34 protein-coding genes and 1 pseudogene are annotated in these 44,994 nt (G+C 68.4%); 11 read left to right on the top strand and 24 right to left on the bottom strand.

The features are described from left to right. The 3 genes and pseudogenes from PKD89_RS15880 to cofH all read left to right on the top strand — a co-directional run. Positions 1-2,193 (top strand): annotated as a pseudogene (locus PKD89_RS15880) (hypothetical protein); the annotation flags it as partial. Positions 2,194-2,245: 52 nt separating this feature from the next. Continuing rightward, positions 2,246-3,262 (top strand): glycosyltransferase family 2 protein, encoded by a 1,017-nt coding sequence (locus tag PKD89_RS15875; RefSeq protein WP_287377973.1) that lies wholly within the window; start codon positions 2,246-2,248, stop codon positions 3,260-3,262. A 38-nt stretch (positions 3,263-3,300) separates the two neighbouring features. Continuing rightward, positions 3,301-5,712 (top strand): 5-amino-6-(D-ribitylamino)uracil--L-tyrosine 4-hydroxyphenyl transferase CofH, encoded by a 2,412-nt coding sequence (gene cofH / locus PKD89_RS15870; RefSeq protein ID WP_289010365.1) that lies wholly within the window; start codon positions 3,301-3,303, stop codon positions 5,710-5,712. 71 nt (positions 5,713-5,783) lie between these two features. Here the strand turns inward: cofH and PKD89_RS15865 are convergent, their stop codons facing one another. Together PKD89_RS15865 and PKD89_RS15860 are read right to left on the bottom strand one after the other, a co-directional pair. Further along, positions 5,784-6,923, bottom strand: a complete 1,140-nt coding sequence (locus tag PKD89_RS15865) for an L-lactate dehydrogenase (RefSeq protein ID WP_349257366.1) — start codon at positions 6,921-6,923, stop codon at positions 5,784-5,786. Positions 6,924-6,974: 51 nt separating this feature from the next. Further along, positions 6,975-7,889: an alpha/beta fold hydrolase gene (locus PKD89_RS15860; protein ID WP_289010366.1), complete on the bottom strand. Its 915-nt coding sequence runs from the start codon at positions 7,887-7,889 to the stop codon at positions 6,975-6,977. A 73-nt stretch (positions 7,890-7,962) separates the two neighbouring features. Here PKD89_RS15860 and PKD89_RS15855 point away from each other — a divergent pair, with 73 nt between their 5' ends. The 3 genes from PKD89_RS15855 (at position 7,963) to PKD89_RS15845 (ending at position 12,187) form a co-directional block, all read left to right on the top strand. Beyond that, positions 7,963-9,279 (top strand): CDP-glycerol glycerophosphotransferase family protein, encoded by a 1,317-nt coding sequence (locus PKD89_RS15855; protein ID WP_289010367.1) that lies wholly within the window; start codon positions 7,963-7,965, stop codon positions 9,277-9,279. Next, a complete protein-coding gene (locus PKD89_RS15850; protein ID WP_289010368.1) occupies positions 9,276-10,199 on the top strand; it encodes a glycosyltransferase family 2 protein in 924 nt (307 codons plus the stop codon). Before PKD89_RS15855 ends, PKD89_RS15850 begins: the two co-directional genes overlap by 4 nt. An 89-nt stretch (positions 10,200-10,288) precedes the next feature. Further along, positions 10,289-12,187, top strand: coding sequence for a potassium transporter Kup (locus PKD89_RS15845; protein WP_287377956.1), 1,899 nt, complete (start codon positions 10,289-10,291; stop codon positions 12,185-12,187). 4 nt (positions 12,188-12,191) lie between these two features. Here the strand turns inward: PKD89_RS15845 and PKD89_RS15840 are convergent, their stop codons facing one another. From PKD89_RS15840 to nadA, 10 genes are all read right to left on the bottom strand, one after another. Further along, the gene (locus PKD89_RS15840) at positions 12,192-12,389 is read right to left on the bottom strand and encodes a hypothetical protein (RefSeq protein ID WP_287377953.1); all 198 of its coding nucleotides are present in this window, start codon (positions 12,387-12,389) and stop codon (positions 12,192-12,194) included. After that, a complete protein-coding gene (locus tag PKD89_RS15835) occupies positions 12,386-13,144 on the bottom strand; it encodes a hypothetical protein (RefSeq protein WP_289010369.1) in 759 nt (252 codons plus the stop codon). The genes PKD89_RS15840 and PKD89_RS15835 overlap by 4 nt, the downstream gene beginning before the upstream one ends. 20 nt (positions 13,145-13,164) lie before the next feature. Continuing rightward, on the bottom strand, positions 13,165-13,347 hold the full coding sequence (locus PKD89_RS15830; RefSeq protein ID WP_287377948.1) for a hypothetical protein: 183 nt from the start codon (positions 13,345-13,347) through the stop codon (positions 13,165-13,167). 131 nt (positions 13,348-13,478) lie between these two features. Beyond that, positions 13,479-14,681: a ribonuclease D gene (locus tag PKD89_RS15825; protein ID WP_287377946.1), complete on the bottom strand. Its 1,203-nt coding sequence runs from the start codon at positions 14,679-14,681 to the stop codon at positions 13,479-13,481. Continuing rightward, entirely contained in the window at positions 14,674-15,000 is a 327-nt protein-coding gene (locus PKD89_RS15820; RefSeq protein WP_287377943.1) for a rhodanese-like domain-containing protein, read from the bottom strand. The genes PKD89_RS15825 and PKD89_RS15820 overlap by 8 nt, the downstream gene beginning before the upstream one ends. Before the next feature lie 62 nt (positions 15,001-15,062). Next, positions 15,063-16,370 carry a pyridoxal phosphate-dependent decarboxylase family protein gene (locus PKD89_RS15815; protein ID WP_287377941.1) on the bottom strand — a complete coding sequence of 436 codons (1,308 nt, stop codon included), beginning with the start codon at positions 16,368-16,370 and terminating at the stop codon, positions 15,063-15,065. Beyond that, on the bottom strand, positions 16,367-16,813 hold the full coding sequence (locus tag PKD89_RS15810; RefSeq protein WP_324332532.1) for a DUF3151 family protein: 447 nt from the start codon (positions 16,811-16,813) through the stop codon (positions 16,367-16,369). Before PKD89_RS15810 ends, PKD89_RS15815 begins: the two co-directional genes overlap by 4 nt. Before the next feature lie 51 nt (positions 16,814-16,864). Beyond that, positions 16,865-18,811 (bottom strand): cation:proton antiporter, encoded by a 1,947-nt coding sequence (locus PKD89_RS15805; protein ID WP_289010371.1) that lies wholly within the window; start codon positions 18,809-18,811, stop codon positions 16,865-16,867. A gap of 65 nt (positions 18,812-18,876) precedes the next feature. Next, on the bottom strand, positions 18,877-19,716 hold the full coding sequence (locus PKD89_RS15800; RefSeq protein WP_289010372.1) for an alpha/beta fold hydrolase: 840 nt from the start codon (positions 19,714-19,716) through the stop codon (positions 18,877-18,879). A 27-nt stretch (positions 19,717-19,743) separates the two neighbouring features. Further along, positions 19,744-20,847 (bottom strand): quinolinate synthase NadA, encoded by a 1,104-nt coding sequence (gene nadA, locus PKD89_RS15795; RefSeq protein ID WP_289010373.1) that lies wholly within the window; start codon positions 20,845-20,847, stop codon positions 19,744-19,746. A 193-nt stretch (positions 20,848-21,040) separates the two neighbouring features. Between nadA and PKD89_RS15790 the strand changes: the two genes are divergently transcribed. Continuing rightward, complete coding sequence (locus PKD89_RS15790; protein WP_287377928.1) at positions 21,041-21,808, top strand: sulfite exporter TauE/SafE family protein; 768 nt, start codon at positions 21,041-21,043, stop codon at positions 21,806-21,808. Between the two features lie 27 nt (positions 21,809-21,835). On the opposite strand, the gene uvrA is transcribed toward PKD89_RS15790, so the two are convergent. Next, positions 21,836-24,691 (bottom strand): excinuclease ABC subunit UvrA, encoded by a 2,856-nt coding sequence (uvrA, locus tag PKD89_RS15785; protein WP_289010374.1) that lies wholly within the window; start codon positions 24,689-24,691, stop codon positions 21,836-21,838. A 150-nt stretch (positions 24,692-24,841) separates the two neighbouring features. Between uvrA and PKD89_RS15780 the strand changes: the two genes are divergently transcribed. Together PKD89_RS15780 and aroC are read left to right on the top strand one after the other, a co-directional pair. Then, positions 24,842-26,050: an acyl-CoA dehydrogenase family protein gene (locus tag PKD89_RS15780; protein ID WP_324332531.1), complete on the top strand. Its 1,209-nt coding sequence runs from the start codon at positions 24,842-24,844 to the stop codon at positions 26,048-26,050. A gap of 147 nt (positions 26,051-26,197) precedes the next feature. Then, entirely contained in the window at positions 26,198-27,298 is a 1,101-nt protein-coding gene (gene aroC / locus PKD89_RS15775) for a chorismate synthase (protein ID WP_289010376.1), read from the top strand. A 396-nt stretch (positions 27,299-27,694) separates the two neighbouring features. Here the strand turns inward: aroC and PKD89_RS15770 are convergent, their stop codons facing one another. From PKD89_RS15770 to PKD89_RS15750, 5 genes are all read right to left on the bottom strand, one after another. After that, positions 27,695-29,665 (bottom strand): acyltransferase family protein, encoded by a 1,971-nt coding sequence (locus tag PKD89_RS15770; RefSeq protein ID WP_287391948.1) that lies wholly within the window; start codon positions 29,663-29,665, stop codon positions 27,695-27,697. Positions 29,666-29,746: 81 nt separating this feature from the next. Continuing rightward, positions 29,747-31,783, bottom strand: coding sequence for an excinuclease ABC subunit UvrB (gene uvrB / locus PKD89_RS15765; RefSeq protein WP_349257365.1), 2,037 nt, complete (start codon positions 31,781-31,783; stop codon positions 29,747-29,749). 149 nt (positions 31,784-31,932) lie between these two features. Beyond that, positions 31,933-32,553 carry a class I SAM-dependent methyltransferase gene (locus PKD89_RS15760; protein WP_287377911.1) on the bottom strand — a complete coding sequence of 207 codons (621 nt, stop codon included), beginning with the start codon at positions 32,551-32,553 and terminating at the stop codon, positions 31,933-31,935. After that, the gene (locus PKD89_RS15755) at positions 32,550-32,912 is read right to left on the bottom strand and encodes a carboxymuconolactone decarboxylase family protein (protein WP_287377909.1); all 363 of its coding nucleotides are present in this window, start codon (positions 32,910-32,912) and stop codon (positions 32,550-32,552) included. The genes PKD89_RS15760 and PKD89_RS15755 overlap by 4 nt, the downstream gene beginning before the upstream one ends. 110 nt (positions 32,913-33,022) lie before the next feature. Continuing rightward, positions 33,023-33,940, bottom strand: a complete 918-nt coding sequence (locus tag PKD89_RS15750; protein WP_289010377.1) for a patatin-like phospholipase family protein — start codon at positions 33,938-33,940, stop codon at positions 33,023-33,025. A gap of 95 nt (positions 33,941-34,035) precedes the next feature. On the opposite strand from PKD89_RS15750, the gene PKD89_RS15745 reads away from it, so the two are divergent. Beyond that, entirely contained in the window at positions 34,036-34,752 is a 717-nt protein-coding gene (locus PKD89_RS15745; protein ID WP_287377904.1) for a transcriptional regulator, read from the top strand. Positions 34,753-34,782: 30 nt separating this feature from the next. Here the strand turns inward: PKD89_RS15745 and PKD89_RS15740 are convergent, their stop codons facing one another. Next, the gene (locus tag PKD89_RS15740) at positions 34,783-35,601 is read right to left on the bottom strand and encodes an RNA methyltransferase (RefSeq protein ID WP_287377902.1); all 819 of its coding nucleotides are present in this window, start codon (positions 35,599-35,601) and stop codon (positions 34,783-34,785) included. A gap of 151 nt (positions 35,602-35,752) precedes the next feature. On the opposite strand from PKD89_RS15740, the gene PKD89_RS15735 reads away from it, so the two are divergent. Further along, the gene (locus PKD89_RS15735) at positions 35,753-36,175 is read left to right on the top strand and encodes a hypothetical protein (RefSeq protein ID WP_287377900.1); all 423 of its coding nucleotides are present in this window, start codon (positions 35,753-35,755) and stop codon (positions 36,173-36,175) included. Between the two features lie 13 nt (positions 36,176-36,188). Here PKD89_RS15735 and PKD89_RS15730 read toward each other — a convergent pair whose 3' ends face one another. From PKD89_RS15730 to PKD89_RS15710, 5 genes are all read right to left on the bottom strand, one after another. Further along, positions 36,189-37,748: an SIR2 family NAD-dependent protein deacylase gene (locus PKD89_RS15730; protein WP_289010378.1), complete on the bottom strand. Its 1,560-nt coding sequence runs from the start codon at positions 37,746-37,748 to the stop codon at positions 36,189-36,191. Positions 37,749-37,965: 217 nt separating this feature from the next. Further along, positions 37,966-41,127, bottom strand: coding sequence for a DEAD/DEAH box helicase (locus PKD89_RS15725; RefSeq protein ID WP_324332530.1), 3,162 nt, complete (start codon positions 41,125-41,127; stop codon positions 37,966-37,968). After that, a complete protein-coding gene (locus PKD89_RS15720; protein ID WP_287391956.1) occupies positions 41,124-42,977 on the bottom strand; it encodes a phospholipase D family protein in 1,854 nt (617 codons plus the stop codon). The genes PKD89_RS15725 and PKD89_RS15720 overlap by 4 nt, the downstream gene beginning before the upstream one ends. Continuing rightward, positions 42,977-44,254: a DUF6361 family protein gene (locus tag PKD89_RS15715; RefSeq protein WP_324332529.1), complete on the bottom strand. Its 1,278-nt coding sequence runs from the start codon at positions 44,252-44,254 to the stop codon at positions 42,977-42,979. Before PKD89_RS15715 ends, PKD89_RS15720 begins: the two co-directional genes overlap by 1 nt. 16 nt (positions 44,255-44,270) lie before the next feature. Next, the gene (locus PKD89_RS15710) at positions 44,271-44,750 is read right to left on the bottom strand and encodes a hypothetical protein (RefSeq protein WP_324332528.1); all 480 of its coding nucleotides are present in this window, start codon (positions 44,748-44,750) and stop codon (positions 44,271-44,273) included. Between the last annotated feature and the right edge of the window lie 244 nt (positions 44,751-44,994).

The raw sequence follows: 44,994 nt of genomic DNA, 5'->3' as shown, positions 1-44,994 counted from the left end.
GTGCACACCGTGCACACCGTGCACACCGTGCACACCGTGCACACCGTGCACACCGAGACCACCGGGACCAACGCGACCGGCCCGCGCGTCGAGGCGATCCCGGGCGGCCTCGTCCGCCTCGGCGCTCGGATCGACCGGTGGCGCACTCCGACCGACCCGACCACCGGTGTGGAGCCTGCCCGTTCGTCCTCGCCGGGCTGGTTGCGCCTGATCGGCCCGGGGATCGGGGTCGTCGTCGGACTGATCCTCGTCCGAGGGGTGCTGGGCGGCGGTCTGCCCGAGGGCGACGATGCGCCCTACCACGTGGCCAAGAACCTGTTCGCGTTCAGCGAGATCTTCGGGCGCGGTCACCTCGATGGGTGGGCCCCCACCTTTTCGATGGGTTCGGAACAGTTCTTGCTCTACGGCCCCGGCTCGGCGCTGGTCGCGTCGGCGCTGCGGCTGTTCACGTTCGGCACCGTCGATCACCCAACCCTGGTGGCGTGGGTGGGCGCCCTGGGCTATGTCGCCACCGCTCCGGCGGCCTACTTTTTCGCCCGGGGCCTCCGGCTGGGGCGGGTCGGCGCGTCGGTCGTCGGCGTCGCCTCCCTGTGCGTTTCGGTCCCCTTCGGCACCGGGTTGGCGGGCACGTTCGATCTGGGCCTCATCCCCCATCAGCTGGCCGTCCCACTCGTCCTCGTCACCCTTGGCGCCCTCGTGCAGGTCGTCGAGTCTCCCGACCGCCGTTGGGTCACCTTGGCGGCGGTTGCGGCGATGGGGGTGACGGTCACCCACCTGACCTCGGCGCTGGTCACCCTGGCCGCCTTCGCCGTGATGATGCTGTGCCACTGGGCGACGCCCGTCCGCGACCGGGTCCGGAGACCGCCGAGCGACGGGCTCTTCGCCGCCTACCGGTTGGCCCTGGCCGGCGTTCTGGCCGCCGGCTTCGGCGCCTGGTGGCTGCTGCCCCTGGCGGAGAACCCCGGCCCCCGTCCGTCGACCGCCACGTGGAGAACCCCGCCCTTCGGTGAGGAGGTGCAGCGGTTGCTGCGCACCCGGTTGTGGGCGTCCCAGGTGGTGGTCGCGCTCACCCTGGCGGCGCTGGCAGCCTGTGCGATCTGGCTGATCGTCGGATCCGAGGCGCTCTCACGGCTGGGGCGCTGGCGGGTTGCGGTCGTCGCCGCCGGGCCGGCGCTGCTGGTCCTGCTGTACGCGATGTATCACGTGCTGCCCGGCGACACCGGATTGCTGATGGTCAACCGGGGCACCGGGTATGCGGCGCTGCTGTGGATCCTCCCCATCGGGGTGGTTGCCGACCGTTTGGTCGCCCGCAGAAGCGACCGGGTCGCCATGGCGTTGCCGGCGGCGTTGGGCCTGATCGTCGTCGTCATGCCCGCTCTCGTGCCCGCGTCCGGGTATGCCCATCGGGCGGTGCCGCCCCGACCCGAGCTGCAGGCGGCCGGGCGGGTGCTGGCCGACTCGGTTCCGCCCGAGGGACGCTTCGCCTGGGTGCACGAGCGAGGCTTCGACACCAGCTTCGGCCCGGTCCACCCCGAGCTGTGGCTGGCGATGGACTCCGAGTCGGCCACGTTGAACGGGTTCGGCGGCGAGACGATCAGTCCGGTCGACACGTTCCTCCAGTATCGGTTGGCCTCGATCGACCCGCGCCAGGCCGAGCCGCTGTTAATTCGTGACGGCGTGACGCACTTGGTCGGCCGCACAAGCACCCTGGCCGCCTACGCCGAGCAGCCGGGGTGGCGCCCCGTTCTGGTCGACGGCGAGTTGACCGTGCTCGAACACATCGACGACGTCACGCTGGCCGCACCGTTGAACGACCAGCGCACCGAGCTGCTCGCCTGGAGTCCCGAACGGGTGCGGTGGCGCACCGAGGGCGCCGAGGAGTTGGTGACCGGCCTGCCCGCCTTCCCCAAGTGGCACCTGAGCATCGACGGCACAGCGATCACAGCCAATGAGCGCGGCGGGTTCCTCACCGCTCGGCTGCCCGACGCCGGCGGCCACATCGTCGAAGCGACGTTTCGGCGGTCCTGGGCGGACCGGCTGGGCGTTGCGATCACCCTGGTCTTCCTGCTCGCACGCTTCGGGCTCCCCGTCGTCCGACGGCGTCGCGGGACGGGACCGGCCTCGGCCGTGAGCGAAGCGGACGGCCTGGCTGCGGACAAGGATCGAGCGGAGAAGGGCGGCGATGATGGCTGAGACACCCGGATGTACCGCACACGCGCCGCCGGCCCGCCGTCCCGTGTTGTCGGTGGTCGCACCGGTGTTTGACGAGGCCGCAGCGATTGGCGAATTTCATCGGCGGCTGATCGCCGCCCTGGACCACCTGGACGACATCTCACCCGACCGCTGCGAGGTCGTCTACGTCGACGACGGTTCGACCGACGGCTCGGACGCCGAGCTGGCGGCGCTCGTCGACGCCGACCCGCGGGTCGGCGTCGTCACCCTGTCGCGCAACTTCGGCCATCAGGTGGCGATCACCGCCGGGCTGGATCGCTCCGGCGGCGACGCGGTGGTCATCATCGACTCCGATCTCCAGGACCCACCCGAGCTGATCGCCGAGCTGGTCACCCAGTGGCGCCTCGGCGCCCAGGTCGTGCACGCCGTCCGCAACGAACGCCGGGGCGAGAGCCGCTTCAAGGTCGCCACCGCCAAGTGGTTTTACCGGGGCATCCGGCGCCTGACCGACCTCGACATCCAGCTCGACGCCGGGGATTACCGCCTGTTGGACCGCCAGGTGGTCGAGGTGCTCACCTCGATGCGCGAGCGGCACCGCTTCGTGCGGGGCATGGTCGCCTGGGCCGGTTTTCGACAGGTCGGTGTGGCGTACGACCGTTCGGCCCGGTACGCGGGGACGACCAAGTACTCGATGGGTCGCATGGTGCGCCTGGCGATCAACGCGGTCACGTCGTTCTCCTTCGTTCCCCTCCAGCTGGCCACCCTGGTCGGCTTCCTGGTCGCCACCGCCGCGCTGGTCGCCGTTCCGATCGTGATCGTCGCCCGAGCGTTGGGTTCGCCTTTTCTGTCCGGACAGACCACCGTGCTGCTGGTCGTCCTCGGCCTCGGGGGGTTGCAGATGATGTTTCTCGGGGTAATCGGCGAATACGTCGGGCGCATCGTCGAGGAGGTGAAGGCGCGTCCCCTCTACGTCGTGGTGCCCCAGGAGCACGACGACGCGGGCCCGGTCGGGGACGAACCTCCGGATGCAGCGCCGGCGCTGGACAAACCGGCGGGAGACAATCGGGCGAGGCACGAGGAGCCGTCGTGACCTCGGGGATCGGGGGTGGGCGGGATATGGTCGCCGGCATGGCACTCCCCCCTTCGGCGCTCGAAGCCCAGGCGCTGCTCGACCTGCCGCTGTCCGAGCTGACCGAGCGGGCCGTCGCCCGGCGAGACCGTGCGTTTGGCAACCGGGTGACGTTCTCCCCCAAGGTGTTCATCCCGTTGACGATGTTGTGCGCGGATCGCTGTGGGTATTGCACCTTCGCCCAACCGCCGGCCCGGCTCGACCACCCCTACCTCGATCTGGACACCGTGCTCGCCATCGCCGCCGCCGGGGCCGAGGCCGGGTGTCACGAGGCCCTGTTCACGCTGGGCGAACGCCCCGAGCTGCGCTACCCGGCGGCGCGACGCTGGCTGGACGACCATGGCTACGAGTCGACCGTGCACTACGTCGTCGAGGCCGCCCAGGCCGTGCTGAACGAGACGGGCCTGCTGCCCCACGCCAACGCCGGGGCGCTGTTTCCCGAGGAGCTCCAGGCCCTGCGCCGGGTGTCGCCCTCGCAGGGCATGATGATCGAGAGCCTGCGCGACGACCTCGATGCCCATCGGGGCTCGCCCGACAAGGTGCCGGCCCGGCGTCTGGCCACCCTGGACTGGGCTGGCGAGCTGGCGATCCCTTTCACCACCGGCATCCTCGTCGGTATCGGCGAAACCCGCGCCGACCGGGTTAACGCACTCGTTGCCATCGCCGAATCGCATCACCGTCACCGCCACGTGCAGGAGGTGATCGTCCAGAACTTCCTGCCCAAGGACGGCACCGCCATGTGGCGCTCGGAGCCGTGCCCCGACGACGCCTACCTGGAGGCGATCGCGCTCGCCCGGTTGATCCTGCCCGACGACGTGGCCATCCAGGCGCCTCCCAACCTGTCCGACGACTTCGGCCACCTGCTGGCGGCGGGCGTCTCCGACTGGGGCGGCGTCTCGCCGATCACCGCCGATCACGTCAACCCGGAGCGACCCTGGCCCGATCGTGATCGGCTGTTCGAGGTGACCGAGGCCGCCGGGTTTACCCTGGCGCCCCGCCTGACCGTGCACCCCGCCTGGGCCACCCGGCCCGAGCGTTGGTTGGACCCGGCGCTGCGCTTCGCCGTGCTCGACCGCTCCGATGCCGAGGGCCTGGCCCGCGACGATCCGGGCTCGGTCTTTCCCGAGCGGATCAAGGAGCGGGCGGCCGCCCAGGTGGCCGACGGCGCCGAGGTGGAACTGATCGGCATCGACTCCACCCAGTGGTACTCGGGCGTCCCCATCGAGCCCCCGGTGCTCGTCCCGGAGCGGCTCGACCCGCCCTCGGCCGGCACGCCCAACCGAGGCGGCGCGGTCGCCGAGACGCTGGCGGCGTTCGAGGCCGGCGAGGCGCTGGACGAGGACCGGATCGTCACCCTGTTTGGCGCCCGAGGGCCCGAGGTGGCGGCGGTCGCCGACGCCGCCGACCGGCTGCGCGCCGCGGTGGCCGGCCCCGAGGTGACCTACGTGGTCAACCGCAACATCAACTACACCAACGTGTGCACGTTCAAGTGCAAGTTCTGTGGCTTCTCCAAGGGCCCACTGTCGCTCAACCTGAGGGGCACCCCCTACCTGCTCACCCTCGACGACATCGCCGAGCGGGCCGCAGAGGGCTGGAACCTCGGGGCCACCGAGGTGACGCTCCAGGGCGGCATCCACCCCAAGTTCGACGGCGACTACTACCTGGACGTGGCGCGGGCGGTCAAGGAGGCCGTGCCCGACATGCACGTCCACGGGTTCACCGCGCTCGAGGTGACCGAGGGGGCCAAGCGCCTCGACGAGGACCTCGAGAGCTACCTGCGACGCCTGGCCGAGGCCGGCCTGGCCTCGCTGCCCGGCACCGCCGCCGAGATTCTCGACGACGAGGTTCGGGCGGTGCTCTGCCCCGACAAGATCGACACCGAGGAGTGGCTGGAGGCCCACCGGGTAGCCCACCGCGTCGGGCTGCGGTCCAATGTCACGATCATGTTCGGGTCGGTCGAGCACCCCCGGCACTGGGCCCGCCACCTCATCCGCACCCGTGAGCTTCAGGCCGAGACCGGGGGCTTTACCGAGTTCGTGCCCCTGCCCTTCGTGCACATGGCCAGCCCGATCTACCTGCAGCGGCAATCCCGCCGGGGACCCACCTGGCGCGAGGTCGTGTTGATGCACGCGGTCGGTCGGCTCGCCTATCGGGGTCTCATCGACAACATCCAGGCCTCCTGGGTGAAGCTGGGCCTCGGCGGGGCGCGCCAGTTGCTTCAGGCCGGGGTGAACGACCTGGGCGGCACGCTGATGGACGAGAACATCTCGCGGGCCGCCGGCGCCGAGCACGGGACGATGGCCACCGAGGCCGACTTCGCAGCCATCGCCGGCTCGCTCGACCGCAGCGTTCGGCAGCGTTCGACGCTCTACGGCACGGTCGACCCCCGGCGCGCCCCAGCCGGCGTGTAATCACCAGGTCGACGCTCGGCACCGAGCAATTCGGACCCACCCGCATCCTCGTCGGGCCGCCCGAGGTCGCCCTACAACAGGTGGTCCGCCCCCAGCTTGGCCACGTCGTCGGTTCCGGTGAGGCCCATCGCCACCGCCAGCTCATCGCGCAGGATCTCGAGCAGGTGGGTCACGCCGGCCTCGCCGTCGACGGCGACCGCCCACGCCCACGGGCGGCCGACCAGGCAGGCCCTGGCGCCCAGCGACATCATCTTCAGCACGTCGAGGCCGCTGCGGACCCCGCCGTCGACCAGGACCTCCACCCGATCGCCGACCGCCTCGGCCACCGCCGGCAATGCGGCCGCCGTCGAGGGCACGGCGTCGAGCTGGCGACCGCCGTGGTTGGACACGACCACCGCCTCCACCCCGGCGTCGGCGGCCGCCCGGGCGTCCTCGGGATCGAGGATGCCCTTGAGCACGATCGGCCCGTCCCAGTGGGCGCGCACCCAGGCCAGGTCGTCCCAGGTGACCGACGGATCGAACTGGGCGTCCACCCAGGTCCGAAAGTCGTCGGGCGAGGTGGCGCCCGGCACCGCGTCGGTGAGGTTGCCAAACGTGTGCGGTCGGCCGCCGAGGCCGACGTCGCGCACCCAGCGCAGGTGACGCACCCGGTCGATGCCCCGCACCGCCTTGCCCAGGGCCGAGATATCGCCACCCAGGCCGTTGCGGGTATCGCGGTAACGGGCGCCGACCACCGCCAGGTCGGCGGTGAGCACCAGCACCCGACACCCGACCGCCTGGGCCCGTGCCATCAGCGCCTCGGCGTACGAGCGGTCGCGCATGACGTAGAGCTGGAACCACGGGGGCCGTTCGGTCGCCTGGGCCACCTCCTCGACCGAACAGATCGAGACGGTCGACTCGACAAAGCTCACCCCGGCTCGTTCGGCCGCCCTGGCCGCCTGCACCTCGGCGCGGGCGGCGAACATGCCGGCCAGCCCAACCGGCGCCAGGATCACCGGCAACTCGAGGCGCTCGCCCAGCACGGTCGTGCCCATCGACCGGTTCGAGACGTCGCGCATCACCCGCTGTCGCAGCGAGATCGCCTCCAGATCGGCGGTGTTGGCCGCCAGGGTCGCCTCCTCGTAGGCGCCACCGTCGATGTAGTCGAACATCTGGCGGGGCAGCCGACGTCGGGCCGCCTCCCGATAGTCGCGCACCGAGGCCACCGCCAGCCCCAGCGAGCGATCCCGGCCGAACGCGTTGAGCATCATCATCACAGTCTCTCAGAGGCCGGCGGCCGCCGTGATCAGCTCGGCCCAGCGCACCAGGGGGAACGCATGGCCGGCGCCGGGCAACGTTTCGACAGTGACGTCGGCGGAGACGAGGCCCTCGGCGAGCCAGGCGCCCATCGCCGGGGGGCAGACGGCGTCGGCCTCGCCGAGCACCAGGTGGCAGGGTGCCACCACCGCTGCAAGGTCGGGGGTCGTCAGCTGGGCGGCCAGGTCGCGTTCCAGGCCCACCGTTCCCGAGCGGACCGAGGCGAGCACCGATTCACCCAACCGCTGCGCCGCGCCCGGCACCGCCTCCACCTCGGTGCGGTGCGGTGCTTCGTCGCCCAACGCGATGGTGATCGCCAGGTCGAGGTCGACATCGGGGGGGACGAGCAAGGGCGCAATGTCGGCGACGTCAGCCTCGTCGAAGCCGAAACGATCCGGGGCGGCCACCGGCCAGGACTCGGCCGGAGCGAGCGGAGCGGCCAACACCAACCGGGACACGAGCGCCGAATGGCGAGCGGCCAGCGTCAGCCCGAACAGCGCCCCCGCCGACCAGGCCATCACCCCGACCTGTTCCACGCCGAGGTGCCCGCACAGCTCAGCGAGGTCATCGGCGACCGACGCCAGAGTGGCCCCCGGGTCGACGTCGCTGTCCCCGAAACCCGGGCGGTCGATGAGCACCTGGCACACGCCGGGCACCGCAGGGTCGGGGGGCGTCGCCAGTCGGCTGTCGGGCGTGCCGTGCACGACGAGCACCACCGGGGCCGCCGGGTCACTGGAAACGGCGCCTTCACCGGAGTCGTTTTCGTTCCGGGCCGTGGGCCCGACCAGCTCGTAGGCGAGCCTCCGACCGTCGGCCAGGTCGAGGCGCTGCACCCCGTCGGCATCGGTGCTGGGCGCGATCGTCGCTCGGCGTTCGGGCATCGGACCACGCTACCGGGGCAACTACGCTGGCCCGAATGAGGATCGCGTGCGCGGCCCGGGGCCGAGGGTCGACATGAGCGTGCGCAACGCACTTGCCCCGGCCGGGCGGGTCCTCACCGGGTTGGTCCAGCGGGTCGTGCGCTCGCTCGTCGCCCTCATGCCGCGCGACCCGAACCGCTGGGTGTTCGGCAGCCGGGGCGACGCCTACGTCGACAACCCCCGGTATCTGTTCGAGTACCTGGTCGACCGGGGCGTGGCACCCCAGTCAGAGGGCCCCGACACGCCGGTGCGGGCCACCTGGATCTCCGGGTCGCCGGCGACGGTCGACCGGATCGTGGCCGACGGCCGGCCCGCCCGGTTGAGGCGCAGCCTGCGCGGATCCTGGGAGGTTCTGCGGGCCGGGGTGGCCGTGTACGCCTTCGACGTCTCCGACATCAACCTGGCGCTCACCGGCGGTGCGGTCGGCGTCAACCTGTACCACGGGGTGCCGCTCAAGCAGATCGAGGACTTGGTCACGGTGGGCTCGGCGTCGCGCGTCTACCACCCACGGACGCCCATCGACCGGCTTCGAGCCGCCACGGTGTACCTGGCACGAACCGTGCCCAACGACGTGGTGCTCGCCACCTCGGAGGAGGTGGCCGACACGATGAGGCGGGCCTTCGGCGCCCGGGCCCGCAGCGTCGTCATCGGCCGCCCACCCCGGCTCGGGCCGGCGACCGTTGCTGCGCAGCGCCGGCGAACCGCCGCGGGGGACGGGCCCGCCGTGCTGTTGTACGCCCCGACCTGGCGTGAGGGGGGCTTCCAGCTCAACGAGGCACTGCCCCACCTCGAACAGCTGGAGGCCGCTCTGGCTGCGAGCGACACCCAACTGCTGATCAAGGGCCACCTCTACGACCGGCTGGCGCTGCCCCGGCGCAGCGCCAGCATCTCGCTGGTGGCCAACGATGAGGAGCTGGGGGCCATCCTCGGCGACGTGGACGGCGTGATCACCGACTATTCCTCGGTGATGTTCGACGCCGCCCTGATCGGTCTTCCGGTCATCTTTTACCCCTTCGACCTCGACCGCTATCGCCGCTTGTCCAGCGGGACGTTCATGTTTGACTACGACGACCTGGTCAGCGAACGCGTCGCCCGGAGCTTCGACCAGCTGACCGAGATCGTCGCCACCGGAGCCTGGCGAACGATGGTGTTTCCGGCATCGATTCGCAACCGGGTGTGGGGGCCGGAAACGGCCGTCCACAACGGCCCAACCGATGACGCCCCCGCCGCTGACCCGGCAAACCGCGAGTTGGTGCGCCAGATCACCGAGCTTGCCAGCGCCCGCCACGGCAGACACCGACGCGGCGGACGGCCGGGCGGGGACCCGGCTTCGGCCTCGGGGCGACGATGACCGACGACGCCGCGCACCCTGCGACCGGGCCTGCTCCGCTGATCAGCGTGTTGTTGCCGGTGCACAACGGTGGCGCCTTCCTCGCCGAGGCGCTCGACAGCGTGCTGAGCCAGACCCTGGGCGACCTGGAGGTGATCGCCGTCGAAAACGGGTCGACCGACGGCTCGCTGAGCGTGTTGCGCGACCGGGCCACCCACGACGACCGCCTTCGGGTCATCGATGCGGGACCGGTCGGGCTGGTCGCCGCCCTCAACCTGGCCATCGGGACCGCCCGCGGCCGGTACCTGGCCCGCATGGACGCCGACGACATCGCCGATCCCCGGCGCTTCGATCACCAGGTCCACTATCTGAGGACCCACCGGGACATCGCCGTGATCGGCACCGCCCACGACTACATCGACTCCTCAGGGGTCACCGTCGGGTCGCGCCGCTTCGCCACCGGCCCCGATCTGGTGGCGGCGTCATTCTACTTCGGCAACCCGATCGCCCACCCCACCGTGATGATCGATCGGCGCCGCACCGGGGAGCTCACCTATCCGTCGGAGTGGCCCGATGCCGAGGACCTGGCCCTGTGGCTGGCGATCAGCCGATCGGGGGCCAAGGTGGACAACCTGGGCGAGCTGCTGATGCACTACCGGGTCCACCAGGACAGCGTGACCGCCCAGCCCGACGCCGCCGTCGGCAGCAGCGACATCGACGCCGTCGTCGCTGCATCCCGGTGGCCCCCCCGGCCATGCCGGTGGGCCGTCACGCGCACCTTCAACGTCAAGGGCCGACGCATCTCGATCGGTTCGTTTCTGCTCGGTGTGATCGCGCTCAACGCGCTCAACCTCGTGCACCGCGAGGTGAAGGTGTGGGCGCTGCTCAGCCGATCGACCTTGGCGATCGCCGCTGGGCTGCCCCGACCGAGTCGCCGCTGATGCTCCGAGTGCGCCGTCGCGTCGGGGGCTGGGGTTAGTATTTCGCTCTCGGCACCCGCCTGTTGGTGCCCGCTGCTTCGAAGTTGTCCGTGACCAAAACCGCTGCACAACAACCACACCTGGCACAAGGGGCGGTGACGCTCGGCGCGCTCGGCGTCGTCTTCGGCGACATCGGCACCAGCCCGCTGTACGCCCTCCGGGAAACCTTCGAAGGTGCCGGGCACACGCCGCCCCCGATCACCGAGGCCAACATCCTCGGCGTCCTCTCGCTCGTGTTGTGGGCCGTGCTGCTGATCGTGTCGTTGAAGTACCTGACGTTCGTCCTGAAGGCGGACAACCATGGCGAAGGGGGCATCCTCGCTCTCACAGCGCTGCTCCGACCGAAGGGGTCTGCGGTCAACGTGGGCCAACGGGCAGCACTGCTGATCGTGATCGGGCTGTTCGGCGCAGCGCTGTTGTACGGGGACGGCATCATCACCCCCGCTATCTCGGTGCTGTCGGCCGTCGAGGGCACCAGCGTGGTCACCGAGTCGATGGCGCCGCTGGTCGTCCCGCTGGCGATCATCATCCTCGTCGGGCTCTTCAGCGTCCAGCGCCGGGGCACCGCTGCGGTCGGGCGGATCTTCGGCCCGGTGATGCTGCTGTGGTTCATCGTGATCGGCGCGCTCGGCCTGTCCCACATCGTCGAGGAGCTGAGCGTGCTCAAGGCGATCAACCCCTGGTACGGGCTCAACTTCCTCATCAACAACGGAACCCGGGGCTTCATCGCCCTCGGGTCGGTGTTCCTCGTCGTCACCGGTGCCGAGGCGCTCTATGCCGACATGGGTCACTTCGGCGCCTCGCCGATCCGCAAAGCCTGGTACCGCATCGTGCTGCCCGGGCTGGTCCTCTGTTACTTCGGGCAGGGCGCCATGCTGCTGGTCCACCCCGACCGCATCGACAACCCCTTCTACCGGATGGCTCCCCGCTGGGCCCTGTGGCCCCTGGTCATCCTGGCCACGATGGCGACGGTCATCGCCAGCCAGGCATTGATCTCCGGCGCCTTCAGCCTCACCCGCCAGGCGGTGCAGCTGGGCTACCTGCCGCGAGTCCGCATCACCCACACCTCGGACGAGGCAGAAGGCCAGATCTACATCGGCGTCGTCAACTGGGCGTTGCTGGTCGCCTGCGTCGCCCTGGTGCTCATCTTCCGCAGCTCCGCCAACCTGGCCGCCGCCTACGGCATCGCGGTGACGTCGACGATGTTCATCACGACGATCCTCTTCTACCGGGTGGCGCGCGACCGCTTCGGCTGGTCCAAGTGGCCAACGGTGGCGCTCACCGCCCTCTTCTTGACGATCGACCTGGCATTCCTCGGGGCCAACATCCCGAAGATCCCCAAGGGCGGCTGGATCCCGATCACGATCGGCGCCGTGCTGCTGTTGGTCCTCACCACCTGGCACACCGGGCGGGCGCTCACCGCCGCACGGCTGGCCGATCAGGCGCTGCCGATCACCGACTTCGCCGCCAAGCTTGGCGAGAAGGCGCCGCAGCGGGGCCCGGGCGTCGGGCTGTATCTGGGCTCCAACCCCGACGTCGTGCCCCAGTCGTTGTCGTCACACCTCCGCCACGCACGGGTGCTCCCCGAGCACGTCTGTGTCCTGGCGGTCGAGGTACACAGTCGGCCCCACGTGCCCGAGGAGGAGCGGCTCACCGCTGATCGGCTGGCCAACGGTCTCTGGCAGCTGAAGATCAACCTGGGCTTCACCGACGATGTCGACGTGCCCGCCGAGCTGGCCCGAGGGGGCACCGAGCTCACCGGACTCGACTTCACCAACGCCAGCTACGTGCTCGGCCGGGAGACGCTGCGGGTGACCGATCGGCCCGGCATGGCCCAGTGGCGTGAGCACCTGTTCGTCGTCATGCTGCGCAACGCCACGACCGCCGATGCCTTCTTCAAGCTGCCGCCGGAGCAGACGATCGAGCTCGGCGTGCAGGTGGAGATCTGAGGGGCTAGAAGTCGTCGGGTTCCCGCAGCAGACCGGCTGCCTTCTCGACCGCCCGACGAGCCCGCGTCAGGCGCCGTTCGTCGATCGGCAGCTCGCTACCGCCCGCATCGATCGAGTCGCGCAGCCGGGCGATCGCCAGGTCGGCCAGCTCCTCGGAGATCGCTTCCAGGCGGCCGCGAAGTTCGTCGAACTCGCCGCTCACGCCGACGCCTCGGCTCCAGGACGCACCGCCGGGTGCGACAGCATCACGGGCGTCGCGGCATCGGCGTTCGGCGTGCGGCGGCGATCGAGATAGTCGGCGAGGGTGCGGTAGCGCTGCGGACCGACCAGCTCGGCGATCTCATCGGCCAACGACTCGTAGACGGCGCTGGGGCCGCTGAACGCGGCCGGCTCCTCGGTGCACCACCACCCGAACTCCTCGCCGCCCTCGCCCCAATCGCGCCGCCGCCAGTCGCGCAGCGTGTGCAGGGCGTCGCCACTCTCGTCGGTGTGGTGCTCGAGGCGCAACGGCAACTGCCAGCACACCTCCGGTTTCCAGTCGAGGGGCCGCTCCCCCGCCGCCACGGCGGCGGCGTGCAGCGCACAGCCCGCCGGCACGGAGGGATCACCGGGGCGGTTCAGGAAGATGCAGGCGCCGTCGACGACGCGGGTCGTCCAGCCGTCCTCACCGCGGAGGAAGGGCGAGCGCCGCCGGTCGGCCGGTCGAAGCTGCCACTGGGTCGGTCCCAGCCGTTCGACCGCTTCGCTCACCCGTCGGCGGTCGCCGTCGTCGGCGAAGTGGGCACCGTGAGTGCAGCAGCCAATGGCCGCGGCCACGTCGGGTTCGGGCTCGATGCCGGGGCAGCCCTCGCCCCAGATGCAGTGCCACGCGCTGGCGAGAAACGTGATGTCGAACAGCCACGTTCCCTCGTCGTCAGCGAGCGAAAACCACTCCCGTGCGGTGCCGGCGGCAACCATGCCCGCTCCTGAACCGGCCCTCAGCTGTACTCTTCTTCGAGCGCTTCCTCGGCCATGCACCAACTGGCGTGGCTGTCCTCCGGTTCGGCTCCGCATTCGTCGCAGGGCCCTTTGGGCACCGAGAAGACGGCTTCGATATCGATATCAGAGCTTCGTTTGAGGGCACGTGCCTCTTCGAAACGACGATGACGACCCTTTTTCACGGGTCACGCTCCACGGGGTAGTAGTGCGGCGGTCACAGCGGAGCCGCACGTCGCGGCGCCGCTACGGGTTCGATTCCAAGATTCGTCAGCTTAGTCCCTGAGAATCGATTCGACGATTCGCCCGGGCGCGGTCAGCCGGCGCGTTCGGCTCGGGGCTCCAACACCAGACCCGAGCCGGGCTGAAAGGCCAGGGCGGCCCGGCCGGACACCAGGTCGCGTATGGGGTCGCCGACCAGCTCGGCACGCCAGCCGGTGCCGAGCGGGCCGTCCGGCCCCGGCGCCAACAGCATCTCGACATCACCGCGGGTGGCGATCGTCGACGGGTCGAGGTCGAGATCACGGGCGACCTGCTTCACCCAGGTGGTCACCAGGTTGATCGCCGAGCGCAGCTCCTGAGGCACGTCGGGCGACTTCACCGCCGTGGCGTCGACCGGCGCCCGGCCCTGGGACTCGGCGATGACCGCCAGCGCCTCCTCCGCCCGACCGCCGCGCAGGTTGCGACCGTCGACGCCTCGCACGGCGCGCGCCTTCTTCACCTCGGTCGGCCGGGTCTGGGCCAGACCGACCAGGCCGAGGTCCGAGAGCAGGTTGCGGGTGGGCACGTCGTCGGACGAGGCCGCCTCCTCACGCCACTTGGCCAGCGCCTGGGCGGTCGCCAGGGCCTGACCCCTCAGGTGGCGCACCTCTTTGATGCGCGTCCACGCCACGTCGGGGTCACGGGTGGTCCAGGCGTCACATCGCTCTGCTTCGATGGCGTCGGCGGCCCAGGCCACACGGCCCCGGCGCTGGAGTTCCTCGCTCAGCCGGTCCGCGATACTCAGTAGATCGCGCACGTCGGCGGCCGCATAGCTCAGCTGGGTGGGCTGAAGTGGGCGCCGCATCCAGTCGGTGAGGCGGTCGCCCTTGGGCACCTTCTTGCCGGTCAGGCGTTCGGACAGCGTGCCGAGCGACGGGTTGGAGAAGCCGACGAAGTTCGACGCCGTCTGGGTGTCGAAGAGCACGTTGGGTACCTGCCCGCACACGCGGTAGAGGATCTCCAGGTCCTGGCGGGCGGCATGCATCACCGCACAGATGTCGCTGTTGAGCACCTCGACCATCGGCGCCAGGTCGACCTCGAGGGGGTCGATCAGCGCCAGCCGTCCGGGCCATGCCACCTGCACGAGCGCCACCCGGGGGTGATAGGTGCCCTCGCGATGAAACTCGGTGTCGAGCGCGTAACGCTCGACGCCCATCCACTCGTCGAGCAACTCACCAAAGGCGTCCTGGGTGGTGATCAGTTCCCAATCCGGAGGATCGAGATGATCGCTACCGCTCCGGGCGGTCCGTCTATGCACTCTGGGACCCGGTGTCCACGCGGTACCCGGCGCCGATCCAGGCATCGGTGCCGCCGGCGACGTTGCGGGGCAGGTACCCCTGACCGATGAGGAACTCGGCGGCCCGCTGGCTGCGGTTGCCGCTGCGACAGATCAGGTCGATCGGCTCACCGGTCGGGATCGCACCCAGGCGCTCGGGCAACTCGACCAGTGGCATCAGCTGGGCGCCCGGAACGCGGGCCTCTTCGTACTCGTCGCGTTCCCGCACGTCGATCAGTGGCACCCCCTGCTCGAGGTCGGTGATCAGGTGTTCAATCGAAATCTGGGGAACGTCGCTCATCACAGGCCTTCTTCGTCGTCGGCTCCGGGGCGGTCGAACCGCTCGCCGGGGGGCAGTGGGACTCAGACTACCGAGCCGTACACCGCCTCGGCACCTGCGCCGGTGCGCCCGGCGGCCACCGAAGCGGCCAGGTCGGCGGCAAACTCGTCGATCACCCGGTCGTGGCCGGGCGACAACATCACGTGCAGCCCACCCTGTTGACGGTCAAGGGCCCAGTCGCGGGCGTCCATCTCGTCGGAGACCCCTTCGAGGTCGACGCCACTGCCCTCCGGGGTGGAGATCTCGAAGACCGACATGTCCGGGTCCCCGGTCACCTGAAGACCGTCGACCGCGTCGACCGCCGCCCGAAACCCGTCGGTGGCCGCTGCCACCCGCCTCGCCTGACGCTCGTAGCCGTCACGTCCCAGGTGGGCGATCGTGGCCCACGCCCCGGCGATCGGCCCGCCCGGGCGTGTGCCGGCCGTGGTGCGCGAGGCGTACAGGCCGCCCGGCCAGTCGTCGAACATGAACGTCTGACGGTCGACATACTCCGGCGACGAGTACAGGATCACCGAGGCGCCCTTGTAGGCGTAGCCGTACTTGTGGATGTCGGCGGACAGCGACGTGACGCCCGGCACCGTCAGGTCGAACGGGGGGACCTTCCGGCCGATCGAGGCCCAGAACGGCAGCAACCAGCCGCCCAGGCAGGCGTCGACGTGGCACAGGATGCCGGCCTGGGCTGCGATGCCGGCGATCTCGGGGATCGGGTCGATCACGCCGTAGGGGTAACAGGGCGACGAACCGACCAACATGATCGTGCGCTCGTCGAGCGCCGCCGCGAACGCCGCCGGGTCGGCGCGCAGGTCGGCGCGCAGCGGGATGGAGATGCGCTCGACATCGAGGTACGAACACGCCTTGGCAAACGCCGGGTGGGCGGTTTCGGGCGTCAGGATCGTGGGGGCCAGGTTGCCCCGGGCCCGAGCCTCGTCGCGCGCGACCTGCACGGCCAGAAAAATGCTCTCCGTGCCGCCGGAGCTGATCGATCCCGCCCCCTCCGGAGCGCCGAACAGGTTGCTCGCCCAGGCGACGATGTCGCCCTCCATGTGCAACAGGGTGCGATAGCGAAACGGGTTGAGGGCGTTCTCGTGCAGGAACATTTCGGCGACGTCGTGCTGCAGCCGTTCCAGTTCCGGATCGTCGGCGTTGTACACCAGGCTGAACGCCTTGCCACCCCGCCAGTCGAGGTCGTCGGCGCGCTCGGTGCGCATCGTGTCGAGCAGCTGGTCAACCGCCGTGCCCACCGCGGGGAATGTCCCCACGTCGGTGTTGGTCGCGTCCGGATCCGTCTCGTCGGTAGCGGCATGGTCCGTGTCGGTATGAGCCTCGGTCATGTGAGCGCTTCCCCCTCGGTGGTCGTGTTTCGATCCCAGGCCGGGTCGAGCTGAGCGATGAACGTGTCGAGGCGGTCCACCTCGTCGCGTTCGTCGATCGCCTCGGCGGCGACCGATAGTCCGACCAGACAGCGCAGAAACCCCCGGTTGGACGGGTGGTCCCAGCGGACGTAGCCCGAACCGCGCCAGCCGGATTGGCGGAGCAGGTCGAGGCCGCGGTGGTAGCCCACCCGGTAGGCGGCGTAGCGCTCGAGGTCGTCGCGCCCGACGTCGCCAAGCGCTGCCCAGGCCAGCGACCACGTCGGGAAGCGGCCGACCGCCGAGGCCACGTCATCGCGCGTCGTCGCGGCGGCCAGGGCGCTGAGCAGCGATTCTGGCGGCGTGGGCATCACGGTCTCGGGTGGACCACCGGTCGAGAGTCCGACAGGGCGTTCGTTGGCCATGACCGGGACCCTACCGTGACCACGCTGGTTGCGGGCCCGGAGGCGACGGCCCTAACGGGGTGCGATCACCAGCAGCGACCGGTCGACCAGGGCACGCGCCAGGCGCGGCACCTCGCCACCGAGGCCCGGCTCGACCCGCGGCTGGGTGACCACCACCATGTCGCCGGGCGTCGTCAGGTCGCGCAGTGCCGCCGCCAAGCGGCGGCGTTCCACCTTGAGCGTTCCCTGGTCGTTCTCGAGACCCAGGCGCTCGTGCGTCACCTGCTCGCGTGGCACCAGGATGTGAAGTTCGGCCCGGTGGGCCTTCGCCAGACGGCGGGCGATCAACACGGCCAGGTCCATGCCCGGTCCGCCGGCGGGCGTCAGGTCGTGGTCGGAGACGGCGAGCACAACGCGCTTGCAGTTCTCCGCCGGGCCCAGCCGGGCGACGATCACCGGTACCGGGCTGGCGGCCAGCAGGGCATCGACGCGTTGTCCGAATGCCGATCCGTTGCGGTTGGCGAAGCCCTTCCAGCCGACGAGCAGCGACGTGGCCGCCTGCTCGACCGAGGCGTGCAGCATGCCGGTCGACGGGGTGAGGTCGAGGCGGACCACCGAGGTGGCTTCGGCCCCCTCCCCCAACACCAACCGTTCGGCCTCGGCCAGCTCGTTGCGCCTAGCGGTCACCTCGGCCTGGGTGGCCTCGAGGTCGAGCACCGACACCGGCACGACCGTGCCGGTGTCCGGCGCAGCCAGCATGCCGGCCAGCCGCAGCAGGGCTCCGGAGCGTTCGGGGTCGCCGATCGGCACCAGCACCTTCTCGGCCGGGGCCCGGCGCCGCTCTTCCGGCGGGGGCAACTGCGTGCCGAAGCGGGTTGCGAGCAGCGACGACACCAGGCTGGTCACCAGGATGACGAGCACGACGGTGTTGACGGTGATCTCCGAGATCAGGCCGACGCTCAACCCGACGAAGGCAGCGGCCAGCGTGGCGGCGGCGCGCGCCGTCGACAGGGAGGCCATCACCCCGATCTCCGTGCCGCTGTATCCAAATATCTTTCCAGCGATGAAGGCGGCGATCACCTTGGTGCCGACCGCCACCAACGAGAAGACGCCGGCCCGCACGAGGATGCTGGGATCGCTCACCACCACGCCGAGGTTGACGAGCATGCCGACCGAGATCAGGAAGACCGGGATAAAGAACGCCGAGCCGAAGAACTCGATGCGATTGCTCAGCTCGGACCCTTCGGAGACCAGCCGATTGAGCGACAAACCGGCCAGGAACGCCCCGATGATCGGCTCGAGTCCGGCCAGTTCGGCAAGTCCGGCCGAGAGAAACATCGCTGCCATGATGAACAGGAAACGAACCGAACGGTCCTGGCCGACGCTGGCAAAGAACTGTCGGCCCAGCCACGGAAGTCCGGCGACGATGAACGCCACGACCGCGCCGGCGGTGGGGATCAGCTTCAAGACAAACCCGGGGCTCAGCCGGCCTTCGTGCGATTCGATCAGGATCTCGAGCGTCATCAGTGCGGCCGTGTCGGTGACGATGGTGGCCCCGACGGTGATGGCCACCGAGCGGGCCTTGGTCAGCCCGAGCCGCTGAACCACCGGGTAGGCCAGCAGGGTGTGGGGCGCCCAGCTGAGCGCCAGCAGGATGGCGGCGGTCGTCGTAAACCCGAGGGCCAGGTTGACGGGGATGGCGACGCCGAAGGGGATGGCAAACGTCAGCGCACCGAACGTGAGCGCCTGGGTGCGCCGCTCCCGAAACTCCTCCAGGTCAAGCTCCAGGCCGGCCTGAAACATCAGATACAGCAGACCGGCGTTGCCCAACACCTCGACGGTGCCCTCCCGCTCGAGCAGGCCGAGCGCCGACGGCCCGATCACGATGCCGGCGACGATCAACCCGATGATCGACGGCATCCGGACCGCACGGGCGGCCAGCGGAGCGACGAGCACCAACACAAACAGGAGCGCGAGAACGAGCGCCGGTTCGACGAGGGGGGTAGAGATGGCCTGCATGGAAGCCTGCGAGGCTAGCCACCGGGGTGTGTCGGCGCCCTTTTCGCCCAGCCGACCCCGGCGCTCTAGGAGCCGTTCAGAAACTCCGACAGCGCCCGCCACCAGGCGTCGGGTGCCTCCCGCTGGGGCGAATGGCCGGCGTTTGCCACCTCGACCAGCCGCGCCCCGGGGATGGCGGCGGCCATCGCCCGGCTGGCGGGGAGGAAGGGCAGGTCGTGCTCGCCGACGATCACCAGCGTCGGGACCGACACGGCGGTCAGCTGGTCGAGTCGGTCGGTGGCACCGATCAGCTGGCGGGCCATCGAGGCGTACATGTCCGGATGGCTGGCAACCAGCTTCGCCCGGTCGATCGCCGCAATGTCCGGGCGCTCAAGGCGCAGGCGTCGGGCCGGTTCGGTCTCGAGCGGGGACCCGCCCAGCTGATCCATGGCAGTCGCCAGCGCCTCCATGCCCTCGGTGAGCGCCACCTCGATCGCCAGATCGACCAGGCCGGGATCCATGCCGCCGACCGCCCCATGGTGGGTGTCCATCAGCACCAGGCTGGTCAGCCGATCCTGAGCCCCGATCGCCATCCGCTGGGCCACCATGCCGCCCATCGAGTGGCCGAGCAGCCCAAAGCGGTTCCAGCCGAGCAGGTCGGCCAGCCCGAGGACGTCGGCGGCGAAGGCATCGAGGCCGTAGCGGTCGGCACCGGCCGGTCCACCGCTGGTGCCGTGACCTCGCAGGTCGGGCACGACGACGTGGCGGCCCATGGCGGCCAGCGGATCGATCCACTCGGAAAAGTCGGCCCGACCGCCGGTGAACCCGTGCACGAGCATCAGCGGTTCGCCACCCCGCCCGGCCTCGTCGTAGGACAGCGGCCAGGTGGCGTTGGGCTGGTCGTTCACATCGGGCTCCTCAGACATCGTCGCTCACCGGATCGGGCCTGCGCTTCAGACGATGTCGAGCATGCGCTGCAGCGCCACCCGAGCCCACTCGGCGGTGTCGTCATCAACGCGGATCTCGTTGACCACGTTGCCCTCGACCAGGTTTTCCAGCACCCAGCACAGGTGGGGCGCATCGATGCGGAACATGGTCGAGCAGGGGCAGACCAGCGGGTCGAGCGACACGATCGTGCGGTCGGGGTTTTCGGTGGCCATGCGTTGCACCATGTGCACCTCGGTACCGACCCCGATCACCGAGCCGGGCGCAGCCTCCTCGGTGACCGTGCGCAGGATCACTTCGGTCGAGCCGACGACGTCGGCCAGCTCCACCACGTCGTGGGCGCACTCGGGGTGCACGACGACGATGCCGTCGGGGTGCTCGGCACGGAAATCCTCGATGTGGGCGGGACGGAACCGCTGGTGCACGGTGCAATGGCCCTTCCACAGCAGGAAGGTGGCCTCCTTCACCTCGGCCTCCTTCAGACCGCCCAGCTGCCGGCGAGGGTCCCACACCTCCATGTCGGACTCGTCGTAGCCCATGTCAAAGCCGGTGTTGCGGCCCAGGTGCTGGTCGGGGAAGAACAGCACCTTCGTGCCCTCTCCCTTGGCGAAGGCCCAGTCGAGGACCGCCCGGGCGTTCGAGCTGGTGCACACCGCGCCGCCGTTGCTGCCGACGAAGGACTTCAACGCCGCCGAGGAGTTCATGTAGGTGATCGGCACGATCTTGGCGATGTCGGTGACCGCCGCCAGCTCGTCCCAGGCGTCCTCGACCGATTCGAGATCGGCCATGTCGGCCATCGAACAGCCGGCGTTGAGGTCGGGCAGGATCACCCGTTGCTCGGGGGAGGTGAGTACGTCGGCCGCCTCGGCCATGAAGTGCACCCCGCAGAACACGATGTAGGTGGCCTCGGGGCGGGCCTGGGCCAACTTGGCCAGCTTGAAGCTGTCACCGCGGGCGTCTGCCCAGCGAATGATCTCGTCGCGCTGGTAATGGTGCCCGAGGATGAACAGCCGTTCACCCAGGGCGGCCTTGGCCGTGGCGATGCGTTCATCGAGCTCGTCGGGTGTGGCATCGGTGTAGCGGGCGCCGAGCCGACCTTGAAGTCGCAACATCAGACTGACCTCCGGCGGGGCTCGGGGGGGGTCGAAGATCCCGCTGTCGCATCATACGACGCGTCCGGGCCTCCCCTCCCCGATCTCCGCCACCGGCGATCCGATCGAACCGGATCGCACCCGTCGCCGATACCGATACTTGACCTAACTGGTCGGGTTAAGGCGTAACATGACGCCCTGTGCTGGCGGACTCGTGAGTTGGATCGATCCTGGCCTGGTGATCGGTGGCCTGGCCGGCGGTTTCACGATGGGCCTGACCGGCATGGGTGGCGGTGCCCTGCTGACGCCGATGCTCGTGCTGCTGTTCGGCGTCAGCCCCACCGCTGCGGTCGGGTCCGACCTGGTGACCTCCCTGGCGGTCAAACCCTTCGGCGGGGCCATCCACGCTCGGGCGGGCACGGTCCGCTGGGACCTGGTCAGGTGGCTGGCGCTCGGATCGGTCCCCGGCGCCCTGTTGGGCGTCGCCCTCCTCCAAGCGGTCGGCACTCAGGGCGACTCCCTCGTGCAGACCATGCTCGGGATCACACTCCTGGCCGCAGCCACGGTCATGGTGTGGCGGGCCCGCAACCCGGTCTCCGACCACGACGGCCCACCCACCCCGGTGCGACCATGGCCCACCGCAGCCCTCGGGCTGGTCGGAGGCACCGTCGTCGGGCTCACGTCGGTCGGCTCCGGCTCGCTGATGATCGCCGTGCTCACCCTGCTGTACCCCAAGCTCCGCCGGTCCGAACTGGTCGGCACCGACCTGGTCCAAGCCGTCCCGCTCGTCGGCGCCGCAGCCATCGCCCACCTCGGCATCGGCAACGTGTCCGCAGCGATCACCGGCTCACTCATCATCGGCAGCCTCCCGGGCGTCATCATCGGCGCCCGCGTATCGGCCTACTACGACGGCAAACTGGTGCGCGCCGCCATCCCCGCGGTCCTCGGCGCCTCAGCGCTCAAGTTGTTGGGCGTCCTGTAGCCCGGTGATCCAGATCGCCGCAGGCGATCAGGCAGGTTCGAGGCCCAGCATCGGGGCCAGGTAGGCGCCGGTGTAGCTCTCGGCCACCTTCGCCACCTGCTCGGGGGTGCCCTCGGCGATGAGGGTGCCGCCGCCGTCGCCGCCCTCGGGGCCCAGGTCGATCAGCCAGTCGGCCGACTTGATCACGTCCAGGTTGTGCTCGATGACGACCACCGAGTTGCCCGCCTCGACCAGGCGCTTCAACACGATCAGCAGGCGCCGGGTGTCCTCGAAGTGCAGGCCGGTGGTCGGCTCGTCGAGCAGGTACACCGTGTTGCCGGTCGACCGCTTGGCCAGCTCGGCGGCAAGCTTCACCCGCTGGGCCTCGCCGCCCGACAGCGTGGTGGCCGGCTGACCGAGGCGCACGTACCCGAGGCCGACGTCGACCAGCGTCTCCAGGTGACGGGAGATCACCGGCTGCGCCCGGAAGAACTCGAGCGCCTCATCGATCGGCAGGTTGAGCACCTCGGCGATGTTCTTGCCCTTGTAGCGCACCTCGAGGGTGTCGCGGTTGTAGCGGGCGCCGCCGCACACCTCGCATGGCACGTACACGTCGGGCAGGAAGTGCATCTCGATCTTCAGCGTGCCGTCGCCCGAGCAGGCCTCGCAGCGGCCGCCCTTGACGTTGAAGCTGAACCGACCGGGCAGGTAGCCGCGCACCTTGGCCTCCGGGGTTCGGGCAAACAGCTTGCGGATGTGGTCGAACACGCCCGAGTAGGTGGCCGGGTTGGAGCGTGGGGTCCGCCCGATCGGCGACTGGTCGATGTCGATCACCTTGTCGACATATTGCAGGCCCTCCACCTTGCGGTGCAGGCCCGGCGCCACCTTGGAGTTGTACACGTGCTGCATCAGCGAGCGCATCAGGATGTCGTTGATCAGGCTGGACTTACCCGAGCCCGACACGCCGGTGACGCAGACGAACGAGCTGAGCGGGATGCCGACGGTGAGGTTCTTCAGGTTGTGCTCGCGGGCGCCGACGATGCGCAACCAACGATCGCCCGGGGCGCGGCGCCGGTCGGGCACTTCGATCGACAACTTCTGGGACAGGTACTGCCCGGTCAGGCTCTTCTTGGACTTCAACAGGCCCTTGACCGGACCGGCGTACACCACCTCGCCGCCGTGCTCGCCCGCGCCGGGGCCGACGTCGACCACGTAGTCCGCGGCCCGGATCGTGTCCTCGTCGTGTTCGACGACGATCACCGAGTTGCCCAGACCGCGCAGGCGCTCGAGCGTTTCGATCAGCCGGTGGTTGTCGCGCTGGTGCAGGCCGATCGACGGCTCGTCGAGCACGTACAGCACGCCCACCAGGCCGGAGCCGATCTGGCTGGCCAGGCGGATGCGCTGAGCCTCGCCACCCGACAGGGTGGCCGCTCCGCGGTGCAGGTTGAGGTAGTCGAGGCCGACGTCGACCAAAAAGCGCAGGCGGGCGTTGATCTCCTTCAGCACCCGCTCGGCGATCAGCAGCTGGCGGTCGTCCAGCTTCATGGCGACCAGCCGGTCGGCCGCATCGGAGATCGACATCGACGACAGGTCGTGCACGTTGAGGCCGTCGATCGTCACCGCCAACGCCAGCGGGTTCAGCCGGGCACCGCCGCAGTGCGAACAGGCCACCTGGCGCATGTAGCTCTCGGCCTGCTCGCGGGCCCAGTCGCTGTCCGCCTCGCTGTGGCGGCGACGCAGGTAGGGAATGGCCCCCTCGAAGTTGGCCTGGTAGCTACGGGTGCGGCCGTAGCGGTTCTGGAACCGGACGCTCACCTTCTTGCTCGTGCCGTGCAGCAGCGTTTTGCGGTCCTTGGCGGGCAGGTCCTCCCACGGGGTGTTGAGGTTGATGCCTCGCTCCTCGCCCACCGCCTCGAGCAACCGGTGAAAGAACTTGGCGTGACCCGACGCCCACGGGGCGATCGCCCCCTTGGCCACCGTCAGCTCGGGATCGGGCACCACCAGATCGGCGTCGACCTCGAAGGTCGTGCCCAGGCCGTCGCAGTGCTCGCAGGCGCCGTAGGGCGAGTTGAACGAGAAGTTGCGGGGCGACAGCTCCTCGAAGCTCTTGCCGTCGGACGGGCGGGACAGCTTTTCGGAGAAGGTCAGCGTCTCCGGCTCGCCCTCCTTGGGCACCAGCTCGATCTGGGCGACGCCCTCGCCGAGGCGCAGCGCTGTCTCCATCGAGTCGGTCAGCCGGCGGTCGATGCCCTCGCGTAACACCAGGCGGTCGACGACGACGTCGATGTGGTGGATCTCATAGCGGGCCAGGCCGTTGTCGGCCCCGAGCGCCACCAGCTCGGCCAGTTCACGGATCTCGCCGTCGACGCGCACCCGGACGAATCCCTCCTTCGAGAGGTCGGCGAACAGCTGCTCGTAGGTGCCCTTGCGGCCGCGCACCACCGGCGCCAGCACCTGAAAGCGGGCGCCCTCCTCAAGACGGAGCACCCGGTCGACGATCTGCTGGGGCGTCTGGCGCACCAGCTCCTCGCCGGTCTCCGGATCGTGGGGAACGCCAACGCGGGCGAACAGCAACCGGAGGTAGTCGTACACCTCGGTGACCGTGCCGACCGTCGATCGCGGGTTGCGCGATGCCGACTTCTGGTCGATCGAGATCGCCGGCGACAGGCCCTCGATGAAGTCGACGTCGGGCTTGTCCATCTGGCCCAGGAACTGGCGGGCGTAGGCCGACAGTGACTCGACGTAGCGGCGCTGCCCCTCGGCGTAGATCGTGTCGAAGGCCAGCGACGACTTGCCCGATCCGGACAGACCGGTGAACACGACCAGCTTGTCGCGGGGCAGCTCCAAGTCGACGTTCTTTAGGTTGTGTTCCCGGGCACCCCGGATCCGAATCGTTTCAGCCACGGGACAACACTACTACCGACCCCCAGTCGGGGAACACCTGTTCGCCACAGGGTGCCGGCCCAAGCTCGGGGGCCGATCTCGGGCTCAACGTCGGAGAAGACATCGACCAAGCCGGAGCGCCGACCGATCCCGGGCCCTACCCTGGCCATCATGGACTTTGAGCACTCCGAACGGGCCCAGATCGTCATGGAGCAGGTGGAGCGCTTCGTACGCGAGCGAATCGTGCCCAACGAGGCCACCTACCGGGATCAGCTGTCGGGGAGCGACGATTGGCGTCAGTGGCGGGTGCCGCCGATCGTCGAGGAACTGAAGGGACAGGCCAAGGAGTTGGGCCTGTGGAACCTGTTTCTCCCCGACGAGACCCACGGGGCGGGCCTCAACAACCGCGACTACGCACCCGTCGCCGAGCTGACCGGGCGCAGCTTCCTCGCCCCCGAGGTGTTCAACTGCGCAGCCCCCGACACCGGTAACGCCGAGGTGCTGGTGCAGTACGGCTCGGACCTGCAGAAGGAACAGTGGTTGCTGCCGTTGCTCGATGGCGAGATCCGCTCGGGCTTTTCGATGACCGAACCGGCGGTCGCCTCGAGCGACGCCACCAACATGGCGGCCACCGCCGAGTTGGAGGGCGACGAGGTGGTGCTCAACGGCCAGAAGTGGTGGACGAGCGGGGCGGGCGATCCGCGCTGTGCGTTCCTGATCTTCATGGGGGTCACCGACCCGTCCGCCGATCGGCATCAGCGGCACTCGATGGTGCTGGTGCCGATCGACTCCCCAGGCGTGAGGATCCTGCGCATGCTGCCCGTCTTCGGAGACCTCGGGGAGCCGCACGGACACGCCGAGATCCTCTTCGACAACGTTCGGCTGCCGGCCGAAGCGATCATCGCCGGGCCTGGGCGGGGCTTCGAGATCGCCCAGGGACGGCTCGGCCCCGGCCGCATCCATCACTGCATGCGGGCGATCGGCGCGGCCGAACGGGCGCTTCAGCGCCTCTGCGAGCGGTCGGTTCTTCGGACCGCCTTCGGCAAGCCGTTGATGAACCTGGGGGGCAACCGGGACATCATCGCCAACTGTCGCATGGCGATCGACCAGGCCCGGTTGTTGACGATGAAGGCCGCATGGGAGTTGGACACCCAGGGCACCTTCGGCGCGCTCGTCAGCATCTCGGCCATCAAGGTGGTGGCCCCCAACGTCCTTCAGCAGGTGGTGGATGCCGCCATCCAGATCCACGGCGGCGAAGGCGTCGCCGACCCCGAGCTGAGCTACCTGATGGGCATGGCCCGAGCGCTGCGCCTGGCCGACGGCCCCGACGAGGTGCATCGGGCCATGGTGGCCCGCCTCGAGCTGGGCAAGTACACCTAGCGTTTCTGGCCGGTGCGTCGTTCCCCGGCCGGGGACGAGACGCCGACGGTGGCAGGCTGGGCGGTGGACTCACCCGCTGATCGTCGCGTGCGACCCGTCTGACGCCCGGTGTGCGGAACGGGTCCGCTCGGCGGCGATACTGGTGGCATGTCCAGTACCTCCGGCCGGTTGTTCCGCGTCACCACCTTCGGCGAGTCCCACGGCGTCGGCGTCGGCTGCATCGTCGATGGGTGCCCGCCCCGGTTGGAGCTTGACGTCGCCGCCGTGCAGGCCGACCTCGACCGACGCCGTCCCGGCCAGAGTCGCCTGGTGACCCAACGCCAAGAGGCCGATCGGGTCGAGATTCTCTCCGGCGTCGCCATGGAGGAGGAGGGGGACGCAGTCACGTTGGGGACGCCGATCGCCATGCTGGTGCGCAACGCCGACCAGCGACCCGGCGCCTACGGACACATGTCCGACGTCTATCGCCCCAGCCACGCCGATTACACCTACGACGCCAAGTACGGCGTGCAGGCGGCGTCCGGCGGCGGCCGGGCCTCGGCCCGCGAGACGGTCGGGCGGGTGGCCGCCGCCGGGATCGCCCGCCAGCTGCTGGCCCAGGGCGCCGGCATCGAGGTGCTCGGCTGGGTGAGCAGCGTCGGCGATATCACCGCCGAGGTCGACCCGGACCGGGTCACCCTGGCCGACGTCGAGGCCGGCCCCACCCGCTGTCCCGATCCGGAGGCGGCCGCCCGCATCGAAGCGGCGATCAACGCAGCCCGACGCGACGGCGACAGCCTGGGCGGAGCGGTCACGTGCGTCGCCCGGGGCGTGCCCGCCGGGCTGGGCGACCCGGTGTTCGACAAGCTGGACGCCACGCTGGCGACGGCGTGCATGTCGCTGCCTGCCGCCAAGGGCTTCGAGGTGGGCTCGGGCTTTGCCGGCACCACGATGACCGGCCGCACCCACAACGATCCGTTTGTGCCGGGGGCCGACGGCCGACCCGACGTCGCCGCCAACCGCTCCGGCGGCATCCAAGGGGGCATCTCCAACGGGGCGCCGGTGATCTGCCGGGTGGCCTTCAAGCCGACCGCCACGATCGGAAGCGTTCAGGACACGGTCAACCGAGGCAACGAAGCGGTCAAGCTGGCGGCCAAGGGCCGCCACGACCCTTGCGTCCTCCCCCGCGCAGTGCCGCTGGTCGAAGCTGCCATGCTGCTGTGCTTGGCCGACGCCTGGCTGGCCCAGCGGGCCGTCGACGTCCTCTAACCTGGCATCGCCGCACCGACGCCTCCTCCGCCCCGGCCTTGCCTTGCCGGGCCGTCGACATCCCCCGACCTGGCCTTGCCGGGCCGTCGACATCCCCCGACCTGGCCTCACCGGGCCGTCGACATCCTCTGACCTGGCCTCACCGGGCCGGCGGCATCCTCCGCCCTGGCCTCACCGGGCCGTCGACATCCTCTGACCTGGCGTCACCGACCGGTGGCCGACTCGCGCTGGCGCTGGTTCCAGCGACCCTCAGCAGCCTGCTCGACCTGCTGCGAAAGCCTGACCGCCGACTTGCGCATGACCACCATGCGAAAGTCGGCGGTCAGACTCTTGCAGCACCGCCCACCCGGTCGCTCGCCCGGCCAAGCGCCGCGCACCTCACGAAAGCCCCGGCCGCTACAGGGCGGGGTCGTCGGTGGCCTGCTCCTCGAGCGCCCTCGACTGGGCGTCGATGATGATCGGCCCGAAGTAGGCGTCGACCCAGCCGGAGCCCAGCTCGGGATTGGGATGCACCCCGTCGGGTCGCAGGTCGACCGTCTGCTCTGCCAGCTCGACCGCTCCGGCGTAGTCGAGCACGACGGTGCCCACGCGCTCGTTGGCCTCCCGGGCGATGATGTCGTTGAGCACCCGCACCCGCTCGGGGAAGTCCTTGCCCACCCGGACGCCGTTTGCGTCGATGGGCTGCGTCGGCGGCACGTTGCCGATCAGCACGGTGGCGCCGCCCGATTCGAGGGCGTCCAGCTTGGCGGACAGCACCTCGGTGTAGCGCTGCTGGAAGGCGGGGTCGGCCAGCGAGGTCCACTCGCCGTCGATCTCGTGGTCGTACAGGTCGATGCCCAGGGACATGTACAAGACGACGTCCGGTGTGTCCTCGGCGATCAGCTCGGCCATTCCGGCGGCATCGAGGCAGCCCGGCGGCGGCTTTAGGCGTGGCTGCCCGGGGGCGACCTGGAGATCGATGTCGGTCATCGTGCCGCACCCCAGCGCGGCATGGCCGACCACCTTGACGCCGACGTTCTCCTGAAGCCAGCCGTCGCTCACGAAGAAGGTGGTGAAGCCGACCGAGTCCCCGAACTCTGCCACCGTGTCACCGAAATCGACGTCGGCGGCGCCCTGCACCGGCGCACCGCGCGGCACCGTGACCAGCGGGGCGCCGAGATCCTCGGCCGACGCCTCGGACGACGGCAACGGCAGGAGGATCAGGCCGGCGACGACCGTTGTTGCGGTCAGCCAGGCCAGCGGGACGGTGGCGGTGATCTTGGGGCGCCACGTACGGATCGGGCGCTCGATCCAGAACGTGATCGCCGAGGCGACCGCCACCGAGACGCCGACCTGGATGACGACCGTGGCCAGCCTGCCGGTGCCCAGGCGCCCCTGGGACAGCACCTGCAGGATCGGCCAGTGCGTCAGGTACAGGGCATAGCTGATGCGGCCCAGGTACGGCAGCGGTTCGGCCGCCAGGGTGCCGGCCAGGCCGACGCGGGACGTGGGCCCGGCGTGGGCCACTCCGACGATCAGCACCGCCCAGATCCCGCCGCCGACGATCAGGCCGCCATGGGAGATGATGGGGCTCGAGGCCGGCAGCGTGATCACCGCCAGGATGAAGATGGCCAGGGCGGGTAGCGCCAGGCTGGCCGCCCGCCGGCCGAGCCGGTCGCCGAGGCGATGGTGCAGCGCACCGAAGAGCACACCGAAGAGGATCTCGGCCATACGGGTATCGGTGCCCAGGTACACCCGCTCCGGGTTGGACGAGAGCAGCAACGTCAGCACGGTCGAGATCGCAATGCCGACGATGGCCAGGGGCACGAGCCGGTCGATCCGTTTGCGCTGCGAGCCGATCAGCACCAGCACCACCAGGGGAAAGACCAGGTAGAACTGCTCCTCGATGGCGAGCGACCAGTAGTGGCGCACCGGCGAGGCCACCCCGAGCAGGTCGAAGTAGCCGGTGCCCGAGATCAGGGCCTCCCAGTTGGCCACGTGGAACAAGGCCCCGAACATCGAGGATCGGAACCCAACGGTGGACCAGATCGACGGGTCGAGGTGCTCCAGGGCCACGATCGACGTCAACGTCACCATCGACGCAGGGGCCAGCCGTTTGATCCGGCGTCGCCAGAACGCGCCCACCGCCACCCGGCCGGTGCGCTCAACCTCGCCCATCATCAGGCGGCTAATCAGATAGCCGGACAGGGTGAAGAACAGCGAGACGCCCAGGTAGCCGCCCTGCGCCCACCCGAAGTCGAGGTGGTACGCGACAACGGCGGCGACGGCGATTCCCCGCAACCCGTCGAGCGAGGGCAGGTAGCCCAGCGCAGGACGCGCCGCAGCAGCGCTCGATGCAGCATGGGCGGTCGTGTCCGTGGCACTCATCCGCTCTCCAGCCTGACCGCGGCACGATCGTGCGGGCCATTCATCGGACAGATCCGCGTTCGGAGGATGCCACAGGCGGGGCTACTTGGACAGCCCGGCCGAGCGAGCCTCGCGCTCGAGCTCCTTCACCTCGTCGCGCAGCCGTGCCGCCTCCTCGAAGCGCAGGTCGGCCGAGGCCTCCTCCATCTCGCTGCGCAGCGCCTGGATCAGCCGGCCCAGATCCTCGGGGGGTAGGTCGGCGTAGGCCTCGGCCCGAGCTCGCTCGCCCGGCCGCTGCTTGCGACGGCCACCGCCGGGGATGGGCGTGCCGCCGCCGGCACCCCGCAGATCGGCCAGGATGTCGGTGACCGCCTTGCGCACCGAGGTGGGGTCGATGCCGTGCTCGATGTTGTGGGCCTGCTGCAGGCCACGGCGCCGGTTTGTCTCCGACAGGGCACGCCGCATCGAGTCGGTCATGTTGTCGGCGTACATCACCACCCGCCCCTCGACGTTGCGAGCGGCCCGGCCGATCATTTGGATCAGCGAGGTCTCCGAGCGGAGGAACCCCTCCTTGTCGGCGTCGAGGATGGCCATCAGGGACACCTCGGGGATGTCGAGGCCCTCGCGCAGCAGGTTGATGCCCACCAGCACGTCAAACTCACCAAGCCGCAGGTCGCGCACCAGCTCGATGCGCTGCAGGGTGTCCACCTCGCTGTGCAGGTACCGCACCCGTACGCCCATCTCGAGCAGGTAGTCGGTCAGGTCCTCGGCCATCTTCTTGGTCAGCGTGGTCACCAGCACCCGCTCGCCCCTGGTGACCCGCTCGTCGATGCGGGCCATCAGGTCGTCGATCTGTCCCTTGGTGGGCCGCACCTCCACCTCGGGGTCGACCAGGCCGGTGGGCCGCACGATCTGTTCGACCACCCGGTCGGAGTGCTCGATCTCCCACTTGGACGGCGTCGCCGACAGCAGCACGCACTGGTTGACCCGCTTCTCCCACTCCTCGAAGCGCAGCGGCCGGTTGTCGGCCGCCGACGGCAGGCGGAAACCGTGCTGGATCAGGTTCTCCTTGCGGGACCGGTCGCCGGCGTACTGTCCGTGGATCTGAGGGATGGTGACGTGGCTCTCGTCGATCACCATGAGGAAGTCGTCGGGAAAGAAGTCGAGCAGCGTGTTGGGCGGATCGCCCGGTGCCCGGCCCTCCATCGGTGCCGAGTAGTTCTCGATGCCGTTGCAGAACCCCATCTCGTTGAGCATCTCGAGGTCGTACTCGGTGCGCATGCGCAGCCGTTGGGCCTCGAGCAGCTTCTGCTCGCGCTCGAACAGCTGTAGCTGGCCGGCCAGCTCGGTCTCGATCCGACCGATGGCGGCGCGCAACTTGTCGTCGGGCGTGGCGTAGTGGGTGGCCGGGAAGATCTCCAGCTCCTCCTGGGTGCGTACCCGCTCGCCGGTCAGCGGGTCGACGATCGAGATCGTCTCGATCTCGTCGCCGAACAGCTCGATGCGCACCGCCGTCTCCTCGTACGCCGGGTGGATCTCGATGACGTCGCCGCGCACCCGAAACTTGCCCCGCACCAGATTGAGGTCGTTTCGCTCGTACTGCATGTCGACCAGGCGGCCCAGCAGCTCCCGTTGATCGATCGACTCCCCCACCCGCACCGACAGCAGTTGGCGGGCGTAGTCCTCGGGCGAACCCAGGCCGTAGATGCAGCTGACCGAGGCGACGACGATCACATCCCGACGGGTGAGCAGCGCGGAGGTGGCCGAGTGCCGCAGCCGGTCGATGTCGTCGTTCACCGAGCTGTCCTTCTCGATGAAGGTATCGCTGGAGGCGATGTAGGCCTCGGGCTGGTAGTAGTCGTAGTAGCTGACGAAGTACTCCACCCGGTTGTCGGGGAAGAACTCGCGGTACTCGTTGGCCAGCTGTGCGGCCAGGCTCTTGTTGGGCGCCAGCACCAGGGTGGGCCGCTGCACCTGCTCGATCATCCACGCAACCGTGGCCGACTTACCCGAGCCGGTGATGCCCAGCAGCGTCTGGTAGCGCTCGCCGGCCTCGATGCCCTCGGCCAACGCAGCGATCGCCTCCGGCTGGTCGCCCGCCGGCTCGAACGCAGCGTGCACCTTGAAGGGGCGCACCATCTTGGGCGCAGCCATCGCCTGGCGCAGCGGCGGTGGGACGGGTGGAGCGCTGGATTTTGCCACGGCGACAGCCTACGACGGTCCTGTGACAATCCAGGTCGGTGGGACAAGGAGGGTCTGTCGCGGCAACGGCCCCCGTCGTCCTGCGTTCAGGCCGTCGCCGGCCGGTGGGCGCGGGCGAGGCAATCGATCGCCACAGCCGGCCCGTTGTCGGTGTCGACGGATCGATTGACCCGCTCGGCTCGCTCGATGACCAGGTCGTCAACCCCGGCCTCGGACAGGTCCCGCCGAACGTCGTCGGGACCGTAGAGCACGGCCGCATCCGGGGGGCCACCAACCCCTTCGGTGAGATTCAACAGATCGTGGCCGACGATCAGCAGGGTGCCCCCGGGGGCGAGCTCGCGAGCGGCCCGCGAGAAGGCGGCCCGGCGCTCCGGCTCGGGTACCTGCAGGTAGAAGACGATGACGAGGTCGAACTCGCCGGTGGGCTCTCCGGCGGTCACGTCCTCGACGATCCACTCGATGGTGACGTCGTTCGCCTCCGCCAGTCCCGCCGCCTTGGTCAGCCCCACTTGGGAGAAGTCGATGCCGGTGACCGTCCAGCCCCGGCTGGCCAGCCAGACAGCGTTGCGACCTTCGCCGCAGGCGAGATCCAGTGCCCGGCCCGGCGTGAGGCCATCGACCTCGGGCGGAAGGAACTGGTTCGGTTCGCTCTTCCAGATAAGGTCGGTAGTGCTGTAGCGCTCGTCCCAGCGCCGGGGGTCACTCACGCTGACGCTCCGGGGAGGTCGATGCCGGCAAACTCGTGGAACGCCTCCCAGGCCCGGGGCCCGTACACCGTGGCCGGCCCGCCAGCCATCAACAGCGCGACCCCGAGGGTCTCGGCTACTTCCTCGGCGGTCGCACCCTGTTTGGCGGCGGCCCTGGCGTGGTTGGCGATGCAACCGTCGCACTGCTTCACCACCGAGATGGCCAGGGCCATCAGTTCCTTCACCTTAGCCGGGAGTACCCCGTCGCCCGATGCCGCCTGATGGAGCGCACCGAACGCGCTGTACGCCTCGGGGATGGCGGCGCGTAGCGACTTGGACGGCTCGCGCAGGTCGGCGGCAATGTCTTTGTAGTGGCCCATCGGGTCCTCGTTTCCTGGGTAGGTCGGCGGGTCAGCGACCCTAACCCGCCAACGTTGCCGCCCCGGCCGGCCCCAGGACCCAGTGGCCGATCCGCTCGGTGCGGTACGGCTTACATGACCTCGTCGACCAGCGGTGGGAAGCGATCAGAACGGTCAGGGCCAGGTCCGTGCTTGTGACTGTGGTGATGCAAGGCGAGGAAGCGGGCCTGATGCGGCAGGTGTTCGTTGCCCGCTTCGAGCCAGCTGCGGGTGTCTGCGTGGGCGCGGTCGATCAGTTCGTCGGCGTGGCCGAAGTCGACGGCGTTCACGCTGAGGGGGCACAGCGGGGGTGCGACGATGATCTCGACCTGATCTGCGAAGTGGGCGACCTCGACGATCAGTCGCTGCTCCAGCAGCAGCGTGATCGAATGGGCCAACGCGGCCAGGGGCGTGCTCGGCGGGTCGCTCAGGTCGCAGGCAAAACCGGCGGGCACGACCACCACCCGGTCGGACCCCAGCGCCACGGCCTGACCGACGGCGGTGTTGTTCGAGACACCGCCGTCGATCAGCAGCCGTCCCTCGTGGTCGACCGGTCGAAATACCGCCGGGATGGCGGCGCTCGCCAGTACCGCCGTGGTGGCATTGCCGCTGGAGAGCACCACCTCCTCGCCGCTCAGTACGTCGGTGGTGATGATGTGCAGCGGCAGTTGCGCATCCCCCAAGTCGGTGATCGGCAGGTGCTTGTCGACCAACCGCCGCAGCGGTCGCATCGAACACAACGAGGCCCGTTTCCCTGCGAAGGCCAACACCGACCGAAGCGGATCGACCGGAAAGACGTCCTGTCGTCGCAACCCGCGCCACAGCGTCGCCAGATCGGCGATCGACTCGGACGAGTAGCCGTGCGCCCCGAGATACGCGGCGTTGAGCGCCCCGGCCGACGTGCCGATCAGCAGGTCGGGGCGGAGTCCCTGCTCTTCAAGTGCGGCGAGCATGCCGGCCTGGACGGCTCCGAGGCTGCCGCCACCGGACAGGACGAACGCTGTGGTCATCGCAACACCTCTCTATCATCAAGTTGTATTGTTGATAGTAGCGGGCCGCCCGGTCTATAGCTACCGAATCTTGCACTTAGAGGTACGATGTACCCATGTCAGCGAAGCAACCGCCCACGATCGACCAGATCGCCGCCCTCAGCGTTCTGGGGGAGCCCAGCCGGCGGGCGCTCTACGACCACATCGTGTCCGCAGGTGACTGGGTCGGGCGGGACGCAGCCGCCGACGCTGCAGGCATCCAACGGGGCGTCGCCGCCCACCACCTCGACCGGTTGGCCGAGGAAGGCCTCCTCGACGTGGACTACCAGCGGCTCACCGGCCGGACGGGCCCCGGCGCCGGCCGGCCCGCCAAGGTGTACCGCCGTTCCGATGCCGAGTTCGACATCGCCCTGCCGCCCCGTGATTACGAGTTGGCCGGACGCCTCCTTGCCGATGCCGTTGTGGACGCTCAAGCGACGGGGCGGGACGTCTCCGACGCCGTCGATGGTGCCGCCCGCGCAGCCGGACAACAACTCGGCCAGGCCATCAAGACCCTCCAAGGCCGAGCGCGTTCGGCCGACTCCGCCCGAGCGGCCACGCTGGAGGTGCTTCACGGGCAGGGCTACGAACCGCTCGAGCAAAGCGACGGCACGGTCGTGCTGCGGAACTGTCCATTCCACGTCCTGGCCAAAAGCCACACCGAGTTGGTGTGTCGCATGAACCATTGCCTCATCGCAGCGGCCGTTGCAGAGGTCGACGACAGCGGCTTCGACGTGCGCCTCGAGCCCGACCCCACCCTGTGCTGCGTCCGCCTCCGGCGAAGCCAGGAGTAACGCACTGCGGCCGAGGCGCTGAACCCAGAACTACGAGCGTGCCCGCGACACAGCGGCGAACACGATCGCTGCTGCGTGACCGACGTTGAGCGAATCGACCGCATCGCTGATCGGGATCCTCACCCGTTTGCTGGCGGCGCTGAGGACCTCGGGGGTCAGGCCCGGGCCCTCCGCTCCAAGCATGATCGCCAGTCGCTCCGGCACGTCGGCCCTCCACAGATCCTCGGCGTCGACGCCGGGTGTCAGCGCCCACGATTCGAACCCGTGGTCGTGCAACGTGCCGAGCGCTCCGGGCCACTCATCGGATGAGGCTCGGGCCACGCGCATGTGCAGGATCTCGCCCATGCTCACCCGCACGGTGCGGCGATGGTAGGGATCGGTGCAAGTGGGGCTGAGCACCATGCCATCGATGTCGAAGGCTCGGGCCGCCCGTGCGATCGCCCCGACGTTCTCGTCGTCGTTGAGCGCCTCGAGCACGATCAACCGCTTCGAGGTCGCTGCAAGGTGCTCGACAGACTGAAGCGGCTGGCGGAACGCCGAGACCAGAACCGCTCGTGGCAGGTCGAACCCAACGATGTGGTGCATCACGTCCCGCTCGGCCACGTACACCGGCACGCCATCCATCTCGGGCCGCTCCGTGAACGGCCGGAAGCGGTTGACTCTGGATGGCGACAGCAGGACCGATCGAAAGACGTGACCGGAGTCGATCAGCCGGTCGATCGACACCCACCCCTCCGACAGGAAGTACTCGTCGTCCTCCATCTCCCGACGCGCCGCCTGGTCGTTCAGCCGGCGAAAATCGGCCAACCGAGGATCGTCGGCATCCCCGACCGAGATCGTCTCGCTCACCCGGCCGACAGTACGCCAAACCTGTGGCGCCTCTGTCAGCGACGGGTCGGGCTACCCGGGCAGACCGACCCGATGACGGGTCACAACCCAGCCCCTACCGTGGCGCGCAGCGGCGGCGAGCGCGTTGACGCGACGTGGAAGGCGGGTCACCATGGCACTGTCCGAAAAGCACCGATCCACGCTCTACAACCAGTTGGGCGACACGGTCGGCGACTACGAAGCAGTGGGAGAGCTGTTGTCCAACATCGCATCCCGCGAACTGGACGAACCCGCAACCCGTGATTTCGTCGCGGCCCAGGTTCAGGGCGTCAGGACCGAGATCGAGAGTCTCCGCACCCAGATCTCCGAGTCAGAAGTCCGGCTCACACGCTACGTGCACCAGGAACTCGCCGGGTTCCGCAGCGAGATGGCCGGGTTCCGCACGGAGATCGTCGGGATTCGGGCCGAAGTCGCTCAGCTCCGAGCTGGCATCGACGGTCTTCGCAGCGACATGAACAGGACCAACCAGTGGATGATCGGGCTGGTCATCACGCTGGTGCTCGGCCTGATCGCCTCTCAGTTCATCGGAGGCTGACCCGCGTCTGAGATCAGTTGTCGACGGCGCCGAAGGACGCGAGCAGTTGGCGCACCCGCTCACCCGCATGAGCACCGGCGAGCGCCTCGGTGTCGATATCCCTCAGCGCCTTCGCCAACTTTCGCTCGTTGTCATCGAGCAGTTCCGCGTAGGTGCCGTCAAGGAGGTAGGCGTCGAGGTCTGCAGACTCCAAAGCCACCAGGTCGAGAAAGATCTGGGCCCACCTCGCGGCCTGCGCAAAATCTGCTTCGGTTGGCTCTCCTACCGGCTTTTCGGCGATGGGAACCACGCGAACGTCATCTCTCCACAAATCCGCAAAGAGGGGGTCGTCAAACAGAGAGAGCGTCGTGCCCAGCCGACGGTCAACCTGACTGGAAGGCACCTCCGGCGTGGTGTTCTCGCCACGCGCCAGCCGAACCTCGTGGATCAGCTGATGGAAGTCCTCATCGGAGAGCGAGTAGCCAACGAAGAACATGTGTCGGGTCATCAACATGGCCTGCACCAGCCCGAAGAGGGCTCCGTGACGGGACGGAATGTCCAGATAGTCGGACCTGGTGAGGACGATACTCTCGTCTCGAGCGATGCAACCGTGGAGCTTCAATAGCCACCGCCCCTCAGGACGTGCCGATTCATAGGGAAGAACTGCCGGTCGGTCGCCTTCAATGGCATCGCAGGCCGACTCGAAGAGCGTGTCGTAGTTGGTCGTGATCGCTTCCCGCGATGGCAAGGAGGCCAGCAATCCTTGGGTGAGGCCGTACTCGGTTGCCTTCAAACGGTCTCTGAGCACTTCGTGCAGCGTCGAACCTGTGAGCCGTTGCTCGAGGATCGCAGCCTGATCGCGCATGTCGAGCCGACGGAGCGCTTCGAGGTTGTCCTGGCTCAGCTTGGCCTCGTCCGCGATGTCATCGAGCAGTCTTTGCCAGGTGGGTAACCCTGCACCTGCTGATGCCCCGGCGCCGAGGAACAACACCATCTGCCGATCTCGTGCGAGTTCGCCAAGCCGCTGCGCTTCGGTCACGAGGACCTCCGCCTTCGGTCCCATATCCCAGAGCTCCTTGAGCGACCGGCCGGCCACCAGATCGCGACGGACACGCTGAGCGGCCGAGAGCGAGCGCCTTCCCCAGCACACCAGCACCAGGTCGACTTCCTGCGACTCGGCCACGCACAGCATCTCTGGCAAGAGTTCCCGATAGATCGTTCCCTTGTCGGCCGCCATGCCACCGTCGCCCGTGCCCAACACCGGGATGGCCAGCAGCGGCGGGACGCCGGTTGGCTCCAGCCCTTCCTTGGCGCTCCGGGCGAATGGCTCGATCACGTCGGCGTACCACGAACCTTCGTTGCGAGGGTCGCCCGGATTCCGTCCGACGTTGGCCAGCCAAACCTGCGGTCTTCCCGCCAGTGATTGCTCAAGGCGAATTACTCTGGAACCATCCCAGACTTGGTTTGCCAAGCGCTGACCGGACACGAGTCCAATCTCCTCAGCGAATGCTCCGCTGATCGTGAATGCGCCGTCCGTTGGCAGCAGCCACGCATCGCAACCGATCTTGGTGATGTCTCCGGCGACGACGTGCACATGTCCAGGCATCACAGAACGCTATCGATCCGACCAGGTGAAGGTTCCTGGGTTGAAGAGTGGATGCTGGCTACACCGCCAGTCCCAACGATTGCCTGGATCTTCCTTGGGGAATCTGACATCGCCTGCCACAACGGACGGATTGCGACGTCGTGGCAGCGTCCGCAAGGTACGAGGCAAACCATCGTCGCGGACGTCACTCCCGAACGATGCCTCATCAAAGATGTCTGGGAGAAAGGTCGATGCGGAGTTCGTTCAGCTTCTCAGGCTCGACATCGCCCAAGTAGTGGATCAGGTCATCTTGGCGGGGCTGGCCGAACACGAGCCGGTATCGAGCCACATCGCGCTTGAGGCGAGCGAGTTGGCCCACCTCACGCGACATCGGCAGCATCGGGACATGCCGCTCGATCTTGGCATCACCTGAAAACACCCAGAACGGCACGAGCTCGGTGTCGTTCTCGCCGCGGGTCTCGGCAGCCGACGCAAAGAGGGCGGACCACGGATCGTCCGGCGCGGACCATGCGGCATCTGCGCATGCAGCAGCGACGTTGCGCCGAACGGCGTGGCCCTTGAAGCGGTGCACCCGCCCCTCACGCTGTTCGAGGTCGACCGGATTGGAAGGCAGGTTCCAATGCACGATCGCATGGCAGTACAGGTGGAAGTCGAGCCCCTCCTGCCCCACCGACGTGGAGGTCAGCACAAAGGGCCAGAACGGCGAGTTGAACGCCCGACGAAGGTGGGCAGAAGTGACGGTCGATTGCTCGGTCTCGGCCCGATCGTCGCCGAACCGCATCGCGTACCGAGTGCGAAACCGAGGGGTGTCGCCGGCCTCGCCCAAGTGGTCCATGGCCACCAGCGAGGTCGTTCTGATCCCCACCGCCTCCTGAACCGCAGCAGCCAGCTCATACATGTCGTCGCCAGGCTTGTCGCCGTCGATCTCATAGAGCCCGATGGACTCCCGCAACACGTGGAGGTACTCATCAAGCACGGCGGTGAGGCAGCCATCGGCGCAATACCTGGTGGCTGTGCGCCAGTAATCCTGCTCCCAGTCGGCCGATCGGACCATTGAAAGGACGTCGGGGAGGTTGAAGAGCGAACGGAAAGCCCACCCGATACGACACGCCCCATCCCACCGGTGCAGCAATGGCATTTGTGCGCCCAAGGCGTGGCCGATGGAGCGCAACGCCACGGTTGCTGGCGACCCCAAAGCCAAGTCGACCAACACGTCAACCAGATCGTCGGGCCGCTCCCCCAGCGGTACCTCACCTCGGTACATGGCGGCGGCCAGTTGCACGTGCTCCGTAAAGATCTCGTTTCCGGCACCCCCCTCGTCTTCGGTTTCCTCGGATGCACCTCCATCCCAGCCGCGACCGGTCCTGTCCTTTCGACTCATCCACGTCGCAAAATTGCTGGCTCGGTCGAGCAGCAACGGCGCCGCCCAATACCAACGCTTGTCCGGTTGAGGGGCGTCCGGGGCGTGATCCACGACGACGCGGTCCAGTGCCTCCTCAACTCGGGTCCTCACGAGGGCACGCATCTCGTCGAGCGTCAGCGTCCCACCATGCTCTTGGGCGATCTTCAGCGGATCGCCCAGCTCTGCCAAGGTGATGCAGGGGTACACGAACGCAAACGAGTTCATCGCGCCCGGCCGGCCCAGCGGATCCCGGCGGAACATCAGCAGTCCCCGGATGGTCTTTCGTGTTTCTGGGCTGTTGGAAACCATCGGGCCCCGGCGGAGGCCAAACATGCGGCGTTCCACTTCGTAGGACAGCAGCGAGGACACCGACTTCGGCACGCCCGTCCAGCTCGAGAAGATCAGTCGCTTGGTGAAGTTGAGGCGCTCGCCATCCCAGGGAGCAGCGAGCTCGTAGTACGGCAGCGACGGAGCGATCCACAACATCCGCCAAGCCTCGTTGTGGACCGTCTGTGCCTCGATCGACCGGTAGCGCCCGTTGTCGTCGTTGAGACGCAGGTAGCTCCGCCACGACTCCCAGTTGATCCGTCCGTTGGACTTGCCAAGTAGGTCTCGTGCCTCGCCGCTTCGGTCGGGGTCAACCAGCGCAGCACTGAGGTGGTCATCGAACTTGTAGCCGTCGCAGAAGTTGAGAAACGACGGTACCGATTTCCAGAACTCCAGAAGTCGGGGCGCACCCGCCGCCTTGGCCAAGCGCTCCAGCCCGACGTATCCAACGACGTCGGACGGTAGGAGGGCGCCACCATCGATGACCTCGGTCAGCATGCCGTTGCGGTCGTTGCCGGCGCCGAGGCGCTCGGTGCGCACCATCACGCTTGTCAGCTCCGCTTCGACGGCATGACGCAATTGTGCGAGTTCGGCTGGAGCGCGTCGCTCCACATCCATAATGCCAGCGCGAAAGTTGGCCATCGCCGACTCGAACCGGTTGGGCCGGCCGTTGAACAGAAACTCGACCGTATCGGTGAAGTCCCGATGGTGATTGTCGTCGGCGTCGTCGCCCCGAGTGAACATTTTGTACGGCGTCGCGCTGAGCAGCAGGGTCTTATTGTCGGCGAACCCGAAGAGATCGTGGGCGAGTTGCCCGGCGGCACTCTCTCCGGACATCAGATGACGAAACCGCTGGAACTCGTCGAGAATCACCAGGTCTGGTTCCAGCGCGTGCACGCACCGTTTGGCCAAAGCGGCCCGCAACTCACCAATCAGCTCATTGCGGAGATGCCGGGGCGGTGAGTCGATTTCCGGCACTCCGTGGGCGAAGTCGGTGGCCAGATCCCGAAACCGATCCTGCCCATTGAGCTTGGCCACATCCTCAGTGAAGCCCTCGAGCAGCCGGGCATCGACGTCGCCAAGTGCCAACTCGCCCCGCTCCAGATACTTCGGCCAGTTGTCGTCCCCGACGTCGACCTGGAGTAGGCGCCTTCCACCTGCCCCGGACACAGCTTCGTCGCCCCAGACGTGGCGCAGCAGCCAGTACAACAGCACCCGTTCATCACTCATGCCGGTGCTCGACTTGAGGTCAAACGACGTACCGGGGGTGAAGGACACGAAGTTCACCTTGTTGCCCTCGAGCTGCTTCACATCCCGGGCGATCATGGTCATGCGGGAGCTGAACGAAAAGTCTTGATCGGGCATCACGTTGAGGCGCCTGATGTTCTGCTTGGCGATGCCGGCGTTGGAGCAGATGTAGATGATGTCGATGCGCTCGACCTCGTCCCACAGCCGTTCAATGGCCTTGGCGATGACGCCTCTGGCCACCATCGTTTTGCCGAGCCCAACTTCGTCAGCGACCAAAAACCGGTCGGCGCCACGGTCGTAGAGCTGACGGAAGGCGTGCTCCACCGACGCTCGCTGAAAATCCTTGAGCTGGTCCAGAACCGGCCCAGACTCGTAGCCCGGTTCGCTCATCCCATTTGCTCCCGTGCAGCACCGATCGCGTGCCACACGTCGGCGAAGCCCTCCGGGAGGAGGTCACCCTTGTCGCTGACCTGGAAGCTCGCCACCAGGTCAGCCACCGGATCGAGCGAGTCGGGCGAGTCGACCAGCGCTCGCAGCAACGTCTCCAACAACGGTGGCATGCCGGCGCCGGTTGACCAATCGAACGACGCGCCTGCGCCCTTCAGCGCGTCGAGCAGCGACTCGTCGCCGGCGAGTTCGGCCAGCAGAAAAAGGAGGTACTTCAGCACCTTGTCGGGATCGTCGAGCAGTGACGCCAGCACCTGGTCCTTGCGGTCGTCCGGGGCGCCAGTCAGCCGCGCATTCACCAGCGTCCGGCCGAAGATCGGTGTGCCATCCACCGTGGAACGCGCCTCGATGAACAGGAACGACGTGATGGCCTGAAGCGACACTGACGGAATCACGGCGCCGCTCTCCGCGTACGGCGCACGGACGTCCAGCGGGGTCGCAGGTCCGATGGTGATATCCAGTCCGCTGTCGCCGATGCGCCGCTTGAGCGACTCCGATGGTGGGTCCCAGGCGAGCTCCAACCGAAACTGGTTGCCCACAGGCGACACCGCAACCGTGTAGGCCGCGCAAGCCAACTCCCGCAGCACCGTGTCCAAGCGGCGTGTCGCCTGCTCCAGTTCGGTGGGCTCAACCGGCTCATCGCCGGTCGGCCGGTACTCGGTCAACAGGCTGCGCAGGCTGGCGGTGTCCCCATCGTCGAGGAGCCCGTCGACACTCAGGTCGGTGGGCTGGAACGCAAGCTCGATGGCGAACTCGCTGTTACCCCCGAACGCCGCGTCGGTGGCGTTGGCCGATCCGAGCCACAGCGTGGTGTACTCCCCGCCCTCGATCAGCATGACCTTGGCGTGGAGTCCGCTCAGCTCGGCTCCGGGCCGAGGCGGTTCGATGTCGAACTCGTCGAGCCCTACGTCCGGCTCTGCTGCCCCGTCGGAGGTGAGCCGGACCGGTGGCGGTTGACCCGTGTCGAGCACGTAGGTCTGGGCGAACCCTGCCACCGCGTCCTGGCCGACGCCATCCAACGCCGCTGCCCTCGCTACCAGGACGTTGGGCCCTGCCATCATCCCCAGCTGTCGGGTGATCCGTTCGGTCAAGAACGGTGAGATCGCCAGCACCCGGTCGCCGGAGAGCTTCGGCGATGGGAATCTGGGGCCGAGCGGATGGAAGCGCAGCCACCGAACCCCCGGCGGCTTCTCCCAGTGGACGTTGCGAAGCTCGGCGGCCAGCCCATCCACGGCGCCGCGGCGTCGTGTGTCCAACGCATGCACGGCCAGGTCCGCCAACCGATCGAGGAAGTCGCCCACCACACCGATGAAGTTGGGCGGATCGACGCTGGGCACCCCGTCGAGTTGCACGATGGTGTCCCAACTGGTGTCCAGGGTGAGGTTTCGGCTGAGGATGACCAACCGATACCGCACCTGTTCGGCACCATCGACAAAGCGCAGGGCCCACACCTTGGGATGGAAGAGGTGCCCGGGCTTAGGCGAGCGCACGGGCACCACCGAGTCTTCGAGGTACGCCAAGATCGGCGGATGGTTGCGGGGCCCCGACATAGCCCCGGCCTGAGCGAACACCGTGATGTTGTCGGCGTGGCGACGTACCGATTCCAGCAGGGCGATGGGATCTGGGGTGCCATCGTCGCCGTCGAGGTGATCGAACATCGCAAAAGACATCGTCGCCAGCAGCAGCGCATCGAGGTGAAGCGTGAACGTGGTGCCCACCGCAGTGTCCAGCACAAACCCGGCCGGCGGCCGCAGTGCGTCGACCAGCATCAGCCGGTTGGTCGGTTGCAGCATCAGGCCGCCTGCAGCCCGGTCGCGATGTCGTTGACCGCCGACCGACCGACGCGCCAGCGGAAGTCGAACCGCGCCACTCCGGCGTCGCCACGCCACATCTCCAGCGCATGGGGGTTTGCCAGCCGAGCGAGCGACTTCTTCAGCTGCCGCTCACGATCGCTGATCGCCGTGCGCAGTTCGTCGGAGTTCACCACATCGGCCCCAGCACCGACAGCATTCAGCCAGAGGTTGATGAACCGCTGGACGGGCCAGGCCACGTTCACCCCCGAGCCGAGCACGACCTGCCAGAACTCGGTGCGATCGACGGCCTCGATGGCGCCGGCACGAGCCTTCATCTCCCCCGTCCAAGCAGCAAGTCGGTCTTGATAGCCATTGACCCGATCGTCGGCCCCGGGCAGGGAACGTTTCTGTGATGCCTCGGCCAACATCAGGTTGTACAGCAGCGAGGCGCCGTGGATCGCCTCACTGAAGTACCTGGCAAAGCCAAGCTTGGTCGCCAAGTCCGGCTGGAGCGTGTCCGCGTCGACCGTATCCCACGGAAACTGCGAGTCATTCGGCACGTTCACCGGACTTCGCACGAGGTGCGCCAGCAACGACTCTGGGTGGCTCGCGAGCATCCGTTCCTGCAGGTACCTGGCCTCCTCACCGGTCAGGTCGAGGGTCGCCTCGTCCCACAGGTTCTCCGGCGGTTCCGGGACATTCGTGTGCCAACGTGCGCGTTGGTCGAACTGGGCGTCGCCGACCTCGGCGCCCCGGGTAGGCGCCGCACTGTTGAACCGATCCATCGACCGGAAGTACTCGCTGCGTGTGCCGGTGAACGTGCGGATGCCAAACGAGCGAAGCCCGCCCCAGTAGATGAACGACGGCAACTGCTTCAGCGTGTCCTTCGCCTCGCTGCCGATCACCCCCTCCTTGCCGCCTCCGTTGAGGAGCGAATAGATCAGCGCGATCTCCCACTGACGCGTCTGCTCATCGGCCCGCCTGCTCGGTACCCGCTCGATCTCCAGCCGCTGGTAGACCCACGGAACGAACAGCAGGTAGCGAACCCGTGTCTGAACCGTTGAGAGGCCCGGAAACAGCACCTCGGAGAAGGCATCGCGCACCGCGCCGATTCCGATGTCGTCGATCGTGCCCGTCTCCGCGAAGAGGGCAATGATCTCGCGCATCTTGCGCTGCTGTTCCTCGGACTGATCCAACCAGCCGACGGCGGAGGCCACTACGGCGCGCTGCTGGTCGCCATCGAGGCGTTCATCATTCCGACCCAGCCCAAGAGCCACCGTCGTCCCATTGGCATCAGACCGACTCCGATGAGGTCCACTCGGATCCAGCTGCGACGGCCTCGACCTCTGGATCACCGCCACCGGGCCGCGACTCGAGCGCCACAAGCAACTCGGAGCGCAGGTCAGAGAGCGACCTTCCGTTCGGCAGTACCCACGCGTGCCATCCGTCGTAGGCCGGCACGTCGGCGGCCTCCATCGCCGCCTTTGAGGGCGAGGCGTAGGTTCGCCCATCCTCAAGTCGGACTTGCCCCGTGTCCAGAACCGTCGCCCGATACGTCGCACCAATACGCGGTCGAATCCACGTGAGTGCTGCGCCCGCCAACAACAGGCCCGCATCCAGAAGATCACTCAACGCGATTCGCCTGCCATCGATCTCATATCGAGTCGGCGCAGAACGTCCACGCTTTTCCTCCTTGTCAGCAGGCAGGTCCAGTTCGTGGTCTGCCATGACATCGACGAATCGACGACGCTCCTGGTCTTCGTAGATGGTCACGCCGAGGACGGTGATCGGCAGGTTGTTCTCGGTGAGGTAGCTCAGCGCAGCGTCGGTCCGATCGTCGAAGTCCCGAGCGACTAATACGAGCTGCGGAGGCCGCTGAACAAGACGGGGCGAATCTGACCCTGTGAACTCAGTCCAAGCAGCGAAGAAGGCCTCTGCACCGCCATGAAACAATCCCGCCAGGTAACTGTTCAGGTGTCTGATTCGTTGGTATGACAGGGATCGCGCGCTCCGCGCG

The sequence above is a fragment of the Candidatus Neomicrothrix sp. genome, from assembly GCF_035329545.1.
Lineage (GTDB): Bacteria > Actinomycetota > Acidimicrobiia > Acidimicrobiales > Microtrichaceae > Microthrix > Microthrix subdominans.
Note: the sequence above shows the minus strand (reverse complement) of the source record. Positions and strands in the feature narration are given on the sequence as shown.

What these genes read in the sequence shown, in the direction of transcription:
- PKD89_RS15755 (WP_287377909.1), bottom strand. Translation starts at nt 32,912, where the DNA reads ATGGGCCACTACAAAGACATTGCCGCCGACCTGCGCGAGCCGTCCAAG.
- PKD89_RS15780 (WP_324332531.1), top strand. Translation starts at nt 24,842, where the DNA reads ATGGACTTTGAGCACTCCGAACGGGCCCAGATCGTCATGGAGCAGGTG.
- PKD89_RS15835 (WP_289010369.1), bottom strand. Translation starts at nt 13,144, where the DNA reads ATGGTTGCCGCCGGCACCGCACGGGAGTGGTTTTCGCTCGCTGACGAC.
- PKD89_RS15750 (WP_289010377.1), bottom strand. Translation starts at nt 33,940, where the DNA reads ATGACCACAGCGTTCGTCCTGTCCGGTGGCGGCAGCCTCGGAGCCGTC.
- aroC (WP_289010376.1), top strand. Translation starts at nt 26,198, where the DNA reads ATGTCCAGTACCTCCGGCCGGTTGTTCCGCGTCACCACCTTCGGCGAG.
- PKD89_RS15800 (WP_289010372.1), bottom strand. Translation starts at nt 19,716, where the DNA reads ATGTCTGAGGAGCCCGATGTGAACGACCAGCCCAACGCCACCTGGCCG.
- PKD89_RS15855 (WP_289010367.1), top strand. Translation starts at nt 7,963, where the DNA reads ATGAGCGTGCGCAACGCACTTGCCCCGGCCGGGCGGGTCCTCACCGGG.
- PKD89_RS15815 (WP_287377941.1), bottom strand. Translation starts at nt 16,370, where the DNA reads ATGACCGAGGCTCATACCGACACGGACCATGCCGCTACCGACGAGACG.
- uvrB (WP_349257365.1), bottom strand. Translation starts at nt 31,783, where the DNA reads ATGGTGCGCCCCTTCAAGGTGCACGCTGCGTTCGAGCCGGCGGGCGAC.
- PKD89_RS15735 (WP_287377900.1), top strand. Translation starts at nt 35,753, where the DNA reads ATGGCACTGTCCGAAAAGCACCGATCCACGCTCTACAACCAGTTGGGC.
- PKD89_RS15725 (WP_324332530.1), bottom strand. Translation starts at nt 41,127, where the DNA reads ATGAGCGAACCGGGCTACGAGTCTGGGCCGGTTCTGGACCAGCTCAAG.
- PKD89_RS15805 (WP_289010371.1), bottom strand. Translation starts at nt 18,811, where the DNA reads ATGCAGGCCATCTCTACCCCCCTCGTCGAACCGGCGCTCGTTCTCGCG.
- PKD89_RS15770 (WP_287391948.1), bottom strand. Translation starts at nt 29,665, where the DNA reads ATGAGTGCCACGGACACGACCGCCCATGCTGCATCGAGCGCTGCTGCG.
- nadA (WP_289010373.1), bottom strand. Translation starts at nt 20,847, where the DNA reads ATGTTGCGACTTCAAGGTCGGCTCGGCGCCCGCTACACCGATGCCACA.
- PKD89_RS15820 (WP_287377943.1), bottom strand. Translation starts at nt 15,000, where the DNA reads ATGAGCGACGTTCCCCAGATTTCGATTGAACACCTGATCACCGACCTC.
- PKD89_RS15720 (WP_287391956.1), bottom strand. Translation starts at nt 42,977, where the DNA reads ATGCTGCAACCGACCAACCGGCTGATGCTGGTCGACGCACTGCGGCCG.
- PKD89_RS15745 (WP_287377904.1), top strand. Translation starts at nt 34,036, where the DNA reads ATGTCAGCGAAGCAACCGCCCACGATCGACCAGATCGCCGCCCTCAGC.
- cofH (WP_289010365.1), top strand. Translation starts at nt 3,301, where the DNA reads ATGGCACTCCCCCCTTCGGCGCTCGAAGCCCAGGCGCTGCTCGACCTG.
- PKD89_RS15850 (WP_289010368.1), top strand. Translation starts at nt 9,276, where the DNA reads ATGACCGACGACGCCGCGCACCCTGCGACCGGGCCTGCTCCGCTGATC.
- PKD89_RS15810 (WP_324332532.1), bottom strand. Translation starts at nt 16,813, where the DNA reads ATGGCCAACGAACGCCCTGTCGGACTCTCGACCGGTGGTCCACCCGAG.
- PKD89_RS15860 (WP_289010366.1), bottom strand. Translation starts at nt 7,889, where the DNA reads ATGCCCGAACGCCGAGCGACGATCGCGCCCAGCACCGATGCCGACGGG.